This window comes from Shewanella fidelis ATCC BAA-318 (genome assembly GCF_000518605.1).
Lineage (GTDB): Bacteria > Pseudomonadota > Gammaproteobacteria > Enterobacterales > Shewanellaceae > Shewanella > Shewanella fidelis.
This window is the reverse complement of sequence record NZ_JADX01000004.1, coordinates 57,672-115,342: the sequence shown is the minus strand read 5'-3', so window position 1 is coordinate 115,342 and position 57,671 is coordinate 57,672. Positions and strand designations below refer to the sequence as shown.

The 57,671-nt window shown below is 43.0% G+C and carries 47 protein-coding genes, 1 tRNA gene and 1 pseudogene (2 of these 49 cut by a window edge); 32 read left to right on the top strand and 17 right to left on the bottom strand.

Annotated features, from left to right (window positions below; translation table 11 throughout):
• The 4 genes in view from napA to L884_RS0100490 are tightly spaced (at most 59 nt apart) and all read left to right on the top strand, a layout consistent with a single transcriptional unit that may run on beyond the window.
• Positions 1-2,154, top strand: partial view of a nitrate reductase catalytic subunit NapA gene (gene napA, locus L884_RS0100505; protein ID WP_028765639.1) — the 3' portion only. 327 nt of this gene lie to the left of the window's left edge; the window shows 2,154 of its 2,481 coding nt (coding positions 328-2,481); its start codon lies off the left edge, out of view; its stop codon occupies positions 2,152-2,154.
• Positions 2,155-2,213: 59 nt separating this feature from the next.
• A complete protein-coding gene (gene napG, locus L884_RS0100500) occupies positions 2,214-2,948 on the top strand; it encodes a ferredoxin-type protein NapG (protein ID WP_028765638.1) in 735 nt (244 codons plus the stop codon).
• Positions 2,945-3,853: a quinol dehydrogenase ferredoxin subunit NapH gene (gene napH / locus L884_RS0100495; protein ID WP_028765637.1), complete on the top strand. Its 909-nt coding sequence runs from the start codon at positions 2,945-2,947 to the stop codon at positions 3,851-3,853. The genes napG and napH overlap by 4 nt, the downstream gene beginning before the upstream one ends.
• Positions 3,850-4,275, top strand: coding sequence for a nitrate reductase cytochrome c-type subunit (locus L884_RS0100490; protein WP_028765636.1), 426 nt, complete (start codon positions 3,850-3,852; stop codon positions 4,273-4,275). The genes napH and L884_RS0100490 overlap by 4 nt, the downstream gene beginning before the upstream one ends.
• Before the next feature lie 201 nt (positions 4,276-4,476).
• Here the strand turns inward: L884_RS0100490 and L884_RS0100485 are convergent, their stop codons facing one another.
• On the bottom strand, positions 4,477-5,838 hold the full coding sequence (locus L884_RS0100485) for a hypothetical protein (RefSeq protein WP_037410119.1): 1,362 nt from the start codon (positions 5,836-5,838) through the stop codon (positions 4,477-4,479).
• A gap of 166 nt (positions 5,839-6,004) precedes the next feature.
• On the opposite strand from L884_RS0100485, the gene L884_RS0100480 reads away from it, so the two are divergent.
• The 3 genes from L884_RS0100480 (at position 6,005) to L884_RS0100470 (ending at position 7,678) form a co-directional block, all read left to right on the top strand.
• On the top strand, positions 6,005-7,039 hold the full coding sequence (locus tag L884_RS0100480; RefSeq protein WP_028765634.1) for an AraC family transcriptional regulator: 1,035 nt from the start codon (positions 6,005-6,007) through the stop codon (positions 7,037-7,039).
• 109 nt (positions 7,040-7,148) lie between these two features.
• The gene (locus L884_RS0100475; protein ID WP_028765633.1) at positions 7,149-7,409 is read left to right on the top strand and encodes a DUF5062 family protein; all 261 of its coding nucleotides are present in this window, start codon (positions 7,149-7,151) and stop codon (positions 7,407-7,409) included.
• A 53-nt stretch (positions 7,410-7,462) separates the two neighbouring features.
• Positions 7,463-7,678 (top strand): TIGR02450 family Trp-rich protein, encoded by a 216-nt coding sequence (locus L884_RS0100470; RefSeq protein WP_028765632.1) that lies wholly within the window; start codon positions 7,463-7,465, stop codon positions 7,676-7,678.
• A gap of 33 nt (positions 7,679-7,711) precedes the next feature.
• On the opposite strand, the gene L884_RS22980 is transcribed toward L884_RS0100470, so the two are convergent.
• Positions 7,712-7,852, bottom strand: a complete 141-nt coding sequence (locus L884_RS22980) for a hypothetical protein (protein WP_156925629.1) — start codon at positions 7,850-7,852, stop codon at positions 7,712-7,714.
• 129 nt (positions 7,853-7,981) lie between these two features.
• Here L884_RS22980 and L884_RS0100460 point away from each other — a divergent pair, with 129 nt between their 5' ends.
• Complete coding sequence (locus L884_RS0100460) at positions 7,982-8,881, top strand: LysR family transcriptional regulator (RefSeq protein WP_028765631.1); 900 nt, start codon at positions 7,982-7,984, stop codon at positions 8,879-8,881.
• Positions 8,882-8,910: 29 nt separating this feature from the next.
• Here L884_RS0100460 and L884_RS0100455 read toward each other — a convergent pair whose 3' ends face one another.
• Positions 8,911-9,912, bottom strand: a complete 1,002-nt coding sequence (locus L884_RS0100455; protein WP_245603037.1) for a sensor domain-containing diguanylate cyclase — start codon at positions 9,910-9,912, stop codon at positions 8,911-8,913.
• 164 nt (positions 9,913-10,076) lie between these two features.
• On the opposite strand from L884_RS0100455, the gene glf reads away from it, so the two are divergent.
• A complete protein-coding gene (gene glf, locus L884_RS0100450; protein ID WP_028765629.1) occupies positions 10,077-11,222 on the top strand; it encodes a UDP-galactopyranose mutase in 1,146 nt (381 codons plus the stop codon).
• A gap of 24 nt (positions 11,223-11,246) precedes the next feature.
• Entirely contained in the window at positions 11,247-12,062 is an 816-nt protein-coding gene (locus tag L884_RS0100445; protein WP_028765628.1) for a DUF707 domain-containing protein, read from the top strand.
• Positions 12,063-12,173: 111 nt separating this feature from the next.
• On the opposite strand, the gene L884_RS0100440 is transcribed toward L884_RS0100445, so the two are convergent.
• Positions 12,174-16,730, bottom strand: coding sequence for an ATP-binding protein (locus L884_RS0100440; protein ID WP_028765627.1), 4,557 nt, complete (start codon positions 16,728-16,730; stop codon positions 12,174-12,176).
• A gap of 122 nt (positions 16,731-16,852) precedes the next feature.
• Here L884_RS0100440 and L884_RS0100435 point away from each other — a divergent pair, with 122 nt between their 5' ends.
• The 10 genes from L884_RS0100435 to L884_RS0100390 all read left to right on the top strand — a co-directional run bounded on the left by L884_RS0100435 (position 16,853) and on the right by L884_RS0100390 (position 28,480).
• Entirely contained in the window at positions 16,853-17,764 is a 912-nt protein-coding gene (locus L884_RS0100435) for a LysR family transcriptional regulator (protein WP_028765626.1), read from the top strand.
• A gap of 551 nt (positions 17,765-18,315) precedes the next feature.
• The gene (locus L884_RS0100430; RefSeq protein ID WP_028765625.1) at positions 18,316-19,473 is read left to right on the top strand and encodes a hypothetical protein; all 1,158 of its coding nucleotides are present in this window, start codon (positions 18,316-18,318) and stop codon (positions 19,471-19,473) included.
• Between the two features lie 102 nt (positions 19,474-19,575).
• Entirely contained in the window at positions 19,576-20,133 is a 558-nt protein-coding gene (locus L884_RS0100425) for a SprT family zinc-dependent metalloprotease (protein ID WP_028765624.1), read from the top strand.
• Between the two features lie 173 nt (positions 20,134-20,306).
• Positions 20,307-21,050 (top strand): endonuclease, encoded by a 744-nt coding sequence (locus tag L884_RS0100420; RefSeq protein WP_028765623.1) that lies wholly within the window; start codon positions 20,307-20,309, stop codon positions 21,048-21,050.
• Positions 21,051-21,063: 13 nt separating this feature from the next.
• On the top strand, positions 21,064-21,795 hold the full coding sequence (rsmE, locus tag L884_RS0100415) for a 16S rRNA (uracil(1498)-N(3))-methyltransferase (protein WP_028765622.1): 732 nt from the start codon (positions 21,064-21,066) through the stop codon (positions 21,793-21,795).
• 149 nt (positions 21,796-21,944) lie between these two features.
• Complete coding sequence (gene gshB, locus L884_RS0100410) at positions 21,945-22,898, top strand: glutathione synthase (protein ID WP_028765621.1); 954 nt, start codon at positions 21,945-21,947, stop codon at positions 22,896-22,898.
• Between the two features lie 14 nt (positions 22,899-22,912).
• Entirely contained in the window at positions 22,913-24,217 is a 1,305-nt protein-coding gene (locus L884_RS0100405) for an alkaline phosphatase (protein WP_028765620.1), read from the top strand.
• A gap of 151 nt (positions 24,218-24,368) precedes the next feature.
• Complete coding sequence (locus L884_RS0100400; protein WP_028765619.1) at positions 24,369-25,397, top strand: methyltransferase; 1,029 nt, start codon at positions 24,369-24,371, stop codon at positions 25,395-25,397.
• A gap of 156 nt (positions 25,398-25,553) precedes the next feature.
• Positions 25,554-27,218, top strand: coding sequence for a flagellar assembly protein A (locus tag L884_RS0100395; RefSeq protein WP_028765618.1), 1,665 nt, complete (start codon positions 25,554-25,556; stop codon positions 27,216-27,218).
• Positions 27,219-27,331: 113 nt separating this feature from the next.
• Positions 27,332-28,480 (top strand): site-2 protease family protein, encoded by a 1,149-nt coding sequence (locus L884_RS0100390; protein WP_028765617.1) that lies wholly within the window; start codon positions 27,332-27,334, stop codon positions 28,478-28,480.
• A gap of 63 nt (positions 28,481-28,543) precedes the next feature.
• On the opposite strand, the gene L884_RS0100385 is transcribed toward L884_RS0100390, so the two are convergent.
• Entirely contained in the window at positions 28,544-30,457 is a 1,914-nt protein-coding gene (locus L884_RS0100385; protein ID WP_028765616.1) for an alpha/beta hydrolase family protein, read from the bottom strand.
• A 403-nt stretch (positions 30,458-30,860) separates the two neighbouring features.
• Positions 30,861-30,945, bottom strand: a tRNA-Leu gene (locus L884_RS0100380).
• A 337-nt stretch (positions 30,946-31,282) separates the two neighbouring features.
• Between L884_RS0100380 and L884_RS22690 the strand changes: the two genes are divergently transcribed.
• On the top strand, positions 31,283-31,417 hold the full coding sequence (locus L884_RS22690; protein ID WP_084221365.1) for a DUF3149 domain-containing protein: 135 nt from the start codon (positions 31,283-31,285) through the stop codon (positions 31,415-31,417).
• A 74-nt stretch (positions 31,418-31,491) separates the two neighbouring features.
• Here L884_RS22690 and L884_RS0100370 read toward each other — a convergent pair whose 3' ends face one another.
• Both L884_RS0100370 and tcdA read right to left on the bottom strand, forming a co-directional pair.
• Entirely contained in the window at positions 31,492-32,109 is a 618-nt protein-coding gene (locus L884_RS0100370; protein ID WP_028765615.1) for a superinfection exclusion B family protein, read from the bottom strand.
• Between the two features lie 164 nt (positions 32,110-32,273).
• Positions 32,274-33,095, bottom strand: a complete 822-nt coding sequence (gene tcdA / locus L884_RS0100365; protein WP_028765614.1) for a tRNA cyclic N6-threonylcarbamoyladenosine(37) synthase TcdA — start codon at positions 33,093-33,095, stop codon at positions 32,274-32,276.
• 382 nt (positions 33,096-33,477) lie between these two features.
• Here tcdA and L884_RS0100360 point away from each other — a divergent pair, with 382 nt between their 5' ends.
• The gene (locus L884_RS0100360; RefSeq protein ID WP_028765613.1) at positions 33,478-34,536 is read left to right on the top strand and encodes a porin; all 1,059 of its coding nucleotides are present in this window, start codon (positions 33,478-33,480) and stop codon (positions 34,534-34,536) included.
• Between the two features lie 539 nt (positions 34,537-35,075).
• Entirely contained in the window at positions 35,076-36,173 is a 1,098-nt protein-coding gene (locus L884_RS0100355; protein ID WP_028765612.1) for a porin, read from the top strand.
• 141 nt (positions 36,174-36,314) lie between these two features.
• Here the strand turns inward: L884_RS0100355 and L884_RS0100350 are convergent, their stop codons facing one another.
• Positions 36,315-36,974, bottom strand: a complete 660-nt coding sequence (locus tag L884_RS0100350) for a thiopurine S-methyltransferase (protein ID WP_028765611.1) — start codon at positions 36,972-36,974, stop codon at positions 36,315-36,317.
• A gap of 253 nt (positions 36,975-37,227) precedes the next feature.
• On the bottom strand, positions 37,228-37,569 hold the full coding sequence (locus tag L884_RS0100345) for a hypothetical protein (RefSeq protein WP_028765610.1): 342 nt from the start codon (positions 37,567-37,569) through the stop codon (positions 37,228-37,230).
• 248 nt (positions 37,570-37,817) lie between these two features.
• Here L884_RS0100345 and L884_RS0100340 point away from each other — a divergent pair, with 248 nt between their 5' ends.
• The gene (locus L884_RS0100340; RefSeq protein ID WP_028765609.1) at positions 37,818-39,629 is read left to right on the top strand and encodes a protein kinase domain-containing protein; all 1,812 of its coding nucleotides are present in this window, start codon (positions 37,818-37,820) and stop codon (positions 39,627-39,629) included.
• A gap of 8 nt (positions 39,630-39,637) precedes the next feature.
• On the opposite strand, the gene L884_RS0100335 is transcribed toward L884_RS0100340, so the two are convergent.
• A complete protein-coding gene (locus L884_RS0100335) occupies positions 39,638-40,255 on the bottom strand; it encodes an FxsA family protein (RefSeq protein WP_028765608.1) in 618 nt (205 codons plus the stop codon).
• 283 nt (positions 40,256-40,538) lie between these two features.
• Here L884_RS0100335 and cutA point away from each other — a divergent pair, with 283 nt between their 5' ends.
• From cutA to L884_RS0100305, 5 genes are all read left to right on the top strand, one after another.
• A complete protein-coding gene (gene cutA / locus L884_RS0100325) occupies positions 40,539-40,862 on the top strand; it encodes a divalent-cation tolerance protein CutA (protein WP_028765607.1) in 324 nt (107 codons plus the stop codon).
• Positions 40,859-42,682, top strand: coding sequence for a protein-disulfide reductase DsbD (locus L884_RS0100320; protein WP_028765606.1), 1,824 nt, complete (start codon positions 40,859-40,861; stop codon positions 42,680-42,682). The genes cutA and L884_RS0100320 overlap by 4 nt, the downstream gene beginning before the upstream one ends.
• Before the next feature lie 250 nt (positions 42,683-42,932).
• Complete coding sequence (locus L884_RS0100315; RefSeq protein ID WP_028765605.1) at positions 42,933-44,588, top strand: cation:proton antiporter family protein; 1,656 nt, start codon at positions 42,933-42,935, stop codon at positions 44,586-44,588.
• A gap of 700 nt (positions 44,589-45,288) precedes the next feature.
• Positions 45,289-46,443: a galactokinase gene (galK, locus tag L884_RS0100310; RefSeq protein WP_028765604.1), complete on the top strand. Its 1,155-nt coding sequence runs from the start codon at positions 45,289-45,291 to the stop codon at positions 46,441-46,443.
• Positions 46,444-46,466: 23 nt separating this feature from the next.
• Positions 46,467-47,495, top strand: coding sequence for an aldose epimerase family protein (locus L884_RS0100305; RefSeq protein WP_028765603.1), 1,029 nt, complete (start codon positions 46,467-46,469; stop codon positions 47,493-47,495).
• A gap of 45 nt (positions 47,496-47,540) precedes the next feature.
• On the opposite strand, the gene L884_RS0100300 is transcribed toward L884_RS0100305, so the two are convergent.
• Together L884_RS0100300 and L884_RS0100295 are read right to left on the bottom strand one after the other, a co-directional pair.
• A complete protein-coding gene (locus L884_RS0100300; protein ID WP_028765602.1) occupies positions 47,541-47,954 on the bottom strand; it encodes a hypothetical protein in 414 nt (137 codons plus the stop codon).
• A 656-nt stretch (positions 47,955-48,610) separates the two neighbouring features.
• Positions 48,611-51,124 carry a S8 family serine peptidase gene (locus L884_RS0100295; RefSeq protein ID WP_028765601.1) on the bottom strand — a complete coding sequence of 838 codons (2,514 nt, stop codon included), beginning with the start codon at positions 51,122-51,124 and terminating at the stop codon, positions 48,611-48,613.
• 446 nt (positions 51,125-51,570) lie between these two features.
• Here L884_RS0100295 and L884_RS0100290 point away from each other — a divergent pair, with 446 nt between their 5' ends.
• Positions 51,571-51,978: a curlin gene (locus L884_RS0100290; RefSeq protein WP_028765600.1), complete on the top strand. Its 408-nt coding sequence runs from the start codon at positions 51,571-51,573 to the stop codon at positions 51,976-51,978.
• Between the two features lie 14 nt (positions 51,979-51,992).
• Positions 51,993-53,504 carry a curlin gene (locus L884_RS0100285; RefSeq protein ID WP_028765599.1) on the top strand — a complete coding sequence of 504 codons (1,512 nt, stop codon included), beginning with the start codon at positions 51,993-51,995 and terminating at the stop codon, positions 53,502-53,504.
• Between the two features lie 72 nt (positions 53,505-53,576).
• Here the strand turns inward: L884_RS0100285 and L884_RS0100280 are convergent, their stop codons facing one another.
• The 4 genes from L884_RS0100280 to L884_RS0100265 form a co-directional block, all read right to left on the bottom strand.
• A complete protein-coding gene (locus L884_RS0100280) occupies positions 53,577-54,242 on the bottom strand; it encodes a helix-turn-helix transcriptional regulator (RefSeq protein ID WP_028765598.1) in 666 nt (221 codons plus the stop codon).
• Positions 54,243-54,518: 276 nt separating this feature from the next.
• On the bottom strand, positions 54,519-55,280 hold the full coding sequence (locus tag L884_RS0100275) for a CsgG/HfaB family protein (protein ID WP_028765597.1): 762 nt from the start codon (positions 55,278-55,280) through the stop codon (positions 54,519-54,521).
• 3 nt (positions 55,281-55,283) lie between these two features.
• Positions 55,284-55,670 carry a curli assembly protein CsgF gene (locus tag L884_RS0100270; protein ID WP_028765596.1) on the bottom strand — a complete coding sequence of 129 codons (387 nt, stop codon included), beginning with the start codon at positions 55,668-55,670 and terminating at the stop codon, positions 55,284-55,286.
• 10 nt (positions 55,671-55,680) lie between these two features.
• The gene (locus L884_RS0100265; protein ID WP_028765595.1) at positions 55,681-56,076 is read right to left on the bottom strand and encodes a curli production assembly/transport protein CsgE; all 396 of its coding nucleotides are present in this window, start codon (positions 56,074-56,076) and stop codon (positions 55,681-55,683) included.
• A 322-nt stretch (positions 56,077-56,398) separates the two neighbouring features.
• Here L884_RS0100265 and L884_RS23440 point away from each other — a divergent pair.
• Positions 56,399-57,671: pseudogene (locus L884_RS23440) on the top strand (IS4 family transposase) (it continues 57 nt past the right edge of the window).

The window sequence follows — 57,671 nt, the reverse complement described above, 5'->3', positions numbered from 1 at the left end:
GATAAAGAAGGTGAGTTCACCCCAATTAGCTGGGATAGTGCCTTTGACATCATGGCTGAGAAGTGGAAACACACCCTAAAAACCAAAGGTCCAACCGCTATTGGTATGTTCGGTTCAGGCCAATGGACTGTTTGGGAAGGTTATGCTGCTTCTAAACTTCACAAAGCTGGTTTCTTAACTAACAACATCGATCCGAATGCGCGTCACTGTATGGCTTCTGCGGTAGTGGGCTTTATGCGTACTTTTGGTATCGATGAGCCAATGGGTTGTTATGACGACTTAGAGGCTGCTGATCAATTCGTACTTTGGGGTGCCAACATGGCTGAGATGCACCCTATTCTTTGGGCACGTCTATCAGATCGCCGTTTGAGCAATCCAAACAGTCGCGTACACGTATTATCGACTTTCGAAAACCGTAGCTTTGACTTAGCTGATAACGCGATGGTGTTCCGTCCGCAATCAGACTTAGTGATCCTTAACTACATTGCTAACTACATCATTCAAAACGATGCAGTGAACAAAGACTTCGTAAACAAACACACTAAGTTTGCTTTAGGTGTTGACGATATCGGTTACGGTTTGCGTCCTGATCACCCGCTTGAGAAGAAAGCTAAAAACCCAGGTAACGGTAAATTCTCACCAATCAGCTTTGATGAGTATGCAAAATTCGTAAGCACTTACACGCTTGAGTACGCAGCTGAAATGAGTGGCGTCGAGCCAGAAAAGCTAGAGCTTATGGCTAAAGCTTACGCTGATCCAAACGTGAAAATGATGAGCTTGTGGACCATGGGCATTAACCAACACACCCGTGGTGTGTGGGCTAACAACATGCTTTACAACATCCACTTGTTAACCGGTAAGATCGCCACTCCTGGTAATAGCCCGTTCTCGTTAACAGGCCAGCCATCAGCGTGTGGTACAGCACGTGAAGTGGGTACCTTTGCTCACCGTCTGCCAGCAGACATGGTAGTAGCAAATCCTAAGCACCGTGCAATTGCTGAAAAACTTTGGCAACTACCTGAAGGCACCATTCCGCCAAAACCGGGTTACCACGCTGTACTGCAAAGCCGTATGCTTAAAGATGGCAAGCTAAATTGTTACTGGACTATGTGTACTAACAATATGCAAGCAGGTCCAAACATTAACGATGAAATGTACCCGGGCTTCCGTAACCCAGAAAACTTCATCGTGGTATCTGATCCATATCCAACAGTAACTGCAACTGCAGCTGACCTGATCTTACCAACCGCTATGTGGGTGGAAAAAGAGGGTGCATACGGTAACGCAGAACGCCGTACTCACATGTGGCATCAACAAGTGAAAGCGCCTGAAGGTGCCAAATCTGATCTTTGGCAGCTAATGGAATTCTCAAAGCGCTTTAAAGTGTCTGAAGTTTGGCCTGCAGAACTGGTTGCTAAAAAGCCTGAACTTGCAGATAAAACATTATTTGATGTGCTTTATGCCAATGGCGTAGTGAATAAATTCCCAACAAGCGATTGTAAGGGCGAATTTAACGACGAAGCTGACGCATTTGGTTTCTACGTACAAAAAGGTCTATTCGAAGAATATGCTCAGTTTGGTCGCGGTCATGCCCACGACTTAGCTGATTTTGATGCTTACCATGAAACACGCGGCCTGCGCTGGCCTGTTGTTGACGGTAAAGAAACCTTACGTCGTTTCTCAAAAGGCGACCCATATGTGAAAGATGGCGCTGAGTTTGACTTCTACGGTAAGCCAGACGGCAAAGCAGTTATTTTCGCATTGCCATTTGAGCCAGCCGCTGAAGAGCCAAATTCAGAATACGATATCTGGTTATCTACCGGTCGTGTACTTGAGCACTGGCACACTGCGTCAATGACCGCGCGTGTACCTGAGCTATATCGCGCTTACCCAGATGCGCAGATCTTTATGCATCCTGAAGATGCTAAAGCTCGTGGCCTAAAACGTGGTGATGAAGTGATTGTGGCTTCCCCTCGTGGCGAAGTAAAAACCCGTGTTGAAACTAAGGGCCGTAACAAGCCGCCAAGAGGCGTGGCGTTTATGCCATTCTTCGATGCGCGCCAGCTGGTCAACAAGTTAATACTTGATGCAACTGATCCGCTGTCAAAAGAGACAGACTTCAAGAAGTGTCCAGTAAAAGTAATGAAAGCTTAGGCTCTCATTAACAAACTTAACTTTAATCGCTTGAGCAAAAGCGGAGAACATTAACGCAAATGAGTACGGTCAATCAAAGTAAGGTCACAGCCAAAGGCGTCAATCGCCGTCAGTTTTTAGCCACTACGGCAAAAGCTAGCTGTGCAATGGGCTTACTAGGAATGGGGTTAACAGCTGTTGCTAAGCAATCAAGCAAGTTAGACCCGCTCGCGATTCGACCGCCAGGTGCATTAAGTGAAAACGATTTTCTCTCAGCCTGTGTACGCTGCGGTTTGTGTGTAGATGCGTGCCCTTACGATACCCTCAAACTAGCACGCTGGTTTGAAGGTGTACCTACGGGGACGCCCTACTTTACCGCCCGCAGTATCCCTTGTGAGATGTGTGAAGATATCCCTTGTGTAAAAGCTTGCCCATCGGGCTCGCTGGATCATGCTTTAACGGATATTGAAGACGCCAAAATGGGGGTTGCAGTACTAATAGATGAGAAAAATTGCCTTAACTTTAAAGGCTTGCGTTGCGATGTTTGTTATCGGGTCTGCCCGCTAATTGATGACGCAATCACCCTTGAAATGCAGCACAATGAACGCAGTGGCCACCACGCTATGTTCTTACCTACAGTCAATAGCGATAGCTGTACCGGCTGTGGTAAATGTGAACATGCTTGCGTGCTTGAGCAAGCTGCAATCAAAGTGCTACCGACTCATATTGCTGTTGGTAAAACTGCCGCACACGATACTTATATCAACACCGAAGAGACCACGCTTGAGATGTTAAACAAGGGGCTTGCATTATGAGCCAAACACTAAAGCAAAAACCGACAACACATGGCTTTGCTAACGCGGCAATTAAAGAATTAGGCTGGTGGCGCGCCCACAAGTTCCTGTTCTTACGCCGTATCAGCCAAGTCTGTGTATTTGCCTTGTTTGCCCTAAGCCCTTTCATCGCAACGTGGGCTGGCGTTTGGCTGCTTAAAGGCAACCTTTCTGCCAGTGAACTCTTTGGCGTTGTGCCTTTGTCCGATCCACTTGCAACCTTGCAAGTGCTACTGACAGGCCACTTACCCGAGCTTAGCTTAGTGCTTGGTGCCGCTATTATTGCACTGTTTTACGCAGTATTAGGTGGCCGAGTGTTTTGCAGTTGGCTCTGCCCAGTAAACATGGTGACAGATCTTGCCAGCTGGTTACGACGTAAATTGAACTTGCCTCGCACCTCAGAGATGCCAAGAAACTTACGTTACTACCTGCTTGCTCTCGTACTGTTTTTGCCAATAGTAACAGGCCTAACAGTATGGGAGTGGGTTAACCCAGTTCCGGTCATTTACCGCGCCGCGCTATTTGGTGCAGGTAGCGGCTTATGGATCTTGGCAGCCATCTTTTTACTGGATCTATTTATCAGTGAGCGAGCATGGTGCGGGCATTTGTGCCCTACTGGCGCACTCTTTGGCTTAATAGGCAAAGTAAGTCCGATAAAAGTATCAGCTGTAAATGCAAAAGATTGCGATAACTGCATGGATTGTTTTGTTGTATGCCCTGAAAGACAGGTGTTAAAACCTGCTCTTAAAGGTAAACAACCTATGATTACCAGTAGTGATTGTACTCAATGCGGCCGTTGTATCGATGTTTGTGCCCAACGCGTTTTCCAGTTTCAGAATCGAAAAAATCAAAATCGAATTGCCCCAAAGGCGGAGAACAACCAATGAAAAAAGTACTCACCTTAGTCGCGCTAGTTATGGCGCTTAGTGCTTGCTCTGGTCAGCAAGCAAACACTCAAGCCGATCCTGTAAACGTCAGCTCTCTTGGCAAATCTGAGATCACCGATGTTCGTGCAGCCGATCCAGCGCCGCTTTATCCAAAGCGTGGTAAATCAATTGAACGTACTTTTGTACATCAACCACCGATGATCCCGCACAAAGCTGATTACCCAATTACGCTCAAGCGTAACGGTTGTATCAGCTGCCATAGCCCGGCGAAAGCTAAGCGTATGAAGGCTACCGCTGTTGACCCATCACATATGTTAGCTGATGGTAAGCTAAACAATGAGTACTACAACTGTACTCAATGTCACACGCCGCAAGCTGAAAACAAGCAGCAACTAATTGAAAATGACTTCTCAGCTCAGTAAGCGCTAACTTGTTTTAAAACATAAAAAACCACCTCAGTTGAGGTGGTTTTTTGTATTACTAAAAAGATTTGGTCGCCATTCTGGAGCGTTTTTAGCTGCCTACTTCTGCGTTGAATAACTTCACAAGGGAGCAACCATTGATTCAGTTATTCGCCTTCAATTAGATTGCCAAAATCGCTCTGACTAGAACAACTTCTTATGCTAATTGCTATTACAACCCAAAGCCTCAAAATCAGCTTGGGACATATATTCAGTTGTGGGTAAATACTCTGCCATTATCGCGAACTCATCACCTGGACGCTGAGTATTTTGGATCGCTTCAGCAAAGTCGGCTTTTGGTAACATATTCCGCACTATGAGTAAGGCTTCATTAAGCTTATTCGATCCTCCTTCCACCACGCGGCCAAAGCCATCACCTTGTTCAGTCCAAGGTAAATAGTTGTATCCACATTCAATGCTCGCGTTACTTGGTTTAGTCGCTCCGGGACTCGTGACCACAGTGTAGTAGCCCTCTTCGTCAGTAATCAGCTGCTCATCAAATAGGCATGCGGTAACCACTTGCGAGTAGTATTCGTTCTGACAAATTGACCAATAGCGCATTTGCGAATCAACTTCATCGAATATGCTATCTGCAGCTAATGTATTCGGCACCTTTGGTAATTTACCTCTTGTTACTGCCACCTCTCCTAAACGAGTGTCTAAAAAAGTACTTACGTATTGGTTATCAGCATTAGCGTAATAATTCACTTGACGCTTTGGCTCACCACCACATTGGCCTAAAAAATTACACTGCAACCCAAAAGCGCCATTATATGCCGCGCGCCAAACAGCAGGGCTTTTAGCGGGGTCAAATGCTGGGTTTGAGCGGATCTTGGCATAAGTTTCTTTAGGCACCAGTGGAATTGCTAGATTATCAGTGTCGACTTGCAGCGCGTCACAAGCTTGTTGGCCATAGAGCTGCTCGCCTGTTGATAGGGTTAACTCAACCGCCGGTAACCCGACTCCACCTTGACCATCGCGGCCATCATCAGCAACGTATACTCTGTAAATCAGCACCGCCTTATTACCAAGGCTGGCGTAATCGTACAGGGTATTTGCAGGGATCTCGCCATCAGGCTCCCCTTGAGCAAGAGTTAAAGTGAACTCTCGTTGCAGCTTTTGTCGTTCAGCTCCCTGTAAAAATGGATTATAAGAGCCCTCATCAGGCAAAATTTGATTGTCTGTTATCGCTGTTGCTGGTGAAGTATCTGCACGATAGCTATTAAGCGAAATATAACGAGCATATGGGTACTCGCCGTGCAAGGTCAGGCTAGCTCCCTCTGGTAAAATGTATCCTGCATGCCAGTAATTAGCGCCAGTATCCGGGTAAGCAAAATTACGATCTGGATGGTCTATGTTATAAGGACCAACCCAAAAACAGGCGCTTGGCTCAATCTGCTTACCTAGTTCTTCAGCTCCAGAGTCGCTGTCACAGCCAGCAAGTAATGCTACAGACAAGCAACCTAAAACAGTAGCTAAGCTCTTGGCTAATCGCCTTGTTGATAGAAATGAGTAACTTTTCATTATTATTCCTTATTAATTTACTCGGCAGCACGCCTCTCTCTTAATGCCCGATACAAATCCAATTATGTCTGATTAACTGTATATTGGATAAAGATTGAGCTTAAGCCCCATTATTTGTAACCTAAAGCAAGCAATCAGTGATTTATGGTCGGTTAGAGACAGGTTTATGACTTTGCAGGACAGGAATACCATCAAAGATAACTCAACAACCATTGCTTCATGGGCGTTAGCAATATGTCGAACCATTGATGCTGCAGGGATCGATAGCAACAAAATATTAGATGAAATAGGCATTAATAGAGCTTGTCTTGTTGACCCTAATGCACGCTTACCCATTCAACAAATGACTCAGCTCTGGCGTCATGCAGTGACCTATACCGGTGATGAGTCTATTGGATTAAAGGTCGCTAACTTTGTTCAACCAACTAGCTTTAATGCGCTAAGTTTTTCGTTATTGGTCAGTGATTCATTAGAAGACGCTTGGAATAGAGTAAAGCGCTATTACACAATCATCAGTAATGTACTCGAGGTGGATATTGAAGTTGCAGAGCAATATTCGGCTCTGTGTTTTAATAAGCTCCCAAATAAGCATTATGCCGATGAAGCCATTGATGCTTTTATGGCCACCAGCTATTTAATGGCATTTCAAGTCAGTCATGGAAAGGTAAAACCGATTCGGTTGCAGCTCAGCCGCCGCCAGCCATTTGACTCACGAGCATTCGAGCAACTGTTTAATTGTCCGATTCAATATACCGCAGCTAGCAATAAAATATTCTACGATAATACTGATCTAAAACGGCCGTTTCCTTCAGCAAATAGACAACTTGCATTAAGCAATGACGAGGCTATTCAAGCCTATTTTGATGCGATTGAGCAACACTCCTTTAGTAAAAAGGTGACCGAGGAAATTACTGTCGCAATGACATTAGGTAACCCTGACCGGGACAAAATAGCTAAAGTGTTCCATATGAGCAGTCGTAATTTACAGCGAAAACTGAAACAGGAAGGTACCAGCTTCAGTGCTCAGGTCGAGCTTGTGCGCAAAGAGTTGGCGATGAAATATATCAGAAACCAACAAATCACCATTATAGAGATCTCCTTTCGTCTAGGCTTTAAAGATCCGAGTAATTTTACCCGAGCCTTTAAACGATGGTATGGCTTATCGCCTATGCAATACCGACAGCGTCAACGTACGCAGTAATTAACATAATCCATCGAAAATTAAGCAAATATTATCGATTAAAGTCACTTGCTATCACAACGATTTCAGGTAACGTAAGAGCTACATCAATCGACAGAGAAGTGTTTATATGAAGCCAGGAAAGCACGATGCACAACTACTGAAACTCGCGATGGAAATTGGTGTTGGCTACGCCAAAAAAAGAGGCTTTGCCGATTTTGAAAAAGGGATCTCCCCCAAAGATAAAGTGGAATGCATTTATCGCCTATTAGTACAAGATAACCTTATTCAGGCCCTACCAAAAGACAAAGAGGACGGACCGAATATGAAACATAAACTTGTACTATGGATTAGCCGTCAACTACCACCAGAACATGAATTGCTTAATTAACTAATCGAATACGAAAATGATCTTCATTATTAAATCATTCGTAGTTGATTTATATGAATAAGATTAATCCAAAGAAACTCTTTAACAGCAAATGGACTGCGGTTGAGCCCAAAGACAAGCAGAAACACTTTATTGTCACTAAGGTGAAGTTTGATGAGAATGGTGAAGTAAGCTTGTGCTTGATAGAGGCGGTTCTCACTCGCAAAGAATCAATAATTGATTGGCGAGAGCTAACACAGCCGCAGATTTGGCGACAGGGCTGGATGTAATCATAATAAACCAGCCCAGATGTTACTTTTGCTTTAGAAACTGAAAAAACGGCGTTTTTTCTCTGTTTTCTGTAACTGCTCAGACTTAACTGATAACTTTTGCTTTTGCTCTTTATCTAACGGTTTCGCCGCTAGGTAAAGGGCTTGTGCAAACAAACCTTGATATGACTTCATTTCTTTTCCTTTCGCTCAGTACACTGAACCCTTAAAAAAACCGACAAACTGACTTAATTGCTGCTAAAGTAACCATCTCTTAGCTATTAGTAAAATGAATAGTTAGCATCAAAAGGATTCCTTTTAGGCATGAATGTTCAAATTAAAAATCTATACTGTTTTTTGACCTTAGTCGAAGTGGGAAATTACACCCGTGCCGCTGAGAAACTGCACCTGACTCAACCCACGTTAACTAAGATAATTCAACGACTAGAAGAACATTTACAGCAGCCTTTGCTCATACGTAATAATCAGAAAGTTATTGCCACTGAAGCGGGTCAACGTCTTGCGGTGAGTGCGAAAAAAATTGTTGGCCAATGGCATCGGCTACAAGAAGAGATGAACAGTCTAAGCGGACTGCAAACCGGCCAGCTTCGTTTAGGGGTCTGCCCAATGATGGGGGAGATGATTATTGATTTACTCTCACAGTATCGTCAGCGCTTTCCTAAAATAGATGTCACTATTGTAGAGCTTGGCGGTTATGCAGCTGAGCAAGCCTTACTCAATGATACGTTAGACCTTACATTTACAGCGTTACCAACAACGCATTCTCAAGACTTTTACAGCCATAATTTACAAGGTTATCCCTTACTGGCTTGCTTACCTAAAAACCATGAACTAGCGTTGAAAAATAGCTTATCTTGGCAGGATCTGGCTAAGCACCCTTTCATCCTTTACAACGATGATTTTTCGTTAGCTAAATTGATCCGCCGACTAACCCAGCAAGCCAATATAGAACTACACATCGCCGCGCAAAGTGGCCAATGGGACTTTATTGCTACTATGGTTGCAGCGCAAATGGGCTTAGCAATCTTACCTGAACCTATCTGCAATAAACTCGACTCTTCAACCTTAGTTTATCGGCCACTCAGCCCGGAGCTTACTTGGGATCTTGCTTTGATTTGGCGAAAAAACTTACCGCTCACAGCTGCTGCAGAGAGCTTTATTCAGTTAAGCCGCGAGTTAACGCCTGCAAGTAATCAAATTTAAGGCTGGAATTTAATAATCTTGTAAATGGTTCATTTGAGGAGTTCAGAGAAGAAGCGGTAACTATTTTTACCTTGGTGCTTAACTTGATACATTGCCTGATCTGCTTGCTCGCACACCTGCTCAAAGGTTTGATTAGTGAATTCACTGATCCCAATACTCATGCCTATAGTGACATTCCGTCCCTCAACATGAGTGATGGCCGCAAATGCCGTTAATACTCTGTCGGCAATGCTTGCCAACTCAACCTGCAGCAGTGACTCAAACAAAATCACAAACTCATCGCCTCCCAAACGAGCGATACTGTTAGACTCCTCGATGATCTGCTGCAAGGTGCTGGCGATCTGCATCAACAAACTATCACCAAACTTATGACCATAGCGGTCGTTATGCGACTTAAAATCGTCTAAATCAATAAACATAAGCGCACCGCCGCCAATCCGACTACGTTGACGTTCGAAGGCTTTTAGTAATGCCTTACGGTTAAGCAAATCAGTTAAAGGATCTCTATGAGCCAGCTTGTCTAGCTCTAGTTCATAGCGCTTTTCTTTGGTGATATCTACATGGGTACCCATAATTCTTAATGGCTTACCACTGTCGTCAAACTCTATGACGCGACCTCTGTCTGACACCCAACTGACGGAGCCATCTTTATGCAACATTCTATGGGTAACATCGTAGGAGTCTGTTTTACCGCTAATATGATCGTCAAAATTAGCAATGACCCAATCGCGATCTTCGGGGTGGAGGTTGGCTTTCCAACTGTCTATATGCGCAGCAAGCTCATCTATGGTGTAACCAAGAAGTGATCCCCACTCCATGTTGTACATAGTCAGATTTCCACTGGGAATATGCTGCTCCCAAACACATAGGCCTGTACCATCAAGTGCAGCATTAAGCTTTTGCTCTAACAGTTTATTTTGCTGCCTTAGCAGCTTATTGTCGCGCTGCAAAAGGAGCTTCTGTGCGTTTAACTCAGCTAACTGCTTGTCTATCTCAGCCTGAATTAGTGAACACTTTGGTTTGGTTTTCACCCGTAGCTTTCCATGCCTATATAATCAACATAAAGATTAACAACAATAGATTAACATTTGAATATTGATAGACGAATGAATCCCCCACATTTGCGCAAAAATAACTTATTGCACTTCTTTATAGGGTAAACTAGCGCCAATTAAAGTTGATTGCAGATTTACATATGCCATTAAATATTGCCATCGCGGGTGCAGGCTTTTCCGGTGCAGTTATCGCCAATGAGCTAGCTCAAGCAGGCCACACCATTACCGTCTACGAACCTAGAACTCACATTGCAGGTAACTGTTACTCTGCAAGAGATGAGGCGACTCAAATAATGCTGCATCATTTTGGGCCGCATATTTTCCATACTGATAAAGCGCATATTTGGGACTACGTCACCCAACTTGGTGAATTTAAACCCTTCGTTAATCGGGTAAAAGCCGTCACTCAAGGACAGGTTTATTCACTGCCTATCAATCTGCATACCATTAACCAGTTTTTTAATAAGCAGATGTCACCTGACGAAGCAAAAGCATTTATCGCTAGCCAAGCAGATAAGGGCATTTCCGAGCCACAAAATTTTGAGCAACAAGCACAGAAAATGATTGGCGAATCGCTGTATCAAGCTTTTTTCAAGCATTACACCATCAAGCAATGGGGGCGCTCACCCGATAGCTTACCGGCAAGCATTTTAAAGCGATTACCGCTGCGCTTTAATTACGATGATAATTACTTTAACCACCCGTATCAGGGTATGCCTGCGGATGGCTATACAGCATTAGTCGAAAAATTACTCGACCATCCCAATATTAACGTCCAGTTAAATTCTGCGTTTAATGCTGCGATGAAAAGCCAGTATGCCCATGTCTTTTTCTCTGGGCCGCTAGATGCCTATTTTGACTATCAGCTAGGACGCTTACCTTATCGAACCTTAGATTTTGTCAAAGAAACCCATGATGGCGACTATCAGGGTAATGCCGTGATTAACTATTGTGATAGCAGCCAAGCTTATACTCGAATTAGCGAGCATAAGCACTTTGCCCCATGGGAAGAGCACAACAAAACAGTCATTTTTAAGGAGTATAGCCGTGAGGCTACCGAAGATGACACGCCTTATTACCCTGTACGTTTAAGTGGTGACAATAGCTTACTAGAGCGTTACATCGATCTTGCTAAGCAAGAAAATAACATCACCTTTGTTGGCCGTTTAGGCACCTATTGCTATTTAGATATGGATGTCACCATCGACCAAGCATTAAACACGAGCAAACTATTTTTAACCTGTTTGGCTAATGGCCAAACAATGCCAGTATTTACTGAGCAATAAACGATTTTAAAGAGTGACTTAAACATGAAGAGATATTTAGTTATTGCTCGTATTGGCGATAACTCACTGCATCCTAAGTGGTTAGAAAATGCCACGCCTAACTTCGACCTATTCTTAAGTTATTTCGGTGATACTGATGATAAGTTTCGCGACGATGCAACCTATTATGAGAAAGTAAAAGGGGGCAAATGGCCTATCGTACATCAATTGATCAGTAATAACTGGTCGCTGATCTCGCAATATGAGGCCGTATGGATCCCTGATGACGATATTCTCGCTGATGCTAACACCATCAACAGAATGTTCAGCTTGTTTGAAGGATTTGACTTAGCCTTAGCGCAACCAGCGTTAACAATGAATTCTTATTTTTCACACTCAAGCTTACTATGCCAACCTAATTCAGTGTTACGTTACAGTAATTTTGTTGAAGTTATGGTGCCTGTATTTTCAAAATCAGCGCTAGAACACCTAAAGCAAAGTATGGGACAAAGCCCGTCAGGCTGGGGATTAGATGCGCTATGGCCACACCTTATCGACAACCCTAAGCACAATAAAATTGCAGTGATTGATGCCGCAGCAGTGATCCATACTCGCCCGGTAGGCGGTGAGCTTTATAAGCTTAATCCCGAGTTATCACCAGAGAAAGATGCACTGCACCTGCAAAGCCTATACCCGCAGTTTAATATTAGCCGTCGTCACGGTCCGAATAAATTTAAGGTCTATTCCCAAGTATCTCAGTCGAGCACTCATAGTGGTCGGCTTGCAAGTATACGCGGTAAATTGCAACGCGTTATCGCGAAGCATAAAGCTAAAAGTCGGCCTAAGTACCCAAATAACTAATTGCTATAATTACAATTAGCTAAATACAAAAAGCCCGCTAATCAAATTAGCGGGCTTTTTCATTTGTTCAATATAGCTGAGCAACTTTAGTTACTCAGCTCATCACTGCTTTTACTTAGACACTGGTGATACTACAAATAGTAGTTCGCCTTGTGATACTTGCTGACCGTTACTGTTAAGAATACGCTCGATACGATACTGCTGATCTTCAGGGTAAAGTACTGCATTCTTACGATTAAAGCCGGCAAGCGTAACTTGCGAGAACATCTTCATCGCTTCTGTAAGCGCTAAAGTTTGATCAACAGTGACGATGTCGCCTTCTTTAACGAAGTCAGCTTCACCTGGCGCTGGAGAGGTATAGAAGATACCTGCGCCCTGTGCCATTACTTTAAGCTCGTTGCTCTCACCAACACGCAGTGATGCAGTGTCAACACCTACAGTTTCAGCCGCAGCTTCCATTTCAGCAATAAGCTCAGGTACATCAAGCTCAGCCATAAAGCGTGGTAGATAGTTAGTATCGTACACACCTTCGTTAAAGGTGCCATCTTTAAGGATACGAGTTAACAATGGAATGTTAGTCGCAATACCTTTGATAACCACTTGATTTGCTAGGTAATCATGCAGCTTAGTGATCACATCTTCACGGCTTTCACCACGACAAATGATCTGTGCAATCAAGCTATCGTAGTATGGCGATACTTCTTTACCTTCGCCAGCGATAGAGATGATTTCAATATCATCGCGCTCAGGCATTTGGTATTCAGTGATCAGGCCTGGATGTGGTAACAGCTGCAGAACGCCATTGCTATCAAGCGCCGCTTTCTCAGCAGTAACACGTACTTCCATCGCGTAGCCAATTTCTTGCGGCTCAAGCTCTGCAATCGAGCGACCAGCTGCAATATCGAAACCAGCGCTTACGATATCAATGCCAGAAGTCGCTTCAGTAACTGGATGCTCTACCTGTAGACGCGTATTCATCTCCATAAAGTAGACTTCGTTAGCGTCTAAGTTATAGATAAACTCAACGGTACCTGCACCCATGTAATCAGTTGCATCACCTAGCGCACGGGTATATTCCATAACCTGTTGCTTAAGCTCATCTGGCAACATAGTTGAGCCAGACTCTTCAACCACTTTCTGGTTGTTACGCTGTACTGAACAGTCACGTAGACCTAATACCTTAGTGTTACCAAACTGGTCACGTAGTAACTGCACTTCAATGTGACGTAGTGAAGTAACATACTTCTCTAGGTACAAGTCACCGTTACCAAATGCTGCTGCCGCTTCGGTAGACGTCTTTTGGAACAACGCAATCATGTCACCAGGGCGTTCAACAACCTGAATACCCTTACCGCCACCACCTTGTACCGCTTTAAGCAGCACTGGGTAGCCGATTTCGCTAGCAACGTTTACCGCTTGCTCGGCGTTGTTCAAGATACCGTGGCTACCAGGAACTACTGGTACGTTTTGCGCCTGTGAAGTCTTAATCGCATTAGACTTGTTACCCATAGTCGTCATGCTGTGTACACTTGGGCCAACGAAGTTAACACCGTTGTTTACACAAAGTGCAGCAAACTGTGGGCTTTCAGATAGGAAACCAATACCTGGGTGCAGAGCATCAACTTTCTCATACTCAGCCACTTTAAGTACTGAGTATGCGTTTAGGTAACTTTCATCAGAGGTGTTACCACCGATACAAACTAGCTTATCGTCGCCTTTAAGCATATCTGCCGGTACAGAGGTCATGTCAGGATCAGATGCAACCAATACCACATTGATATTGTTGTCGTGCGCCTTACGGATCAGCTTAACCGCAGTACAACCACGCGCATGAACTAGCACCTTCTCAATCGGCTTCATTAACTGACGCGGATCGTCTTGAACAATTTTCTCTTCAGTCACTGATCTTTCAGGTACTAAAGTTGAAACCGCATTACTGATCACATCAACAATCTTAGCTGTTGGCTTAGGCATTAACGGGTCAATACTTTGCAGCTGTGCATCGATTGTGTCACTAAATGGGTTAGTCACCAAGGCATCCATCGCACCAGGTACTTTTGACAAGTAGTTAGATAGCGTAGATGTTGATGGCAAGTATGCAGGTACTACCATTTGACCCGCAAATGGCATGTTAGTGCCTGATAGGTAGTATGTTTGCACTAATGGGTGAGTCACAAAACTCGCCTGTGCACCACCGGTACAGTCACCATAACCAAACATCAATACTGGCAGTTCGTTGTCACGAATAAAGCGAGTAATACGGTCGTTAACCACAGCCATTGAGAACAGTGCTGCTGCACCTTCTTTAGTCTGCATACCACCTGAGCTAATGAAGCAGATCACAGGCAGTTTACGCTTAGCACACTCGATTAATAGTGCACTGAACTTTTCTGCAGCCGCCATATCAAATGCACCCGCTTGGAAAGCAGTGTTCGATACCGCAACACCAACGCGCATTGGCTGACCATCATGCTCAAAGTTTGCAAGACCTGTAATTAAACCACATGGGCGAATGCCCTTGTCTAGTGCGTCTTCAATAGATAAACGGAAACCAGGGAAGTTAAGCAAGTTAGCTGAGATCTTATCGCCATTAATCTCTTCAAATTCAGTGAAGAATTTAGCGATAATTGCATCCCAACCCATTTTTCCTGCGCGCTTTTCATCACGTAGTACTTTTTGGATCAGTAGATCTTGATAACCCATAGTTAAGCGGTTCCAGAAGTCTTTACGACGACCGATACGTACTGGGTTAATTGCGCCCTTGTATTCGCTGCTTTCTTCTTCGCTATCGAAGTATTCAGGTAATAAACGCTCGAAGAAGTAAGTCAAAATAACGAACAGACTGTCGTTCAACTGCGGGAAACCAACACTCTTCCACTGCTCGGTGCGAGTCAGTAGCTCTGCGCGGTTTGACTGAGTCATAAAGTACTTCAGCCACTTGTAGAACTTATTCTTATCGTTTGCTACGTCTTGGGTTGATAAGGCACGGTCAATCGACTCATGCAGTAAGTTATCAACCGAGTTACGTGACAAGCTCTTAGACATCATGGCTTCTTTCGCGATTGATGCAAGGTTACCCACCACGTTGTCATATAACGCGTTGAATACCAAGATGTTATGACATTGCCAGATAAAGTCTTCACGTAGCTCGTCATGAATGATCACGTCTAGCACGGTGAGTTTATTTAGCTCAGGCCAGTCAGCTTGAGTCACTTCAGATGGCAGTGTTTCTAGGTAGTTAATAAGCCCTTTGAAGTTGTTTGCAGCATTGCCTTTCCAGCGGTGGTACAGTGACCAGCTGATGTTAAAGATCAATGCCTTACGAGCTTTCTTGTAGTTCTCTTTTGGTTCACCCAAAATCAAACGCGTCAGCATGTTACGCTCGGTAGAAACCTCGTCACGCTTAGCGATGAAGTTACCCCAAAGTTTGTTCAACTCTTCGTCGTAAACCAATTTATCAGGGCTTGATAACCAAGATTGGAATACACGATCTTGCTCTTGCTGAATACGCGCTAATAGATCACCTTCAGGTACGCTCACCTTAGATAGACGACCATACTGCTCTTGCGAGATAGAATGGATACGGCTACGCAGCGTTAGATAACGCAAATAACGGTATGTGCTGCCAAACAGGTTCAAATGCATCGTTGGGTTATTCGCAACCGCAAGTTCAGCATTAAGCTCCAGCGCTTCAAGGTTTTTAGATGGGTTTAAGAAACGCGCTAAACTGCGGTCATAGTGTTCACGTAAATCTTCAGATTCACGAACAAAGTTAACCGCAGCTTTTTCTACCGCTTCAATACTGCTAATGATTGCACGGCGTAAGTTGTGCTGACGCTCATCCTTATCTGAAGGCGAGAAATCAACGATGCCGTCAATACAGCCAGATGTGTATAGCTCTTCAGGTGATACACCAACAGATTTAGCACATTCCTGCCAAGACAAGTTGTACTTACGAGCAATGCTTTGTAGGCCTTGTGGCTGAATAGTGTTGAAAATACCATCACGTAGCGACAGCAAAATGTTAGCTGCAGCAAGTGGAATAGCACCACCAGAGTATCCCGCACCGATAACGATACCCACAGTTGGTACGTCAACGTTTGCGCTCTCGGCAATAGCTTTAGAAATTGAGTGTGCTTGGTTTTGGCTGTTAGCTATTTCACCAGCATCGGCACCAGGAGTGTCAATGAGGTAAACAATTGGCATAGACAGCTCAGCAAAGTGGCGGATCGCTTTACAACAAGCGATATGATGCTCAGGCATCCATGCGCCATTAGCAGTGGTACGCTCTTGGGCAACAAAACCGATACGGCGAGCACGAGATCCAAAATTCAGTTCGATCTCTGCACTATAAAAAGGGCCAATATGAGTTTCGGTAACGAGCTTACCTTTTAAGTCCGCAATGATGCGCTTCGCACCCGGGCGGTTTTTATCTTGAGTCGGTTGAATAACCTTGGTGACGTAACCATCGACGTCTAATTGTGCCAAATCTTTAAGGTTGGCTTGAATCGCGTCATCGTCTAATAGACCTTTAACTTCATCAGAAAGCGACTGCTTACTGTGTTCAGGGAACAGTGAAAAGTCTTTCGCTAACTGCTCAGCTTTTAAAAAAAGCGGATCGGCAGTTTGCACTTGAGTCGTGTTAGCGGGCTGATTTTTGCTGGTCATCTAAAGATCCTCTGCTTTTAGCCTCTGAAATTTTTAGCTGGTAAATATAACTTTGTTATCATGTCAATTGCTATTAAACTGCGCTAGACGCTTTGTTCCATATTTGAGACAGTGGAGATAACATGCCAGATTTAAACGGTATGATGCTCTTTGCGGCGGTAGTTAGAGCCAAAGGTTTCTCTCAAGCTGCCCGTGAAATAGGCATGCCAAAATCAACCATTAGTCGTAAGGTTGCCCAGCTCGAAGAGCAGCTTGGTGTACGACTTTTGCAGCGAGACACTCGTAACCTAAGCTTAACTCAGGTTGGCGCGCTGTTTTATCAGCACTGCTCTAGTATAAACGATGAAATCGAGGCTGCAAAAGCCACTGTTGAAAATACGCATAACGATGTTTCTGGCCTATTACGTATCGCCATTCCTGTCTCTTTTAGCCAAGAGTTAATCGCGACCCTATGCAGTGGTTTTTTACGCCTATATCCCAATGTTGAGCTCGATGTGCAATTCACTGATAGTGAAGTGGGTCTTGTTGGAGAAGGTTACGACATTGCCATCAAATATGGACCACTGCAATCTTCAGATTTGGTCGCCAGATTGTTATTTGAGCGCCAACCGATTTTAGTCGCCAGCCCCGGCTATTTGAAAGTTCACGGCACACCTGCAACACCGCAAGATCTCGCTGAACACAGTGGTATCTTGCTCGGAACCGCGCGTTCTGCCCCAATTTGGCCTTTAGGCAAGGGCGCCCGAAAAACCATGGTCAACTTCAAACGAAAAGTGCGGGTTAATAGCGCGGTAATGGTAAAACAGTTAGTGATGGATGACTTCGGTATCGCCATGCTGTCTAACTCAGTCTGTAAAAATGAGTTAGCTAGCGGGTCATTAGTACCCATTTTGCAAGAATGGCCAATGGAAGCATTTAAAGTCTATGGCGTTTATTCTAGTCGTCGCCAGCTCGCCACCAACATTAGCGCCTTTTTAGACTTTTTCCATAAGCGTTTTACTAGCCAAGAGTCGTTACAGTCACTGATGATGTAAAAAGCGCCCGATGAGGGCGATTTTTAAACTCGATTTAATAACGAAAACGTAAACTGATTTGATAGTCTGGTGAGCCCTCTTTTAGCGCGAGCGTTACACCCGCAAAGTTTGCTGCCCTTGGCACAGTTATAAATGCTCACAAAGAAAGTCATCGTAACGTTGACCAATAATACTGACACGTTTCATCATCTACTCCCTAGACTCAGGTGCTCAATCAGTCTGAACAAGTGCTAGACCTTTATTTCAAGTCCCACAAAAAAACCTTATCAAAATCGTTAATAAACGAGATCTCTATAAGTCACCGCCCTCGCGGTGTATGACAGTATAGTAACGATCTTCGCTCTACGTTTGCCTAACAGGGCACAAATCTAAGTGGGTCAACCAACACTTAAGATTAATCATTTACTTAGCGTTATCAAAAAGCGGATAACTTTTCATCACTAAGCTTGTCAGGCATACTGAACTTAGAATTTCAGAATAAAAAGTGCCCGCAATGATGGTTTGGGTTCCCCCTTAACCAATAACGCACTCATCGTTAGAAAGGACCCTCTATGACGGTTTTCAATAAGGCTTTTTTTGCCGCAACACTTGCCATTGCAGCATGTCACCCGGCTTGGGCACAACTAGATGTTGAAGAGTTGCGCTTACCCACTGCGAAACAAGCCATGCCTGAAGTGGTTGACCGCTATAATGTGTTTGTCGAACAACTTAACGACAAGTACTCTCGCCACACAGACGAACTTAAGATCACCCAAATGGTTGCTAATCAAGGTTTAAGATTATGGCAACAGGCTGTGCGAGATGTGCAATCAGGTCATCCAGACGATCGCTCTTTATATTGGAGCCGCTTAGGTATGCGAGAAGCGATCAAAATCCAGCAGCCTAATTTTGCTTTAGCAGCTTGGCAACGAGACATTTTAATTGATGCTGTAGAAAAATCTTCTCGTGGTTTCAGTGATATTGAGTTTAAGCCTGATAACGACATTAAGATCCTGCTAACAGGTTTTGATCCATTCTTTCTCGACAAAAATATTGACCAAAGTAACCCATCGGGCTTAACCGCCCTCGCCCTTGACGGTTACCGTTTTAACGTCAATGGAAAGCAAGTTCAAATTGAAGCTGTGATGATCCCTGTGCGTTTTGCTGATTTCGACGCCGGCATAATTGAGTCATTACTCACACCTATATATCGCGACAATAGCGTTGATATGATTTTCACCGTAAGCATGGGTCGTGAAGATTTTGATATTGAACGCTTTCCAGGCTTAAACCGCAGTGCTGCTGCACCGGATAACTTAAATGTACTGACAGGTGCAACTAAGCAAGCCCCTATTGCGCCATCATTTAATGGCGGCACACTAAAAGGGCCGCAATTTGTCGAGTTTTCTTTACCCATTAAGGCTATGCAAACCGTACAAAGCCCATGGAAAGTTATCGATAACCACACGGTATCAACCTTAGAGCAAGGTGAGTTTCAAGCCAAATCATTAGCCCAGCTAGACAACGCAACGTCTGTTGAGGGTTCAGGTGGTGGCTATTTATCGAATGAAATTTCCTATCGGGCTATTTTGTTGAAAAATCAATTTAACAGCACGATTCCTGTAGGTCATATTCATACCCCACGTATTGCCGCCTACGATGCCAAAATAGAAACCGATATTGTTAATCAAGTTAAGAGCATGGTTGAGGTTGCTGCGGCAACGCTGTAGCGGATCCCATGTCCACGCATTACATAGGCTGCCCTAACTGGTCAGCCTGTTTGTGGTCAGTTAAAATGCCCATAGAAGCTCCTCAAATCAACTTAACGACTCATGTTCAAAGCGCTTAATCCATTTAAATCACGAAGCAGTACGGCCATCAGCACCAAAGGCCGTCAGCCAGTGTCATTTAGCGATCCGCAGCAACAACAAATTGCCCAGCAAGTTGAACGTTGCTACCAAATTGCTGAGTCGACGCTTAAACGGTCTTTTCCAAGACCAGAGATCAGTTTTGCTTTACGTGGAAAAAGTGCTGGCACTGCACACTTACAGCTAAATAAACTGCGCTTTAATGCCACATTATTAAAAAATAACCACCAAGCTTTTATCGATGAAGTGGTTCCCCATGAGATCTGCCATTTATTGGCCGCGCAGTTATTTGGGCGAGTAAAACCCCATGGACGAGAGTGGCAAAGCCTAATGCAACAAGTATTTAAATTGCAGCCTCGTACAACCCATAGCTTTGACACCTCAGCAGTTGCCGGCAAAACATTTGATTACTATTGTTTATGTGGGCCTATAAAGCTCAGTATACGTAGACATAACAAAGTATTACGAGGCGAGACCCAATATCGCTGTCGTAAGTGCGGCAGTCAATTACAACCAAGTTAAGTATGCGAAAATTGGTTAGCTTTGCTTTGGCAGCAAGCGAGCGGTATCTCTTCTCGAGCAAACAAAATCCAACAATATAATCTCCGCCATTGCGGCTAACGCAGCGCTCACATACAATCCCCCCGCAAACGAACATTCGTTTCGTAATCGCTGTATTTTTTAGGGATTTATCGATGTCATTAATCAAAGTGCTCATTGTAGCGCTCGGACTTTTGTGGCTGTTACCTCAAACAACTCATGCTTCAACTGGTCACGCAAAAAGCTTTAACCAAGCTAAAAAAAACATACGCAAGATTTACCTTAACCACTTACCTCAAACCAGCTTTTACTGTGGCTGTGATATCACAGTAAAAGGCAAGAAATGGATCCCTGAGCTAGATAGTTGCGGCTATGAAGTACGCAAACAAAAAGTGCGCGCCTCACGCATAGAATGGGAACATGTAGTTCCTGCTTGGGAGTTTGGTCATCAACTACTTTGCTGGCAAGAAGGCGGCCGTAAAAATTGTGGTCGTAAAGACAACAACTTCAAAAAAATGGAGTCAGATTTACACAACTTGGTTCCTGCAATTGGTGAAGTAAATGGTGACCGCAGTAACTACCGCTTCAGCCAGTGGAATGCCAAGCCTACACAATATGGTCAATGCCAATTCACTGTTGACTTCAAGGGGCGTAAGGTACAACCTCCAGCCCATACCCGTGGTCAAATTGCTCGCACCTATTTCTACATGCAGCAAACATACGGATTGAAAATATCCAGTAGCCAATTAAAGTTATTTAAAGCATGGGATAAAACCTATCCAGTTGATACTATGGAATGTCTACGCGACCAAGAGATCGCTAAGGTCCAAGGTAATCACAATGAGTTTGTACAAGCTCAGTGCCAGCGCCTAAATAACACCACGACTTACGCAGAATAAGGCTTGAAACATCATGAGAGTGCCAAGAATTTATCAGCAATCAACATTCACTATCGGCCAATCAGTTGCATTAGACGATGAAGCCGCAGGTCACGTTGGCCGCGTCTTAAGAATGACTTCAGGTGAGCAAGTTAGTTTATTTAATGGCGATGGTAATGACTACCTTGCTGAAATTGTCAGTGCCAGTAAGAAAAACGTTGAAGTTAAGGTCTTAAGTTGTGAAGCCAATAATAGTGAATCACCACTTAACTTACACTTAGGCCAAGTGATCTCTCGCGGTGATCGAATGGACTTTACTATTCAAAAGTCGGTCGAGCTTGGCGTTAACACCATTACTCCACTGTTTTCAGAGCGTTGTGGCGTAAAACTGACTGGCGAGCGATTAGAGAAAAAGATCCAGCAGTGGCAAAAAATTGTTATTAGCGCGTGCGAGCAATCCGGCCGCAGCGTGGTGCCCGTTGTTCGCCCTGCAATGCAATTAGCAGACTGGTGCGCTGAACCATCAGAATCCGTTAAGCTTAACTTGCACCCGCGAGCATCGCACGGGGTAAACGGCTTAACACTACCAAATAACCGTGTAAGGCTGGTTATTGGCCCAGAAGGTGGCTTATCTGCTGCAGAAATAGCCATGACAGAGGAACACCAATTTACTGACGTATTGCTTGGCCCACGAGTATTGCGGACTGAAACAGCCGCGCTCACCACAATTAGTGCACTGCAGCTTAAATTCGGCGATATCGGTTAGAGACTGACTAATCGCTTACCTAGTGGCAAATACCCAATTGGCTTTGCCACTCACTATATTAGTAAAAGTTTATCGGTTAAACGCTAGAAAATGGCCAATACCGCCCCCATATTCAACGTTGAAACGAATATAAGATAAGGAAATGCTCCATGATTAAACTCGGCATCGTGATGGATCCCATCAGTGACATCAACATCAAAAAAGATTCTAGCTTTGCAATGTTAATGGCTGCGCAATCCCGTGGTTATCAGCTTTTCTACATGGAGATGAAAGATCTAGCCATGGTTAACGGCCAAGCAATGGCAACAATGAGCGCATTAACAGTTCAAGACGATCCGCAAAATTGGTATCAGCTTGAAGAGGCTATCGATACCCCTCTTGCAGACTTAGACGTCATTTTAATGCGCAAAGATCCGCCGTTTGACACAGAGTTCGTTTACTCAACTTACATGCTAGAGCGCGCTGAAGAACAAGGGGTGTTAATTGTAAATAAGCCGCAAAGTTTGCGTGATGCAAACGAAAAGCTATTTACTGCGTGGTTCTCTGAGTTTACTCCTGAAACTATCGTAACCCGTGACGAAAAGCGGATCCGCGCTTTCCATCAAGCTAAAGGTGACATCATTCTTAAGCCGTTAGATGGCATGGGTGGCAGCTCCATATTCCGCGTGAAAAAAGATGATCCAAATCTTGGCGTTATCATTGAAACCTTAACCGCAGAAGGTAATCAATACGCAATGGCGCAAGCTTTTATTCCTGACATTACCTCAGGTGACAAACGGATCTTAGTCGTAGATGGTGAGCCAGTACCTTACTCACTTGCGCGTATTCCACAAAAAGGTGAAACCCGTGGTAATTTAGCTGCAGGCGGCCGCGGAGTAGCACAACCGCTTTCTGAATCTGACTGGCATATTGCTCGCACCATCGGTCCAGAGCTGAAAAAACGCGGTCTGATTTTTGTCGGACTCGATGTGATTGGCGACAAGCTAACCGAAATCAATGTCACTAGCCCAACTTGCATTAAAGAAATTCAAGCGGCATTTGATGTTGATATTACCGGCATGTTAATGGACGCTATTGAAGCCCGCATAAATAAAACTGCTTAGCCAAAGGATTCGGCATGAACTTAACAAAAACATTGACTTGGGCCATTAGTGCCCTCGTCGTGTTACCGCTTGTAGCATCAGCCAATATCGATATTCATGATGCTCCCTCGCGCCCTAAAAACATGATTATTATGGTAGGTGATGGTATGGGCCCCGCCTATACCAGTGCATATCGTTATTACCAAAACAACCCTGATACTGAAGAGATTGAACAAACGGTATTTGATCGGTTACTTGTCGGAATGGCGTCAACCTACCCAGCTAGACAGAGTGGTTTTGTCACCGACTCAGCAGCCTCTGCAACCGCATTAGCTACTGGTGTGAAAAGTTATAATGGTGCAATCAGCGTCGATATCAATAAGCGACCACTTACCAGCATTATGCAGATGGCTAAAGCACGGGGCATGGCAATCGGTGTAGCTGTTACTTCGCAAGTTAACCATGCGACACCTGCCGCATTCTTAGCCCATAATGAAAGCCGACGTAACTACGATGAGATTGCGCAGAGCTATTTAACCTCTGAGGCTGATGTCATTTTAGGTGGTGGACAAAAATACTTCCCTGCCCCGCTACTGGCTCAATTTAAAGCTAAGGGATATCAACATATTGATGATTTCTCAATGCTAGCGCAGATCAATAAAGGCAAAGTGCTTGGCTTATTTGCTGATGTGCAACTGCCTTGGGTTATCGATCAGCAAGACTCAACACAATTGAGTCAACTCACCCAAAAAGCACTCGATTTACTCTCTCAAAACGAGCAAGGCTTTGTACTGCTTGTTGAAGGTAGCTTGATTGACTGGGCAGGCCACAATAATGACATTGCAACTGCGATGGGCGAAATGCATGGCTTTGCTAATGCGATAGAGGTGGTTGAACAGTTTGTTCGCGCCAATCCTGACACTTTAATGGTCGTCACTGCCGACCATAATACTGGCGGTTTATCAATTGGTGCCAATGGCGAATATGCATGGGATACCAATTTACTCCAAGGCATCCAAGCAAGCCCTGCCAAAATTGCAGAGCAAGCAATAGCCCAAGATAACTGGCAAGCAGCAGTAAATCAGGCACTGGGTTTTGAAGCAAATGAAGCTGAGTTAATCCGCCTAAGTAATGCACGTATGCAAGGTAAAGCAGCGTTGGAAACCAGTTTGAAACAACTGATTGATACACGTAGTTATACTGGCTGGACGACAACCGGTCACACAGGTGGCGATGTGCAAGTCTTTGCTGCAGGCCCTGCTGCAGATCTGTTTAAAGGCAATCAAGATAATACTGACATTGCAGAAAAAATGATGAGTCTACTGCCAAAAACTCAATAGTGAGGCAACTCATATAGAGCAGTAATACAATGACAAAAGGCTGCGAATATTCGCGGCCTTTTTCTTACCATTTGTCGCTGTGTTAGCCGTTTCTTATCTTAGTAGCGATAAGGTATAATTAGCGCCAATTACACCTAAAGCACAAATACTCATGCTAACTAATGCCTCGCAAGTCCTTCTTAGAAACAGTGAACTCGTTAAAGACCAATCTGTATTGGTGATTAACTATGAAAGCGACCAACTCGTAAAAGAGCTTCTTAACACTGCTAGCAGTGTATGCGGACTAGCATTAGACTACCATCATCACCTTGTTATGCAGCCATACGCAGGCAAAAACCTGAGCCTGCACTTTGGCCATCAACTGCCTAATGATGAGCTTTTCGATAGCGTTATCGTATATTTCCCTAAAGCCAAAGCCTTAGCACCGTACCTATTTAATCTCGCGGCAAAACACCTTAAAGCCAAAGGCCAGCTGATTGTTGTCGGTGAGAACAAAGGCGGCATTAAATCACTACCTAAACAACTGCCAAGTTACTTTGACACACCTTTCAAAGCTGATAACGCACGCCACTGCGTGGTGTTTTTAAGCGAACTCAATACTCAAGCTCCAGCCCTGAAGCTAAGTGACTGGCAGAGCCAATATCAGTTAGAGACACCGCAAGGCATGATCACTATTTGCAATTTAGTCGGTGTTTTCAGCGAGAAGAAACTGGATGAAGGTACCAAGCTGCTGCTTGAGAACTTGCCGAAGATGCAAGGTAACGTCCTCGACTTTGGTTGTGGGGCTGGCGTAATAGCCGCTGCCTTATTAAAAGTTCAACCTGAGTTAAAAGTCGAGTGTGTTGATATTAATGCTATGGCACTCGCCTCTTGTGAATTAACCCTTGCAGCCAATGGATTTGAAGCGAAAGTGTTTGCCTCAGACGGCCTTGCACAAACAACCACTCGCTATGATGGCATTATTTCTAATCCTCCATTTCATGACGGCTTAGCAAGCACAACCAACATCGCCACCACTTTTGTTAAAGATAGCGCTAATACCTTACGTTCTGGTGGTCTATTTCACATCGTAGCTAATCGCCACTTGCCATACTCTGACACCATTGCTGAATATTTTGGTGCGGTGAATGTCACTGCAGAAAACAATAAATACAAAATTTACAGTAACACTAAAGCCTAGTGCCTGCCTTTTATCTCTAACACCTCGGTTATTGACGCTATCAACAACTGAGGTGTTAGAACATTTGATTCACACTATTTGCACTTGAAGCTTTTTTACCCACCTTTTATATGCTTAGCTATCTCTTAAAACAATAAAAGAGATTAGAGGTGTTCGATGCTACATCCTGGGCTCATCGAGCTAAGTCAAGATCAACAAAAAGCTGAATTAAAAATCGTACCCAATTCACATGGACCGATTTCAGAGCAAGATCTACAGCAACTATTAGCCCTACCAGACTTTAGTTGTCTATTTCCTCTTCAAGCTCAAATCACCCAAGCCGTCATCCAAGTTAATCAATTAAGCAATCAAGCTGACGGTGATGTGGAACTGTTTTTTGAAATAGCCGCTAGACGTGATGCCAGCATCAGCTTCGATGTCAGTGACGATAAAATGCAAGCCAGCATGCAACTAACCGCAGCTTATGGTGGTAAAACACTTGATATCAGAGATGTACTCCAAAACCTAAAAATACAAAAAATTAGTATGGGGCTGAGTAAAGCCAAAATTGATTGTTTGTTAACTGAATTTGCCAAGCTTGAACCAGGTAAAACTTGTCATGGCGTCATTGCCAATGGCCGTGCCGCTATTAATGGCGTAGCTGCAAAACTAGAACGCAAAGTTTCACTGGCGCGCGAGCGTTTACTGCAGCCGCAAAGTAATAGTGACGGTACCGTTGATATGCGCAATCTGGGCGCACTGATAATGGTTAAGCCGGGCAGTGTACTCATAGAGAAAACCCCTGCAACCCAAGGCACCGATGGCTACAATATTTACGGTGAAAAGCTTATCGCCAAACCGGGGAAAGATTGCAAACTTACAGCAGGATCCGGCACAGAGCTCAATCCACACAATCCAAATCAGCTTATCGCCACTGTTGCAGGCCAACCTGTAGAAAACAAATCGGGTATGCAAGTTGATGATGTGTTGCAGATAAAAAATGTTGATGTCGGCTACGGCCATGTCGACTTTAAAGGCAGTATTTTAATCACAGGAGATGTATGTGAGGGCATGGTCGTAAAAAGCACTGGCGATATCACCGTCATGGGCTTTGTCGATTCAGCCACATTACACGCTAAAGGGGATATCACCGTCAGCAAAGGTGTGATTGGTCGCCAACTAAAGGATCTCAGCCTATCAACCAAGCTAGTGGCTCAAGGTCAGATTAGCGCTCAATTCGTACAATATTCTCACCTAGAAGCGCTTGGCAACATCTTAATCACCAAGCAACTGCTACATAGCCACAGCCAAACTCAACAACAGCTTATTGTCAGTGACTCAACCGGCAAACGTGGCGATCTTGTTGGTGGTAAAGCAGAAGCGCTAAAAGGGATCCAAGCCGTAGCGATTGGCGCTACCGCCGACACTAAAACCGAGCTGTTTTGCGCAATGGAACTCAGCGAACTTAAATCACAACTGAAACAGTTAGATCATAGTGTCAAATCTATGGTTGTTGCCATGCTCAATATCGAAGCGCAACTCAGAAAACTTCCGCCGAAAGAACAATGGCAAGGCGATGCAATGATGGTCGAACAAGTGACTGTAATGCTAGACGAAAAGCGTAGGATGGCACAAATTAGAGCCCAAGAGGAACTCGAGCACGATGCGCTAAAGCTTGAAATTGAACACTACTATAAACGCTATTGTGTCCATGCGCTTAAGCATGTTTACTCCAACGTAGAAATTCATATTGGCAATCTATTTCAGCGAACACAAAGAGAGCATGGGCCTTGCTATATCCGTAACCTCAACCAAGAGATCCATTTCGACTATAGCAGCTAATGCTTATTTATTGAGTGGATATCGGTTTTGATAACTGTTTTACGCGGTTTCGTCTTTCAATGAATGTGTAATTCACGGCATAATTAGCCGACTTTTTGCTTTAGAGATACACCGTGGAATTATTGAAAATCGATTGCCTAGGAAAACCACTGCGCTTAGAAGGTTCATTGGCAGGATGGCAACAACTATATTGGGGTGACGATTTAGTCTCTGTTATTCAAGCTAGCCCTGATAATGAAGGACTTAAAAGCCATACCTTTGAGCTAGCCACTCAAGTTGCGCCCCACGCAGCTCCTCGAGCGGAGAACCTTGAGGATGATAAGCCTACTGAAGGAATCGTTACTACAACGATAAAAATCACTTTAGAAACAGATCTACAGTGGCAACCTTTTGTTATCGATTATCGCTTACTTAAAAATGATGACGTCATAACATCAGGTCAGCGCACAACAAAAGATATTGAGCGCCAAACACCAACAGTACCAGTAGCTGAGAAAAGACAATTCAGCGTTGTTGGCCTTGCATCGTTAGGCTTTAAACTACTAAAAAGCGCTAAAGTCATTAAAGCCTTGCTTGCAGGGGCAAGTGTTGCCGCCTACTCGTGGCTATTCTCATTTCAGTTTGCATTGGCACTTATAGCCTGTTTAGTGTTCCATGAATATGGTCATATTCGTGCTATGAAATACTTCGGCATGAAAACAAAAGGCATCTACCTCATTCCGTTTATGGGAGGGTTAGCGCTAAGTGACGAGAAAATTAATACTCGCTGGCAAGATGTCGTGATCTCCATTATGGGACCGACATTTGGCCTACTCATGTCATTAGCTTCACTTGCGGCTTATTGGATCACTGGCAATATCTTCTTTGCAGGACTCGCGACTTTTAACGCGCTATTAAACCTATTTAACCTGCTACCAATATTGCCACTTGATGGCGGCCATATTCTGAAAAGCATTAGCTTCTCAATGAATAGCATAATGGGGTTAGTTGCTTGTATTTTAGGTGCTGCAGCTGGCGTGTATATCAGTTATTCGCTTGGGCTTGCGTTACTTGGTTTCTTACTATTAATTGGTAGTGCTGAAATTGTATTTGAATGGAAAACCCGTCACCAAAGTCATCTACTTCCCCTCGATAGATACGGACAGATCTTCTCTGCAGTTTGGTATCTGTTAACAGTAGGCGCACTGATAGGGATCATTTGGTACTTTGCCGCTAGTGGCGATCAAATGTTGGCGCTGCCATTAGAGATCCTTAAGAGCTAATTGCTGCAATCTAGAAGCAAAAGGGCATCAAAAATGCCCTTTATAATCTTTATAAATAAGATGCTAATCACCTATATGTTTTTTAAGGAATCTTAAAATAGATTGATTAGCCTCTAAAATATTATCTTCATTGTAAAAGCCATGCCCTTCTTTATCTTTAACTAACCATTCATAAGGGTGAGACCTTTTGTCCAACGCTTCTTTTAAAGCTAATGCGTGTTCAAAATGTGCCCTCAAATCGTCTTTACCATGAATAATTAACACGGGCGCCTTTAATTTATCAATATTATGCACTGGTGACTGAGCAACTAAATCAGCACTTTCTTTACCTAATGTCTCGTCTAAATATGCATCGCCCCAAGTATGTTCCTTTATATCGCCTTCGTTATAGAGCATCTCTAAGTCATAAACTCCAACATAACCGATCGCACATTTGAAAGCTTCCGGTGTTCTAATTGCGCTTTGTACTGCCGAATATCCACCAAAACTAGCCCCAAATATACAAACCCTGTCTTTATCAGCTACGCCTTGTTGAATCACGTATTTTGTCGCTAATAGAATATCATCCTGAATTTTTGTTCCCCAATGACCATAACCAGCCTGTTCAAAGCTCTTACCATAGCCTGTTGAGCCCCTAAAATTCACTTGTACAACAGCATAACCAGCACTAGCAAGCATTTGTACTTGAGCATCATACCCCCAGTAATCACGAGCATGGGGACCACCATGAGGGAGTACCACTGTCGGTAAATTCTTGCTTTTCCCTCGTGGAATCGTTAACAAACCATTAAGTGTCAATCCATCAGGAGTTTTAATACGAAATGGTTCGGTCTCAGCAAGTTCACTTTTGTTAATCCATTTGGCACTGCTCAGTAAAAATTTAGCGCTCATCTTCTGCGTATCGAACAGATAGAACTCACCTGGATTTCTGTCACCGGAAACATGCACAACCGCTAATCGCTGATCTCGAGTCATACTGGTTATGGAAACTTTATCGCCTTTAAATGCACCAATTAAGGCTCTATGTAATTTTGCCTCTTCTAGATCGGGCTCAATATAATGATAACTAGGGTAGTCTTCATCAACTCTAATGCCATACACACCATTAAGGCTGGAAGATATTGAATGCGTAGGATCAACTATTTCACTACGGTAGAGTAACGACTCTTTTCCCGTTGCTAAGTCATATTTGTAAAGTCCTTTTGGCTTACCATCAACACTTTTTAGCGCATAAATACCTGTATTATCTTGTGTGAATCGTATTGGTGAAAACTCACCTTCAAACTCTTCGCCAAAAGGCTGCCAATCCTGATTTTTGCCTTTTGAGTAAAAAAGTTTAGCGTTGAAATCCTTATCTAACCCAGAAACAAACCTTGGCTGCCCCTCGTTGTCCACTAAAAACTTGCTATAGCCTATCGGGGCTCTCTTAAGTCGTTTTTCACGGCCGTTATAAACATTTAGCCGAACCACCGTCGGACGAATATCACTACGTCTATCTATCAATTGTTTACGAATAAGAATATGCCTATCATCACCACTAAGGTTATCTAATAAAAACCCGGCATGCCCAGCAAGTACAATGCCTCCTTTAGAGCGATAACCAAAGATCATTTTTCGCTTGCGACCATCATAGTTCACAGCAAAAATCTCACCGTAGTTTAATGGTTTCTCAAAAGAGCCACGAACTTGCTCAACCTGAACAATAACTCGCTCATCATTTACCCAAAAGTAATCACCAGCCTGATCTCGCTCGCTCCCCCTAAGCGTATATGTCACTTCAAATGAATCAGTTTCCAGAAAAGCTAAGGTTTTACGACCTTCATCATTTATGAGCACAGCAAGGTGTTTGCCGTCAGGAGAAATTTTTACATTATAAAACTCACGATGTTTGGAGAAATCCTCAACAGATACTGCGTGAGCTCCCATACCCACAAGCGCAAAGCTCACTGCAATGAGCACACTTTTAATCACCTTCATAACAACTTCCTTTTATTACGTCCACTGATATCAGTGAATACGACTACATCCATTTAAATATCCGGCTATGAGCCTAAAAGCCCACCCGCAAACCATACAAGATAACAACAGCTTTGTATCGCTTAACTTTCAATCACTCAGCATCAAGAGTGTTTTTAAACATGCCCAATAGTACAGGCTTCTAGCAAAACCAATCCCTAGAACAACCAGACAGACCTTTTTAAATGAATATCTTGAACTGCAAATAAATTACATTTATGGCCAGCGCTAATTTACAGGTGAAGATTCTAGATAGGCTAAAGTACGCAGCTATTCAACAGGTCTTTAATTGGAAGATTTGTTACGGAGTGGCAAATTACAGGCATAAAAAAACCTGCTCGATGGCAGGTTGCTTTGTTGATAATGGTACCTGAGGACGGACTTGAACCGTCACTTCTTTCGAAATCGGATTTTGAATCCGACGTGTCTACCAATTCCACCACTCAGGCATTATCAATAAAACTTACTCAAATCTGCTCGACCTCAGTAAGTGAACGGAATTATACCTACAGAGAAACGAATGGCAAGCACTTTACAGTGTGTTTTGCATCAACTGAGCATTTTTCAGGCTTAACGGTCAGTGTGCGCTCACAATCCATACAAGCTAGAACAATTCACAGTCATTATCAGCTTATCAAAAATTAGCTAAACGTGATCAACACCCAAATAATTAACAACTACCACCCAATTAATTAATAACTCAAAGCGTTTTTGATGCAGATCAAAAAAGCATCAACCGCTAAAGCGTATCGTTATTAGGAATTAAAAAGAAAGAGGATTTCGCAAATGGCATTCTGGTTAGATTTGATGTTTGGCAACCCAATAGGCTTGCTTTCGATGATCGTTATCTTTAGTACTATTGGCATCATTTCATATCTGATGTGGATGTTTTATAGCAAGTCTGCGGATCCCGAGAATTAACCTTGAGTAATTCTTTCTAATGCAAGGGGGCTTAAGCCCCCATTTTTTTGGCTAGCACTTACCTTACTACTTGATTAAGCGGCTTGTTTACGCGGCGCAGCAAAACTATGTACAAAGTGTGGACGCGCTTTAATTAAGTTTTTCATCTCTTCAGCACTTGGCTCACCAACAGGAAAGCGCAACACTTGGCGGTTAAGGTGAACTCGAGCACGCATTGAAATCTTAAAATCAGCTGTCGATGCCTGAATGGCATAGTGTTTCTGATTACCTAAACACTCCAAAATTCCTGTTTTGAGCAGACTATGCACAGCAGGTTCTTGTTCTGGCAGTGTCAAAATCGTTTCGCCTTGCAAAAAGAACTCACGCAGTAAGGCTCTTTCTGCTGGATCAAGTAACTTCACTTTCTCTTCGATAATCTCTGCAGAACGTTTGTCAGTTAAGTAACTAATGGCTTCGTCGAGAAAGTAACTAAGCACTTGCGTCAATAAATACGCACTTCCAACAATCAAACCTAAACCGATAAGATGAGCATACTGGCTTGAAAATTCACTTAAGCTTAATGAACTCAATAGCGCATCTGGAGCAAACAATAGTGCCCCACATGCAATAGCAAGCCAAAGCATTGTATTAAAAAAGAATTTTTTTGCAGACAACATTTTAAAAGATTTGATTTTGAAAGCTACGTTTTGCATGCCTAATATATCCAGTGTCAGAAACCTGTCCTTATCAAAACAAAGCAATATTAATGCCAAAATATCGTAACCATTTTATCTATAGCAAAACTGAGTATTAAACATTGTCCAATAGATATAAAAAAAGCGCCATTATGGCGCTTTTAGGCTTTCACTTTTAAAAACTATTTAGCCGTAGCTTTAGCTGCTAGCTTGGTTAACACTCTGCTGGTTGCAACAAAACCAAAAGTTCCAGTAACCACAGTCACCGCGCCAAAACCTGACGCACAATCCATTCTCATACTGCCTTCTGCTGTTGCTTTGGTGCTACATACACTGCCATCTGCTTGCGGGTAAACCAACTGCTCTGTTGAAAACACCGCTTCAATCGCAAAACGACGTGCAACATTTTTAGAGAAGTTATATTCACGTCTTAGCATGTTACGCACTTTAGCCAGCAGTGGGTCTTGATAAGTTTTTGCGAGATCAGCAACCTGCACTTGGGTTGGATCCATCTGCCCGCCAGCCCCACCTACCGTTACAATTGGCAATTTTTGACGTTTACACCATGCAATCAACGCGGTTTTGGCTTTGACTGAGTCAATACAGTCAACAACATAATCAATATTACCGCCTGATTTTTTGCCTTGAAAATACTCAGAAAGGTTTTCAGGCGTAATAAAGTCTTCAACTTGGTTAACGATGCATTCAGGATTAATTTGCATCAAACGCTGCGCCATGACTTCTACTTTAGACTCACCAATTGTGTCTTTTAATGCATGGGCTTGCCTATTGGTGTTGGTGACACATATATCATCTAAATCGATTAAGGTGATCTGGCCAATACCGCTTCGCGCTAGCGACTCAGCAACCCAGGTCCCTACACCACCAATCCCGACAACCACCACATGAGCTGAAGCGAAATAACTAAGAGCTTGTTGGCCATATAAACGACCGATACCCGCAAAACGATTTAAGTATGCGTCAGACAATGTGTGATTATTCAAAATGGTACTCAATTATAGAAAAGTGTCAGAAGTAAAAAACTACTCGTAGGCTAATTTTATCTTAATCGCTCTCAAAACTCTAAAAAAATCACCGTGCTCAATACAAACTTGTAAACAACTATCGAAAATACCTCTTAATAGACACCTGATTTGTTTCTAGGGTTAACACTTACTTAAGCAATTGTTTATAAACAGTAAATTTATTTGATAGCAATCACATAATATCGCATTTATTTGATATAGATCACTCACCAAAAAACAATTTCCGTGCAAAAATCTCGCCCGAAACAAGCAGCGTCAACTTGTATTAGTTCCCATTAGCACACTTAAACGTTTTGATTGCCTGCAACTACAAATAGCGATTCGCTACAGGAAGATGATAATGAAAAAAACTGTTCTGTCTGCCACGATTGTTTCGGCACTTGCTGCTACTTCTTTTACTGCACTAGCCGACGGCCCAAGCTTCTATGGCCGTGCTGATCTTGCTATCACTAACTCAGATATGGGTATTGCCACTCAAAACCAAAAATCGGGTACCATCATTGAGAACAACTTCTCTTGGTTAGGTGTAAAAGGCACTGAAGCAATCAATAAAGATCTAGAGGTTGTTTACCAAATGGAGTTTGGCGTCAGTAACTTTGATAATTCAGGTAATACTTTCTCAGCTCGTAATACATTTTTAGGCTTAAAATCTGCCACAGCCGGTACGATTCTTGTTGGTCGTAATGATACTGTTTTCAAAGCATCTGAAGGTGGCTTCGACATTTTTGGTAACACCAATTCAGATATCGATCTATTAGCTGCAGGCCAATCTCGCAGCGCGGATGGCTTCTCATATTACTCACCTAAGATTGCTGACTTAATCACATTAAACGCAACTTATTTGATGGATGACAACTACACTCAAAAAGTTAACGGCGAAATCATTGATGCAGATAACATGTATGCGTTGAGTGCAACGATTGGTGACAAAGCCCTAAAAGCGCAAAACTATTATGTTTCTGCTGCCTATAACGACAGCATAGATAACGTCAAAGCATATCGTGGTGTAGCTCAAGTTAAATTTGGCCAAGTCATTTTGGGTGGTTTCTACCAAAACAGTGAACACGTTGACAGTAAGTACGCTAACTTAGAAGGCGATACATACTTCGTGAACGCAGCTTATGTTATGGGTAACCTAAAACTAAAAGCGATGTACGGTAGCGATGACTCAGGTTTAGGTAAGTATGTTAGCCGTTATGTTGGTAGCGTAGATGGCGGCCTTGAGACAGTAAGCGATGTAGACCTACAACAATTCAGTTTTGGTGCTGATTACCGTTTAAGCAAAAACACCTTAGTATACGGTCACTACACTAAATATGATGGCGATATGATGTTAGGTGGCGCGTCTCAAGATCTTAGTGATGATATTGTCACTGTGGGTATGCGTTTCGATTTCTAAGTCTATCTCGTGACTCAATAATCACGATTTTCAATGTATACACCTAAAAAGGCAGCCTAGCTGCCTTTTTAATGCTCTTTTTTTAAGCACCTTTTGTAAATATCGATAAAATAAGGAGTTACAACAAAAAAATAACATTTATCCTGCTTAGTCAGTTTTTCTCGCGTAAAACTTGCATACAGCAATTTACCTACACGTTTAAAAACAAAATAACAACATTTATCAAACCTTAGTAAGTACTTAAAAAGTAATAGCTATTATAGATACAAGCCGCATAGATACTACTTTAGAGATATGCATAAGTATTTATTTTTACAGATATTCCCAACTAAACCGCTAAAGTTCCCCAATCGTCACAAAAAAGTACCAATTCCGCCCTTGAACCCCAAAAACATGATCTAGTCCACAATCTTAAAGCCATAAAACTGTAATATTTAGCACCACAATTGTTATGAGCTAGGACGCTTGTAACAAAAACAAAAGTTTATGTAATAAACCATAAGAAACGAATAGGAACTTAGGTTCTGGGAGCAAATGAAATGAAAAAGACACTAATCTCTGCATCAGTGGCATCAGTTTTAACCCTAGCTTCTTTCGGCGCGCTAGCCGATGGTCCTAGCTTTTACGGTCGTTTAGATCTAGCTGTTACTAACTCTGACCAAAGCACTACTCTTCAAGGTGGTACAAATGGTGCTGAAGTAGGCGAAAGTGGTACATACTTAGAAAATAACTTCTCTCATGTTGGTGTTAAAGGTAGCGAAAGCCTAACTAGCAACATCGACGTTATCTACCAAATGGAATTCCAAGTAGAAAACACTTCAGGTTCTGGTGACGTTTTCAAAGCGCGTAACACTTTCCTAGGTCTTAAGTCTCAGTTTGGTACTGTACTTGCTGGTCGTAACGACACTGTATTCAAGCAAGCTGAAGGTGGCATCGACGTGTTTGGTAACACTAACGCCGATATCGACCGTCTAGTTGCAGGTCAAACTCGTGCTTCAGACGGTATCTGGTACTACTCTCCAAAGATTGCAGATCTAGTTACCTTAAACGCTACTTACCTAATGACAGACAACAACCAAGGTGCAGGTACTGATTCTGATGCTCAGTACGCGCTAAGTGCAACTCTTGGTGACAAGAAATTCAAAGCTCAAAACTACTACGTAGCTGCAGCTTACAACAAAGGCATCTCAAACATCGATGCATACCGCGCAGTAGCACAAGCTAAGTTCGGTGACTTTAAAGTAGGTGGTTTCTTCCAAGACACCGAAAGCCAAAAATACGACAACCTAGAAGGTAACACTTACTTTGTAAACGCAGTTTACAACTTAAATGGTGTTAACTTGAAAGTTCAATACGGTGTAGATGAGTCAGGTTTAAGCAAGTACTTCACAGGCTCATTCGGTGTAATCAACCCAAATGACCCAGATACAGATGCTAACGAAACAAACGCAGTATTAGCTTCAATCAGCGACGTAAATGTACAAAACATCACAGTTGGTGCTGACTACAAGATCTCTAAATCAACTATGGTATATGGCCACTACGCTATGTACTCTGGTGATTACAAAATTGCTAACGCTAAAATTGACCTAGAAGACGATAACGTATTCACTATCGGTATGCGTTACAACTTCTAATTGCCAAGAGTCTTAAGACTCTGACAATATAAAGTCATAAAAAAGCGACCTTATGGTCGCTTTTTTGATCTTTAGCGTAAGAGTAACATCCCATTATCCCCGTTTGCTAACGCTGGCCAGTTTGTTCCTAAAACCTATTCTTCAAGCTTTACGTGTTAGCTTATAAACTGACTCGGTCAACCATGACACCTGCTTTTTCACAAAGCGCGGGTTGTCGGCCAACACATCTGCACTCGCTAGGCATTCGATCTCAAAATCATCACTAAGGTTGGCATTAACCCAATCATCTGATACCGCAAAAGGCGGACCATTCAACTCTGCTTGAGGGTAGTCCAAAGTGATCAATAAACCAATACTGCTCGCTGGAATAAGCTTGGCTAGCCGCTTTGCATAAGCCTGACGCATCTCTTCAGGCCAAGCAATCAGTGCCGCTCGATCATAAAATGCAGTTACTGCTGCTATTTCATCTGCACAAAGTGTGAAAATATCACCTTGGTAAATAGTTACTTGTTCGGTTGCAAAGCGCTGATGTTCGCCAATCGTCTCAAGTGTCACCGGTAGATTATTTTCTTGATAAAACTGCTGCACAGCTAGCTCATTAAGCTCACAGCCAAGCACTTCATGGCCTTGCTCAGCCAAAAAGCACATGTCTAATGTCTTACCACATAAGGGGACAAAAACACGGGAAGATGGCTCAAGATTTAACTGTGGCCAATATCTTACTAGAAGAGGGTTTACTGCATCTAAATGGAAGCCTATTTGCTGGGCATCCCATTTCTCATGCCAAAAACTTGCTTGCATAATCTATGTCCCTAATAAAAACCTTGGTACGCCATAGATCTGAATGCATTAAATAGAACATTTAAAAAAGCTATTGCTCAGCCCAATGAGCAAAACTTCAAGACTTGGTATACCGCAAAGGGCTTTACTCTATATGCTGCGCCACATTTAATCAAAAAATACTGGCTCGATACAACACAGCTAATCGATAGATATAACACCAAGTCAAATAAACAGATTAGAACAAAACAACAAAAACAATACCGAACAAGTGTTAGATATTGAGTGCTTGCTGGACTTTTCTTAGCCAGATACAGTTTTCACATTCACAGTTGCGACGCGACAAATGGTGTGGAGTCAAACTTGAATCAATAAAATCAACCGCAACCAAAAGCTGCTGCTTCAAATCTTCAACGGTTTTTCTTTCTACCGCAATGGTCTCATCATTATGGTTCATCCATGTGCATTCCATACCTTGATGACAATTAATGCATTCCATATCGGTTGGGTTATAAAAGCCGGCGTGAGGACAGTAACGTAACTCCATAGACTGTAAAATGCGGCGTCTTGGATACTCAAGTAATTCGATTAACTGTGATTTGTCTAACCCTGACATAACGTCACCTCTAAATTGATAGGTAAACCTTAATTAAGGCTCATATTCTATATACTAGCCTCAAGATCAAAGATTACCTTTCTCTTATTCTGGTAGATTTGATATACATCAATATCTAATCCGAAATTATTGGTTAGGTGTGACCTACACAGAGTTTTTACAAAACTAAAAACTGACTGATAAAAGTGCTAGTCTAAACGCCCATGCAGGCTATTGATTTAATAGAATTCAGGTTCAAGGAAAGTCGATTGAAAACACCCGAGCTACAGCATTTTTATATCTCTGAAGAGCAGTCTATTTACCTGCTTGGTGCCAATGACGCACGTAAACACAAAGCATGGATCCGCTTGTGCAAACAACAGCTAGGTAAACTTGGGTATAACAACTTAGAGCTTGTAGGGAAAGGCGCTTATGGCTTTGTTTTTGCGGGCATTAATCAGCAAGGAGATGCCCATGTATTCAAGTTTTCACGCCTCACATTACCGCAACACATACAAGATAGGCTTGAAGAAGAAGCCTATATGCTGTCGCAGGTCATTCATCCCAATGTGCCACCGGTCATTAAGTTTGAACATGTTGGTAAACAGGGCATCTTAGTCATGGCAAGAGCGCCAGGGGAAGACTTAGAGCAACTTTGTGTCAGGATGGGCGCGCTTCCCGTTGCTATGATAATGAATATCGCACGCCAACTCGCGGCTATATTGCAATATTTGCACAATGGCCGCCCACTTATTCACGGTGATATTAAACCATCTAATTTGGTCTACGATATACAGACACAGCATCTGTCTTTAATTGATTGGGGCTCTGCTGTATTTGCTCAGCGTGATACAGAAGGTAATCCGGTTAACGGCAATGTGATGGATTTAATGTCGAGTGATCAACAGCATACTAATGCTCGTATGGGCGATGTTTACTTTATTGGTGATGAACAGCTAAACGGTGCTCTTTCAAGCCCACGTTTTGACGAACAAGGCGTAGCCGCAACACTTTATGCTTTAGCCTCTGGTCAAGCAAGTCGCTTTGGCAGCAAAGTCATACCTGCTACGAGCGTGGGTTTACCTATTGAGTTAGCTCGCACCTTGGATGGCATGTTGAGTGACGATCCTGTTTTACGTAAACAAGCAGGAGACTACTTTCTAAAAAGTATGGCTCATAGCCATCGATTACACCTCCCTGAAATAACGAGTTTACCCTTAGTACCTGAGATCCCTGTTTGGCATCTACCACGCGATAAAGAAGTTGAAACTGTCAGCTATAGCTCACGTAAAGCCTTTTTAAAAGAGCATAACCATGATGATCCCATCGCCAAAATGGATGATCTTCAACTGGAAAAATATTACCGTAACTTTATGGTAGGCATGGGTGATACCGAAAAAGGCTTTATTGCCGCAGTCGGTCGCTTAAGCCAATATGCCATTGTCGGTGGTTTAGCCATTCACTGGCGAGAAACCGGTGTATTTATCGACTCAAACTTAGCGATATATAAAGCTGAACAAAAGCATGCCATTACATTGGCAGTCAACAATATGGTGACCTTAGCTCGCGGTATTCGTCGAATAGGCGTATTTAAAGCCTGTTTCTTTAATGCTCGTGATACCCTGCATATAGAGCGAAGTGACGACTCACAACCTTTTAATTGCAGCCATGATCAGCAATTGCCATTTGAAGTAGGAGATGTGCCATCACTTGAAGATAAATCCCGCCTACACTCTTATTTTGAGGATGGTCGTGATCCTGAAGAAAATCTTGAACTACCAAAAGAGATTATGACTGAGCTAGGATGGATAAACCAAATCCATCATACTGGCTGCATTATTTTCGAAGTATTGCCTAATCACATGAAGATCCACAGTTACCTGCGATTACTTAACCCTAGAAAGCAGGCTGCTTTCAGGGCGAGTCTCGACAGGATCTTATCTCACGTAGATAAGATCCAAGGTAAAGGTGTGTCGGGATTTATGAAACTACCTTATAAAAACACGCGCAAATTTAACTTAATCGAGCGCCGTGCAGACCGATTTTACCCACGTAACCCAAAACAGTTGCAACAAAACTAAGCCAAGGCTTAGCGTTTAGATTGCTGGTTATTTGTTTCGTCGTCATCTTTAGGGGAAACCGTTTCCCCTTCAAAGGTATTGCCTTTCACCTGATGGCTTTCAGGACGCTTATCACTCGGATCTGGGCGACGCTCAAAATCACCATCAAAGGTATTACCTTGATCAAACGGTGACTGACCACCTTGATCAAAAGGGTTACGCCCCTGTGGCCCCATTCCTGGACCAAAGCCACCACCAAAGCCAGACTGAAAACCACCATTAGCCTGAACTTTAAGCTGCATACGCTTATAAAAGAATTTCGCCACTGGTACCCGTGTAAAAGGTGTAAGCAATACTAAGCCAATAAAGTCTGTTACAAAGCCTGGGATCAATAACAATAAGCCGGCAACCGCTAACATCATACCTTCAACAATCTCTTGTCCAGGCGCTTCACCACGAGCAAGCTTCTGCTGCACTTGCATTAACGTGCTTATTCCTTGGCTTCTCACTAAAGAGACACCAACTACAGCAGTAAATATAACCAAAGCCACAGTTGTCCAACTGCCTAACACTTCACCCACACGGATCAGTACAGATAGCTCCATCACAGGAACTACAACAAAGATTAATAACAAAATAAAAAACACACTGACCTCACATTTATTGGGGCTAATGAAAACTAAATTGGGGTAACTCGGTCTATTTTCAAGCTATGACTAATACCAGTTAACCAATTAGCCAGTTATATGCGCGCTAACAATAGATTTGCACGCATAATTGTAAGCAAAAACTACTGGCATCACTATTTTAGTCACAGCTTAATGCAAGGCAAACTTAAAACACGTACAGTACAGCTTAGCTTGATTATCGGCCATCTTAACCTCGTTGGCTTAATACAATTTTAATCTGTTGGATAATAGAAATAGTGTAATGCAAACCGAATTCTTACTCGTTATCACCACTTGCCCCAGTGAGGAACAAGCCAAAACACTTGCTCATGCACTGGTAAGTAACAAACTAGCTGCTTGCGTACAGATCTCACAAGGCGTTACATCCGTATATGAGTGGCAAGGAAGTTTATGTGAGGAGCAAGAGTTTACGTTGCAAATAAAATGCTTAGCTCAGCATTACGATGCCATTGAGCTCACTCTTTCTAAGCTGCATCCCTATGATGTCCCCGAGCTAATAGCAATCCCAATTACCCAGGGGTTGCCAGCCTATTTTGATTGGATAAAAGAAACCACACAGCCATGAAGAAAATTATTAACCTGTTTTTAGCCACTCTACTGCTACTAACACCTTTAGCCCAAGCTGATGGTATTTTTAGCAGTAATAAATTTGATTTCTTAAAAGGTGAACCCGAGCTGATGCCCGTGGATCAAGCCTTTGTTTTCGACTTTAAGCAGCAAGGTGAACAAGTCAAAATTAGCTGGGTCATCGCCGATGGCTATTACATGTATCGTGACAAGCTAAAGTTTGAAACCACTGATGGCGCCGTTTTAGGTGAAATTTCACTGCCTCAAGGTAAATCACACACCGACGAATACTTTGGTGAACAAGAGGTTTACTACACTTACGTTGAAATTCCCGTTGCCATCAAACAAGCCAATGCTGGTGATAAATTAAATGTCACTTTTATGGGTTGCGCTGAAGGAAAGCTATGCTTCCCCCCTACTAAGCGTAGCGCTGAGCTAACCGATATTGCACCCAACGATGGCCTATTAACAGCCAATGAAAAGCCATTAACTAATAGCGCCCCTGTAGCACAAACGCCAACGGCACCTATCACGCAGCAAGATAGCCTAAGCGCCATGCTATCTAGTGACAGCCTAATTTGGACATTAGTGATCTTCTTCGGTTTAGGGATTGGCCTTGCTCTTACACCTTGTGTATTCCCAATGTATCCGATTTTATCAGGTATCATTGTCGGCCAAGGTAAGAAGCTATCGACCGCTAAAGCCTTTAGTTTATCGATGGTTTACGTTCAAGGTATGGCGATTACCTATTCGCTTGTAGGCCTTGTGGTTGCTTCTGCAGGTATGAAATATCAAGCGGCACTGCAACACCCTGCTGTACTCATTGTACTGGCAATCTTATTCTTCGTATTGAGCTTATCAATGTTTGGCTTATACGATTTAAAGCTGCCATCTAAGTGGCAAGAAAAAATGAACACCTTCTCAAATAACCAAAAAGGCGGCAACGTTATTGGGGTGTTCATTATGGGTATTATCTCAGGTCTAGTTGCCTCTCCTTGCACTACCGCGCCGCTTTCTGGTGCGTTAATTTATGTCGCACAAACAGGTGATCTACTGCAAGGTTTCTTAGCGCTTTACGTACTGAGCATGGGTATGGGTCTACCTCTACTTATTATCGGTACATCTGGTGGTAAATTGCTACCTAGAGCAGGCAGCTGGATGGACGTGATTAAGACGGTATTTGGCTTCCTACTTATCGCGGTTTCAATTGTTATGCTAGGCCGTATCTGGCCAGGCTTTATCTCAGATTTACTATGGTCTATCTGGGCTATCGCTCTAGTGGGTTACCTGATGCATCAAAACAAGCTTACTGAGTTTAGCTGGAAGCAAACAGTGCGTTCGGTGCTACTCATGTTAGCCTTACTGGCGAGCTTCTCTTACGGCATGCAAGCAGTAATGACCAAACTTGGTTTTACTAGTCATGCAGCAATGAGTGCCAGCACTTCAGCAGAAAATCACGGTTTTAAGCATATTAAATCACTTCTCGACCTGCATACTGAAATTGCTGCTGCAACCGCAGACGGTAAAACTGTAATGGTCGATTTCTACGCTGATTGGTGCGTAGCCTGTAAAGAATTTGAAGCCATCACCTTTAAAGATCCTCTAGTGGTAGAACGCATGGATCAAATGGTATTGCTACAAGCTGATGTCACCAAAAATGATGATATTGATATTGAGCTGCTAGAGTATTACGACATTCTCGGTTTACCGACGTTGCTGATGTTTGACGAAAACGGGGTAATCCGTGACGATCTGCGCGTGACCGGTTTTATGGGGCCTAAAGCCTTTGCAGAGCACTTAGATCATTTAGTTAAATAGCACTAACCACAAACGTAAACTTTAGACTCAGTTTACAGTAATCAATAATAAAGCCCCGTCGCATTATGTGAACGGGGCTTTATAGTAATGAGTGTAAGGCTCAACTCAGCGAGCTTATACCGTTATTTTATGCCTAGCCGATACAGCCAAGAAAAACGTTAACATTCATCAAATTTGTTCACATTTTTCAGATCTTCTTCATGAAATTCTTATACAATGGTGCATCATTCCATAATAAAAAAGGAGCACCATGGAACCCGCCATTCTCATTATCACCTTAGCCTGCGGCATGTTAGTTAGCCGTGTGGGACTTCCCCCTTTAATTGGCTATCTTGTTGCGGGCTTTATGCTGTTCCTATTTGGTATTGAAGAATCCAGTTTGCCGATGTTAGAGCAGCTAGCAAACTTGGGTGTCACCTTATTGCTATTTGCCATCGGTTTAAAACTCGATTTACGGAGCTTATTTAAAGCTGAAGTTTGGGCAGGTTCGAGTCTTCACCTGCTCGGCTCAATGCTATTTTTTATTCCACTGCTTAAATTACTCGGGCTGCTAGGCTTAGAGCAACTAACTGGTTTAGAGCTCAACCAACTCGCTCTACTTGCTTTCGCACTGAGTTTTTCTAGCACCATTTTTGCGGTAAAAATACTCGAAGATAAAGGTGATATGCAGTCGCTATACGGCCGCGTTGCTATCGGTATCTTGATTATGCAAGATATCTTCGCCGTAGCATTTTTGACGATATCAAAAGGCGATATTCCATCATATTGGGCACTGTGCTTACTATTATTACCGTTAGCTAAGCCCATTATCTACAAAGCATTTGACCGCGTTGGCCATGGTGAATTACTAGTATTATTTGGTTTAGTCATGGCGTTAGTGATGGGCGCAGGACTATTTGAGCTCGTTGGCTTAAAGCCTGATCTTGGTGCCTTGATTATTGGTATTTTGCTCGCTGGTCACCCTAAATCATCCGAGTTAGCAAAATCACTGTTTTATTTTAAAGAACTGTTCTTAGTCGCTTTCTTCTTAACTGTGGGCCTTAACGGTCTACCTAGCTTCTCAGACATTGGCTTAGCTGCACTACTTGTATTAGTTGTACCAATAAAAGTGCTGCTATTTTTGTACCTACTTACCCACTTTAAGTTACGTTCACGTACCGCATTAATGAGCTCGTTCAGCTTAGGTAACTATAGTGAGTTTGGCTTAATCGTAGCCGCAGTCGCAACCTCGAAAGGTTGGCTACCTTCCCAGTGGATGGTTATTTTAGCAGTGGCGTTAAGCTTTAGCTTTCTATTTGCAGCACCACTCAATATCGCCTCCAATAGGCTTTATCAGAAATATCAAAGCTGGCTTAAACGCATAGAGAAGCATCCGTTACACCCTGAAGATAGGCCGATCCCTGTGGGTAATCCTCGCTTTCTCATCTTAGGTATGGGCCGTATTGGTTCTGGTGCTTATGATGAATTAAGAGCCCGTTACGATGGCGAAATTCTTGGGGTTGAGCACAAACAAGATTTGGTGGACTTCCACATTAGCCAAGGCCGAAATGTGGTGCAGGGAGACGCCTCCGATACCGATTTTTGGGAAAAGCTAGATAGAGCGCCAAACCTTGAGCTAGTGTTACTGACGATGCCCCACCACGCAGGTAATTTATTTGCGGTAGAGCAATTACAATCTCAAGAATACCAAGGCAAACTGAGCGCCATTGTAAAGTATAAAGAAGATGCTGAATCACTCAGCGAGTCCGGTGTTGATAGCGTCTATAACTTATATGAAGCTGCAGGTGCCGGTTTTGTCGAGCACTTAGTTAAAGAGCTACTCACTCCTAGTGGTACCGCTCCTGATAACCCTGATGCGGTTAATCGCAAAAACCAAGTTGAAGCGACAGCATCAGCAAGAGAGTAAGGTAAAGCTCCTACTTCGTTAACGGCGTAGGAGCTTTTCTCATAAATAAGCAAAGCGCTTTGCTTACGCCAAACCACCTCTAGACAACGGCCTTTCAGTACCAGTAAGAGCAATAAGTTTAGTGATCACAAATATACTTCCCAGCCTCTTCTATTATCAATCAACTCAGTTATTCATCGTAAATACGACAAAAAAACTCTGTTATACCAATCAGTACAAGAATTTGATCAACTCAGAGCGGTTTTTGGCAAACTAATTCAAGGCGAATAGCTGCAATAATGGTTATTCCCTTATAAAGCTAATCAACGCAGAAGTAGGCAGCCAAAAACGCTCCAGAATGGCGAGTTTTAGCGATTCTGATGCTGTGTTAACGAGCTTAACCGTAGAATAACTATGCTCTTCACTCGTTGCCTTGCCTCAAAACCGCTAAACTCTCGCTGAGTGACTAAATGTTTATACTGATTGGTATTACACAAGTTACAAAGACATGATATAAAACAATAGATGGATTTCGAGCAGCACCAACTATAGTCACAGACTTGTTATGACCTCGCTGCCGCTCAAAGCTTGAATGATACAAGCAACTTATGGGTAAACCGCTGTTATTAAATTGGTCGTTAGAATCAAACCGCAGCTAAACCACTCAGTTTACAGCAACGTTTTGTACTGAACGCAAATATTAACATTCGGAATTTAGATTATGTCCAATCCCGCTCAGCGAGCAAACAAACTGTTTGTGCAAACTTTTGGCACCCAAGCCGATGAGCTTTATTGTGCCCCTGGACGCGTTAACCTTATTGGTGAGCATACCGACTATAACGATGGCTTTGTATTACCAGCAGCCATTAACTTCCATACGGCCGTTGTGGCTAAACGCCGCGATGATTTGCAGTTTCGTGCGGTTTCAGATGCATATCCCGGCGAAATAGTCAGCTGGACTTTTGGCGAGGAAGGTACTCCACAAGCCAGACATTGGTCGAACTACTTAAAAGGCTTTACCGCCGCGATGGCAAGCTCTGGGCTTGCGCCAAAAGGGCTCGATGTAGCTGTTGTTAGCAATATCCCTATGAATGCGGGTTTATCATCTTCGTCAGCTTTAGAAGTTGCCTTTGGCACAGCTGTTAACGATTGCAGCCAAATAAAGCTCTCGCCTCTGGCTATTGCCCAATTGGCTCAACGTGGTGAAAGTCAGTTTGTAGGGCAACCCTGCGGCATTATGGATCAGATGATCTGTGCTCTTGGCGAAGAAGATCACGCCTTCTTGATTGATTGTCTCGATCTCGATAGTGAGGCTGTCTGCATTCCTGAAAACCTGAGTCTATTAATTATTAACTCAAACGTTAAGCGCAATGAAATAGCCGAACAATACAACTTACGTAAACAACAGTGCCAGCAAGCCGCTGAGCACTTTGGTCTAGAGTCACTACGCGATCTTAATTTAGCTACATTAGAAGCCGCTAAAGCTGAACTTGCTGACACGCATTACAAACGTGCTAAGCATGTTTTAACTGAAAATCGTCGCACCCAAAATGCCGCCTGGGCATTAGAGTCTGGTGATATTGCTAAGTTAAGTAAGCTCATGGCTGAATCACATATTTCAATGCGTGACGACTTTGAGATCAGCACCACTGAAATCGACTACCTTGTCGAGATAGTATCGGAAGTCATTGGTGATCGTGGTGGAGTTCGTATGACAGGTGGCGGCCTTGGCGGTTGTGTTGTTGCCCTTGTCGATCATGCACTTACCGACGCGGTCATTGCTACGATTGAACAAAAGTTTACTGAAAAAACCGGGCTAGAAGCAGATATTTACTTATGCTTAGCCAGTGATGGTGCCAAACGCATCGACAACTAACCAAAACGCTAACAGGACGAAAAATGGTACGAATTCGAACTCTTGAACCTTGGACGGATCCACGTGGTGGACAGATTGAACGCGTACTGATGGACAACGGCACGATTGCAGTTGAAGTCTTAAGCCTCGGCGGAATTATTCGCTCGCTGTGGACCCCAGATAAAGCAGGTGAGCGTGCTAATATTGTGCTGGGCTGTGATAGCGTCGAAGACTACCTTAAACAGCAAGCTCACTTAGGTGCCATTGCTGGTCGGTTTGTTAACCGAATAGCCAAAGGCCAGTTTTCTGTTGGCGAACAACACTACCAACTTGATATCAATCAGGCTGGTAATTGCTTACACGGAGGCCACGAAGGTTTCCACCGGAAAAACTGGCAATTAGGTGCGTTACCTGACGGGGTGCGTCTTTCCTTACGCAGTCCTGATGGCGATATGGGGTTTCCCGGTAACTGTAACGTTCAGTTGGATTACCGTCTTGTAGGCAGCAACTTATATGTCGAGATCTTAGCCTGCACAGATAAAACTAGCCCTATTAACTTATCTCAGCACAGTTACTTTAATCTTGATGCCAGTGACACAACACTTAATCATCAATTACAAACTGATGCGAAGCACTATCTTGCAATGGATGAAACAGGCATTCCTACTGCAGTGTGTACCACTGAAGGAAGCAGTTTAGATTTATCGGTAGCAACGCAACTGCAATCACTACTTGGTCAGGAAGAGTTTACTCGCACTAGTGGAATTGATCACTGCTATTTGTTGCCGCAAAGTGAATCTAAACTGCAACGATTTGGCACATTAAGCTCACCGCTAAGCGGTCGCAGCCTAACGCTATATACCAATCAACCAGGCGTACAAGTATATGGTGCAAACTATTTACAAGGTACGGTGGGTAAAGGACAACAAGTGTTAAAACAGTATCAAGGAGTATGTTTAGAGCCTCAGCAAATCCCTGATGCGCCAAACCAAGCTCATATTGCTGGAAACGCACTGGTTCATCCAGGTGAGATCTATCATCACATCAGTCGCTATCAATTTGAAAATGAGTAGCGACATTCATCCATAAAAAAACAGCGCCTTATAGGCGCTGTTTTTTTAATCGTCGTAATCGTCCGACCAATCGTCATCGTAATCGTCGCCATCGGCAGACTCTAACTCTGGCTCGTCGTCATCTTCAGTTGCAGCTTTGGCCTTTTTAGGTGCAGCAACGCTTTTTGGGTTGTTTGCTTCAACCCAGCCTTGATGCTTCGCCATAAATTCTTCTCTGGCTGCAAACCAAGCCGCACCGCAAGTCTTTTCAACTTCAGCGATTGCGTTGTCATCAAGCTCATGTAAGTTAGGCTTAACAATATCCTCTGCGTATTCAATAATTGATTCGCGAGTCGCATTGTAAAAATATACACGGCCAGCTGAAGCATCTGGAAATTGCTTATCATAAATAAGAATGGTATTGCCACGAGCAGTTCTTAGCTCACCGTACCAAACTGGTTTTTTTGAAGTCTTATACATATATGTTAATGCCCTTAAATCAACACATACAAAAATAAATAAGAAGTAAATTGCGCTAACACTTACCTCAGTTTTCCCCATATTTTTTCATCAGGGACAGAAGCGGTATTTTTACAGATTTTTGCCGAATATCAATAGTTGAAAATGCGAAATATCACTATCAATGATGAAATAAATCACATAAATTATTCAGCTCTTATCGAATTTAGTTCAAAGCAGCGGTTATTCAAGTTTTTCGTTAGCAATTAATGTAAAAAAACATCCCAACAGTTAACAAACCTCACAACATCAACCGTTTACATAACAAATACCAACCAAAGACAACAAGCTCTCTGCCACTACAACTAAGCTATCGCTATTGTGTTAAGCCAATATGACTCAAAATGTTGGGGCAAAATCCAAGCATAGTTGCTCACCTAAGAACGTTTAGCATTTCTCTACTAGCTCCACACCTTTCAACAGTTGGTTTAGTTGTAGCCAAAGGCGTAGATGCCATGACAAACCTTTTTCAATCGAAAGTGAGTAGCTGTATTGTGTAAATATAGGGCTACAAAGAAACTCCGCTCAACGGCGTAAGAATGGAACTTGTGTAGAAACAATATAATCCAGGCAAAAAAAAGCGGCCAAAAGGCCGCTCTTACTGAATTAACAAGCGACTAGAAAGAAGCTGTTACTGGATCAGAACAAAGACTCGTTGCGACTTCGCAGATCTTGTACTCAACTGATGCCGGTGCATTCGCGAAACGATCACGATAGCGACCATCGTTACTCGTTGTAGCAATGGCATTACCATCACGGTAAATAACCACATCATCACCAACAGCACCATCCCAAGTTAAGTCAACCAAAGCGCTGCCTCGGCGAGATAGTTTGGCACGTGTCACGCCTGCTGTGATGCTATGTTCAAACACTTCAACATCCATCGAGGCTGTATCAGTGTTGCCTTCAGCATCTGTTACCTGCATAGAAACCGTATAAACTCCCGCTGCGGCATATACATGTGTAGGGCTCATATCTGTTGATACGCTACCATCACCAAGATCCCAGCTATAGCTAACGATGTCATCATTCACATCACTACTTAAGTTAGTAAACGCAACATTTAATCCGTCAACAGCGTAACTAAAGTCTGCCACTGGTGCTGCTGGTGCAGCTTCTCCGACACCAGAAATAACCAATCCCCAACTATTAAGCGTTCCAGTATCAGCACCTACGTTATCGCTAACTGATAAGCTCCAAGTGCCTGTAGCGATTTCACCATTAAAGGCGCTTAAGTCCCAGTTTTTAACGATATCATCAGCATTACCGCCTTCACGGTTATGCAATACAACCTCTGTTCCTGCAGGCGAAGTCAGTGTTACTACTAAGTCACCAATCCAAGTATGTGAAATATCAACATCAGCGTTAACACCGAATACCTGTACGTCATCTGCAACATCAATTGTACTTACAATACCAGCAGGATCATTGTCAGGTATTGAGACTGAGTCGGTATTTGAGTAGGTAAAATCTTGAATACCTTGCGGTAAAACGCTCAAAGCTACTGACTTACTCTTCACAGTAGTACCATCATCACCTGTCACGGTAATGGTATAATCGCCCCATGCTGCCGCAGCATCAGTAGCAACATCTACGCTAAAGCTTTCGCCAGCCATAACGCTATTACTTGATAGAGTTACCCCTGCAAGCGCTGGAGAGACAGCAACAGATAACGCAACCGTACCATCCCAACCCGCTACACTACCTACGCTGTAGTCATAACTTGTTGCACTACCAGCCTCAATGGTTTGTGAAGCTGGCGTGACGCTAAATCTATATCCAGGCTCCGGATCAGCTAAATCAAGTGCATTCGCCACATTTAATCGTGAACCCGCAACCGTTTTACCAGTAAGATCTGCATTGGCATCACCCGAGTCCATTAGCAACTGTTTCATTTCGACTGGAGTTAGATCAGGATTAATTGACCAAACGAGGGCGGCAGCACCAGCAATGTGCGGCGTAGCCATTGAGGTACCTGAGAAGGTTGAATAAGTATTACCAGGGGTTGTTGATAAAATTGCCGAACCGGGCGCTCCCATATCAACACTCGTTAAGCCCCATTGAGAAAAGCTCGACATCGCATCATTGCGGTCTGTACTGGCAATAGACATTACCGCATCCGAATCATAGCTAGATGGATAATGCGGGTTAGCGTCATTATCTACCGCACTGTTACCAGCTGCGGCAACAAATAAGATCCCTGCATCGCCACCTGATTCAATTGAATCTTTTAACGCTTGGCTAAAACCACCGCCACCCCAAGAGTTGTTGGTCAATTTAATATCAACACCATGATTAACCTTCAAGTCAGTCATGTAATCAATACAAGCAATTGCACCCTCAGTAGAACCTGAGCCGCTAGCATTCAAGAACTGACAACCAATGATGCTAACATCCCAGTTTACACCTACTACACCGACTCCATTATTTCCGGAAGCCCCGATAGTACCCGCCACGTGAGTACCATGGCCGTTACCGTCCATAGGATCACCGCTATTATCATTAGCATTAAAACCATGAATGTCATCGACTACCCCATTGCCATCATCATCGATGCCATTGCCTGGAATTTCATTCGGGTTCACCCACATATTAGCTTGTAGATCAGGGTGGTTATAATCAACACCGGTATCAATCACACCGACGATGACAGAGCTGTCACCCGTAGTCACATCCCAAGCTTCAACAGCATCAATATCGGCATCAGCCGTCCCACCATCTTGCCCAGTGTTATGTAAGCCCCACAGAGACACAAAGTCTGGATCATCTGGTGTACCAATCGCTTTTATTACATAGTTTGGCTCAGCATATTTTACAGCAGGATGGCGACTAATAATCTTGATCGCTTGTTCCACATCAGAGCCTGCTCTCAGAGTGAGTTTAGCTAGCTTGCCATCAAGTAAGTTAGCAAAGCGATCATCGATACCATTAGCATCCATATCTCGCATAGATGCTCGCACTAAACGCTGGGCTGAAGCACGTTCACTCTTAGTGGCATTATCTTTGTAGACGACCAGTAAAGAATCTTTAATGTATTCATGTTGAGTTGGCATTTTGGCTTGCACTGGTGCAGATGAAACCGCAATAACTCCAGCAATAGCAGCGGCTAATGGTGTTAACTTTTTAAGCATAAACTAATCCTTTTAGTCCTTTAAATTCCCCAAACCGGTACAGCAAACCGCCAACACGCTCTAATCGTTAGGTGTTGTGATATTCCGGAATTTGTAACCACAGGAATTGTTGCCATAGAGCCTACAGTTTTAAAAGATGGCGTAATTCATTTAGCACTAAACTACTAATCCCATGGCACTACACCAGTCGCTAAAAAATAAAAAGACTTCGAAATTAAAACAATAATCTCAATAACTAAGGAGCAAAAATGGGTAAGTTCAACCTATTTTAGCGCAGGCAAATAAATAGACTTTTTTCTGATTGCGGGAAAAAAACAGCAGAGTAACTTGAGGAACTTATCTGGCGAGCAGCCTAATACCGGCTAACTCAACAGCAAGCCGTAAAGTTAACTGTATTAACTTTACACTCCAGAAAAAAGGAGCGTTAAGTGTCCGTTTTCAAAACAATGGGAACCCTTATTTGCCTAATGCTGTATTCAATCTCCAGTGCAGCTGATGATATTGAATTAGCAACAAGTGAGCTCCCCATAACACTGCAAACACTTCTCGAGAGTTCAGGCCGAAGCAATGTAATTGGTCTTGTTCAAGCCGGTGTGCTTAACCAAGCGACATTAAGTCAAACTGGCGCAAGCAACATGATCGACCTCATTCAAGTTGGCAATAGCAACCAAGCAGAAGTGGTTCAGCTTGGTCAAGATAACGAAGTCGAGCTCTTACAATTAGGTGCAGATAACCAAGCGTTTATTACCCAAATTGGCGATGACAATTTAGTGCAAATAAATCAGCTGGGCAGCGCCAGCTTTTCAATTGAACAAATTGCAGACGGTGCTGCAATGACAATTACTCAATATTAAACAGGGAGAGTCAAATGAGATCGCAAACAACTAAAACCATGATCGCACTTGCCATTACAGCAAGCTTAGGTATCAGTAGCAACGCCCTAGCAGATTCCGCAAACGCTGTAGAAATCAACCAAACAACAGCGGCTTCGGGGGCTGTTGTTGGTCAAGACGCAACCGTTCGACAAACAGGTGATCTGCATATTGCGACAGTCACACAAACTGGTGATGCTCAAGAAACAAATATCACTCAAGACGGTGTATGGATTGAGGCCTATGTTGAGTCTACTGGTGAAGGAAACATAATAGACATCAACCAAACTGAAGACTGGCATATAACTTCAGCGGACGTCACTGGTAACGATAACGTAGTCGATGTTGGTCAGTCTGGCTTTTTCAATGAGCTTGATATTGACGTTAGCGGTGATGGCAATGAAGTCGACGTCACTCAAGCTGGCGAGCAAAATAGTAGTGTAGTTGAACTCATTGGCGATGAAAACACAGGTTATATTGAACAAGACGGCAATAACAACTTTGCGACTTTTCGTGTTGAAGGCGATGGTAATGACGGCGATATCACCCAGTATGGTGATGATAACGTAGCAGGCTTTGTATCTTTAGACATCACACCTAACGTGGGTAACAACAATGATGTCGAAGTGTACCAAGAAGGTAATAACAACTTAGGTGCCGTAAAGGGCGTTGCAGGCGATAACAATAACTTTGTCGTATCACAAGAAGGTAATGATAACACCGGGTTTGTTTATCAGCTGACAGGCTCTGATAATGAAATAGAAATCGATCAAATCGGTACAAACAACACAGCTTATCTAGCCGTTACAACAGGCAATGATAACGATATAGAGATTGAGCAAGATGGCGTATCTAATACTATCGGAGATACCTTAATTGCTGATATTCAAGGTGATGACAATACACTTCGTATCGAACAAGATGGCGACAATAACGCAGCAGAGTTTCAAGTCTGGGGCAGTGAAAACAGCGTAACACTTGACCAAGAAGGCGATAGCAACTTTGCCACTTTTGGACAGTACGGTGATGATAACGATATTTCAATCATTTCAGATGGCAACAATAATGAGGCCGTTGCTTTCACTGAACTAGATGATAACAGCATTGAAATCGCTCAAGAAGGCAATGACAACTTTGGCTACGCTGATGTGTTTGGCTTTGGCAACGATGTTGACGTTGAGCAAGATGGCAATGAGAACGAAGCATTAGTGTCTGTTGTTGGTCTTGATAACAGCGAAGTTGAAATGACTCAAGAAGGCGATCTTAACCTAATCGATCTGATTATTGTCGGTGACGAAAACATCGCGACTATTGCACAAAACGGTAACGGTAACTGGGTTGGCGGCGAAGTTGATAGTGCCTTTGAAGTTAACGGTGTTGATAACACCCTAACTATTGCACAAACAGGCAATGACAACTTAGTTATGGGTTCACAAACCGGTTCTAGTAACGTTATTAACGTAACGCAGACAGGTGATTTCAACACTGCGACTGTTATGCAAAACTAAAAATAAACTCGCAATTGACTAATAAAGGGAGCTGATGCTCCCTTTTATCTAAATTGGAATCAAAGTCTGTCGCTATGAACACAACTCAAACTGACTTTGATAAGTTTGCGCCCAACGCAGCAGTTCAACTCTATTACGAGACTGAGTCTTTCTGAAAATTGAAGATATGTGAGCTTTTACAGTATGCTCACTAATACAAAGTTGATGAGCAATCTCTTTATTACGTGCTCCACTTGAAACCAGTTGTATAATGGTTTTTTCTCGCTCAGTTAGCATCTGCAGCATCACCACGGCATCTTCAACCTGCTCTACACCGCTATCTAAACGCTTAACCAAATGATTAAACATTTCACTAAGCAATACTCTATCGTACCAAAGCTCATTAGCGACCATTTTACGTAACCCAGTTAACAGCAAATCCATTCCTTGATCTGCATACAATAATCCTTTGATCCCAAGCAGCAAAGCCGCTTTTGGATCTAATGTTCCCCGCTCAACTTGGTATAATGCTATCGGAAATTGCGAAACCAGCCGCGCCGCAACTAAAGGGATCCCTTTACTGTCAAGTGCAGTACCTTTTTGTGCAACCAGATAAAACCGGTTGCATTCCTTAGCCATTACAAGATCTGACGGCTTCTTAATCACTCTGGTTTTTAACCCTATCGACTCAGCTAAAATAGCTAAATGACACGGTGACGCAACCTGATGAATAAAAACTAACTCATCGATTTGACTCATTGAATTCTCTCCATGAACATGAGCGGATCAGCAAAGACAGATAGAGAAATATGCTCTCTAGCTTTCCAAGCGTGATATTCGCCAACAAGCTTTGCAACATTATTATAACATTATGAAGTGAATAGCTATAAAAACCTGCCTACACAAGCTTATTATCTACAAAAAAAAACGTATACGGCAGAATAGACTAAAAATTACATATTGAATGCAATGTTTGAGATGGAAGAGAAAGGAAATATTTACCTTTCTCATCAATAAACTAGATAAGAATCACCACTATGCAGGCGCCCAATACCCCAAAGCGACTCCTTTTTCTACCAATTCTGATACCGCTAACTCAATTGCTTGCAATACACAGAATTGCACCGGCTCATTAGTTGTAAAACCAATCTCAGCCTCAGCAAGACGATTCAAACTGGTAAAACGAATAAGCCCAGCTCGCATCTCTTGTGAGAATACCCGCTTAGTCGTCGAGACAGACATCATCACTTTTCCGGTATGCACATCAACAGCACGTAAATAGATAGTCACTTGATCTTCTCGATACAGCTCAGAGGCACCAATACCGTAATACTCTACACCCGCTCCACCAGTGCTAATATTAGTTTCATAGCTAATAATGCCGCCTTCCAAAAGCAGGCGCGCATTTGTCAGCTGTGGCACTTCCTCTTTTTTGGCTTTCACCGTTTGTTTTTTAGTAATTTTTCTCTCGGTAAGTAAATTTTGCAGCCCTTCTCTTTCAACTGGGGTAAACCATTTTGAATCCAGTAAGGTTTGCACTAACATCGAGGTCGCGCCTTGGGTCACCGCTGTAGAAAACGAGCTCACATTTTGCTGCGGCTTATACTGCCCAGTTTGATCTCTAAAGGAATATACCGCGACAGGGATAGGATATTTAGGGCCAGGCTTTGCCATTAAATTCTGCATGGTTTCACTGACAGGGTTTAATTTAGCCTCAGTAATATTCAGCTCAGGTTTTGGTACCAAACTACAAGCAGATAGAAACGCAATAAATAGGAAAGTAATAAGGGTTTTCATAAACTACCCTCCATATGTCGGCATTTCAATGACAGTTACCTCACCTGTAATAAGGTTTGTAATAGTCAACATTACCCCGCCACCAATAGAGGCAACTTCAATTCTGAAATCCCCCGTATCATAAGTGCCATCAGTGATCTCACCACTTGCAACACCACGCGTGATTGTATTCATAATGTTTCGCTCTAAAGATTCTTTAAAACGGCTTACAAAATCTTTCTCATCTGACGTTGCGGTATGATCGTTTTGGGCATTGGCTTTGTTCAACAAATAAGACCCGTTCAAGGCTGAACCACCAAAACTCGGGTTAATTGGGGTGTAAACAAGCTCGGTTGCTTGGCTAGTTCCAACAAGGAATAGTCCAGCAATAATTAACATCCTGTTATTCATTATTCTTATCCTAATATCCATCTGAGCTGTCGGCTAACTCACCTGTTATCGCATTTGCCCTAACACGTGCTAAATGGTCAATAGTCAGTAGAATCGCTTGCTCTGCTCTTTCCTTTATCGGACTAGCTCTGCGTCCAAAATGAGTTTTGTAAACCGTGGTACCGTTAACCTCAAGTGTCAGCAACGTACCAGCTTGGGGGAAAACCGTCTCGTATAAGGTGACATTAAAACCTTGGGTAAATGGCAAATCACGCCAATAGCTTGAGTAATAAAAACTAAAGTCTTTACCAAAACGAGTCAGAGTCCTATCTATCACTAAACCACTAATTTCTATGTCGCTTTCCTGCGCTTTAGCAGGCAAAAGGCAACAAGAAATAACCAAGAATATTGCAAGTAGCACCCGCATAGCTAATACAGTCCTAGTATTAAAATAACCAAATACAGCGGCGACACCACTAACTAATAAAACTAAAGCGGTGCTAAAAAGCTGCCTGTATTTATCGTTTTTCTACCCTAACAGCTATCAGATTAATTTTGATGCTCTCGCAAGGCTGTTTATCGCTCTATGACTAAAAATAGAAAAAGGGCGTAGTACTTTTGTAGGGGGGCGCAGGTACAAAAAAACCAGCCGTAAGGCTAATGCTGATCATTTAAGAATATAAACGATCAATTGTCCGATCTTTAAAAGGCTTCAAAATCCAATATCAGAAATGATATTGGATTTTTTTATGTCTTTAGAACAAGCTTTCTGTACCGCTTTTGAATACCACCAAGAAGCCACGGCTTTTACAAACCTCCATCACTTATTGGATGAAAATATAATCCGGCAAGCCTTCGAGGCTGCTGGAGTTGCCACGGTTAGGAAACGTTAATTACCACTTGATGCCATTATGTGGTCAGTGATTGGTATGAGCTTCTACCGACAGCAGTCTGTATGGGAACTCGCGAATCACATGGAGCTAATGTTACCTGGTAAAAAGAAGCTCGTTGCCCCAAGTGCACTCGTTCAGGGGCGCCAGAGGCTTGGTGTTCAAAGTATGAAAAACTCCTTTCAAATGATGGCGGAACATTACTATAAGCAAGCTGATTTTGAGACTTGGTGTGGGCTAAACTTGTTAGCTGTTGATGGTGTTGTTTGGCGTACTCAGGACACGCCTGAGAATCGCCTCGCTTTTGGCTCGCCATCAAACCAGCGCGATGACACTTCTTTCCCTCAAGTTCGAATGGTGTGCCATATGGAACTGACTAGCCATCAACTGATAAACAGTGCATTTGATCGTTACCAAAATAGTGAAATAAAATTAGCAGAAGAGCTCATTCAGTCCACTCCAGATCACAGCCTCACAATATTCGATAAAGGCTTTTACTCCTTAAACTTAGTCTATCAATGACAGCAAAGCGGTGAGGAACGGAACAGGCTGATACCTGTAAGAAAGGGGCTCCAATATGAAATCATAAAATCAAATGGTCGATTAGATAAACAAGTCAAACTAAAAATATCGGCTCAAGCTCGGAAGCAAAACCCTGACTTACCTACGTACATTGAAGCGAGACTAGTGACTAAGTCAATAAAAGGGAAGTTACATCAAGTATTAACTTCAATGATTGAGCCCTTACGCTTCTCAAGTGCTGAAATCGTAGAACTTTATAGTCATCGCTGAGAAATCGAGCTTAGCTACAGAGAGATGTAAACAGACACTATTAAACAACGAGTACACATTAAGAAGCAAAAAATCAAAGATGGTTGAGCAGGAATTATGGGGCTTGTTACTAGGGTATAACCTGATGCGCCAAGCAATGACAGAGGCCTCATCCAGAAAAGGAATATGGGCCAATCGCCTCAGCTTAAGAAACTGTGCGAGTATGATACTTAGCTATCTAGCCAGATTGCCACTAATGAGCCCGGGCAATCTACCAAAACATTATGAGCAACTGATAGAGATACTTGGGAATTTTGAACTACAAACAAAGCGAGTAGATAGAGTTTTTTCGAGGGCTGTT

Coding starts and splice junctions, on each gene's coding strand:
- L884_RS0100425 (WP_028765624.1), top strand. CDS start 19,576: ATGTTCAAAGCGCTTAATCCATTTAAATCACGAAGCAGTACGGCCATC.
- L884_RS0100270 (WP_028765596.1), bottom strand. CDS start 55,670: ATGAATAACAGGATGTTAATTATTGCTGGACTATTCCTTGTTGGAACT.
- rsmE (WP_028765622.1), top strand. CDS start 21,064: ATGAGAGTGCCAAGAATTTATCAGCAATCAACATTCACTATCGGCCAA.
- L884_RS0100265 (WP_028765595.1), bottom strand. CDS start 56,076: ATGCGGGTGCTACTTGCAATATTCTTGGTTATTTCTTGTTGCCTTTTG.
- L884_RS22690 (WP_084221365.1), top strand. CDS start 31,283: ATGGCATTCTGGTTAGATTTGATGTTTGGCAACCCAATAGGCTTGCTT.
- napG (WP_028765638.1), top strand. CDS start 2,214: ATGAGTACGGTCAATCAAAGTAAGGTCACAGCCAAAGGCGTCAATCGC.
- L884_RS0100315 (WP_028765605.1), top strand. CDS start 42,933: ATGGAACCCGCCATTCTCATTATCACCTTAGCCTGCGGCATGTTAGTT.
- L884_RS0100385 (WP_028765616.1), bottom strand. CDS start 30,457: ATGAAGGTGATTAAAAGTGTGCTCATTGCAGTGAGCTTTGCGCTTGTG.
- L884_RS22980 (WP_156925629.1), bottom strand. CDS start 7,852: ATGAAGTCATATCAAGGTTTGTTTGCACAAGCCCTTTACCTAGCGGCG.
- glf (WP_028765629.1), top strand. CDS start 10,077: ATGCCATTAAATATTGCCATCGCGGGTGCAGGCTTTTCCGGTGCAGTT.
- L884_RS0100470 (WP_028765632.1), top strand. CDS start 7,463: ATGAATAAGATTAATCCAAAGAAACTCTTTAACAGCAAATGGACTGCG.
- L884_RS0100430 (WP_028765625.1), top strand. CDS start 18,316: ATGACGGTTTTCAATAAGGCTTTTTTTGCCGCAACACTTGCCATTGCA.
- L884_RS0100345 (WP_028765610.1), bottom strand. CDS start 37,569: ATGTCAGGGTTAGACAAATCACAGTTAATCGAATTACTTGAGTATCCA.
- L884_RS0100290 (WP_028765600.1), top strand. CDS start 51,571: ATGGGAACCCTTATTTGCCTAATGCTGTATTCAATCTCCAGTGCAGCT.
- L884_RS0100285 (WP_028765599.1), top strand. CDS start 51,993: ATGAGATCGCAAACAACTAAAACCATGATCGCACTTGCCATTACAGCA.
- L884_RS0100295 (WP_028765601.1), bottom strand. CDS start 51,124: ATGCTTAAAAAGTTAACACCATTAGCCGCTGCTATTGCTGGAGTTATT.
- L884_RS0100485 (WP_037410119.1), bottom strand. CDS start 5,838: ATGAAAAGTTACTCATTTCTATCAACAAGGCGATTAGCCAAGAGCTTA.
- L884_RS0100320 (WP_028765606.1), top strand. CDS start 40,859: ATGAAGAAAATTATTAACCTGTTTTTAGCCACTCTACTGCTACTAACA.
- L884_RS0100445 (WP_028765628.1), top strand. CDS start 11,247: ATGAAGAGATATTTAGTTATTGCTCGTATTGGCGATAACTCACTGCAT.
- L884_RS0100360 (WP_028765613.1), top strand. CDS start 33,478: ATGAAAAAAACTGTTCTGTCTGCCACGATTGTTTCGGCACTTGCTGCT.
- L884_RS0100275 (WP_028765597.1), bottom strand. CDS start 55,280: ATGAAAACCCTTATTACTTTCCTATTTATTGCGTTTCTATCTGCTTGT.
- L884_RS0100350 (WP_028765611.1), bottom strand. CDS start 36,974: ATGCAAGCAAGTTTTTGGCATGAGAAATGGGATGCCCAGCAAATAGGC.
- gshB (WP_028765621.1), top strand. CDS start 21,945: ATGATTAAACTCGGCATCGTGATGGATCCCATCAGTGACATCAACATC.
- L884_RS0100405 (WP_028765620.1), top strand. CDS start 22,913: ATGAACTTAACAAAAACATTGACTTGGGCCATTAGTGCCCTCGTCGTG.
- L884_RS0100395 (WP_028765618.1), top strand. CDS start 25,554: ATGCTACATCCTGGGCTCATCGAGCTAAGTCAAGATCAACAAAAAGCT.
- L884_RS0100490 (WP_028765636.1), top strand. CDS start 3,850: ATGAAAAAAGTACTCACCTTAGTCGCGCTAGTTATGGCGCTTAGTGCT.
- L884_RS0100400 (WP_028765619.1), top strand. CDS start 24,369: ATGCTAACTAATGCCTCGCAAGTCCTTCTTAGAAACAGTGAACTCGTT.
- L884_RS0100460 (WP_028765631.1), top strand. CDS start 7,982: ATGAATGTTCAAATTAAAAATCTATACTGTTTTTTGACCTTAGTCGAA.
- L884_RS0100305 (WP_028765603.1), top strand. CDS start 46,467: ATGGTACGAATTCGAACTCTTGAACCTTGGACGGATCCACGTGGTGGA.
- L884_RS0100280 (WP_028765598.1), bottom strand. CDS start 54,242: ATGAGTCAAATCGATGAGTTAGTTTTTATTCATCAGGTTGCGTCACCG.
- L884_RS0100300 (WP_028765602.1), bottom strand. CDS start 47,954: ATGTATAAGACTTCAAAAAAACCAGTTTGGTACGGTGAGCTAAGAACT.
- L884_RS0100435 (WP_028765626.1), top strand. CDS start 16,853: ATGCCAGATTTAAACGGTATGATGCTCTTTGCGGCGGTAGTTAGAGCC.
- galK (WP_028765604.1), top strand. CDS start 45,289: ATGTCCAATCCCGCTCAGCGAGCAAACAAACTGTTTGTGCAAACTTTT.
- L884_RS0100440 (WP_028765627.1), bottom strand. CDS start 16,730: ATGACCAGCAAAAATCAGCCCGCTAACACGACTCAAGTGCAAACTGCC.
- L884_RS0100480 (WP_028765634.1), top strand. CDS start 6,005: ATGACTTTGCAGGACAGGAATACCATCAAAGATAACTCAACAACCATT.
- L884_RS0100420 (WP_028765623.1), top strand. CDS start 20,307: ATGTCATTAATCAAAGTGCTCATTGTAGCGCTCGGACTTTTGTGGCTG.
- cutA (WP_028765607.1), top strand. CDS start 40,539: ATGCAAACCGAATTCTTACTCGTTATCACCACTTGCCCCAGTGAGGAA.
- L884_RS0100475 (WP_028765633.1), top strand. CDS start 7,149: ATGAAGCCAGGAAAGCACGATGCACAACTACTGAAACTCGCGATGGAA.
- L884_RS0100355 (WP_028765612.1), top strand. CDS start 35,076: ATGAAAAAGACACTAATCTCTGCATCAGTGGCATCAGTTTTAACCCTA.
- L884_RS0100370 (WP_028765615.1), bottom strand. CDS start 32,109: ATGCAAAACGTAGCTTTCAAAATCAAATCTTTTAAAATGTTGTCTGCA.
- napH (WP_028765637.1), top strand. CDS start 2,945: ATGAGCCAAACACTAAAGCAAAAACCGACAACACATGGCTTTGCTAAC.